The organism is Acidimicrobiia bacterium, from assembly GCA_040878325.1.
Lineage (GTDB): Bacteria > Actinomycetota > Acidimicrobiia > Spongiisociales > UBA11373 > JAUYIV01.
The window spans coordinates 1-50311 of sequence record JBBDMM010000017.1; the positions used below are offsets into that span (position 1 = coordinate 1).

The 50311-nt window shown below is 66.5% G+C and carries 65 protein-coding genes; 6 read left to right on the top strand and 59 right to left on the bottom strand.

Annotation, left to right across the window (positions count from 1 at the left end; genetic code table 11):
- Positions 1 to 108 precede the first annotated feature (108 nt).
- Together WD184_09935 and WD184_09940 are read right to left on the bottom strand one after the other, a co-directional pair.
- Positions 109 to 972 carry a hypothetical protein gene (locus tag WD184_09935; protein MEX0827052.1) on the bottom strand — a complete coding sequence of 288 codons (864 nt, stop codon included), beginning with the start codon at positions 970 to 972 and terminating at the stop codon, positions 109 to 111.
- 261 nt (positions 973 to 1233) lie between these two features.
- The gene (locus WD184_09940; GenBank protein MEX0827053.1) at positions 1234 to 1770 is read right to left on the bottom strand and encodes a CoA pyrophosphatase; all 537 of its coding nucleotides are present in this window, start codon (positions 1768 to 1770) and stop codon (positions 1234 to 1236) included.
- Positions 1771 to 1890: 120 nt separating this feature from the next.
- On the opposite strand from WD184_09940, the gene WD184_09945 reads away from it, so the two are divergent.
- Positions 1891 to 2493 carry a GNAT family protein gene (locus tag WD184_09945; protein ID MEX0827054.1) on the top strand — a complete coding sequence of 201 codons (603 nt, stop codon included), beginning with the start codon at positions 1891 to 1893 and terminating at the stop codon, positions 2491 to 2493.
- Positions 2494 to 2563: 70 nt separating this feature from the next.
- On the opposite strand, the gene groL is transcribed toward WD184_09945, so the two are convergent.
- The 9 genes from groL to WD184_09990 all read right to left on the bottom strand — a co-directional run bounded on the left by groL (position 2564) and on the right by WD184_09990 (position 10481).
- Positions 2564 to 4192, bottom strand: a complete 1629-nt coding sequence (groL, locus tag WD184_09950; GenBank protein MEX0827055.1) for a chaperonin GroEL — start codon at positions 4190 to 4192, stop codon at positions 2564 to 2566.
- Positions 4193 to 4214: 22 nt separating this feature from the next.
- Positions 4215 to 4532: a co-chaperone GroES gene (gene groES / locus WD184_09955; protein MEX0827056.1), complete on the bottom strand. Its 318-nt coding sequence runs from the start codon at positions 4530 to 4532 to the stop codon at positions 4215 to 4217.
- A 166-nt stretch (positions 4533 to 4698) separates the two neighbouring features.
- A complete protein-coding gene (tsaD, locus tag WD184_09960) occupies positions 4699 to 5706 on the bottom strand; it encodes a tRNA (adenosine(37)-N6)-threonylcarbamoyltransferase complex transferase subunit TsaD (protein MEX0827057.1) in 1008 nt (335 codons plus the stop codon).
- Positions 5703 to 6200: a ribosomal protein S18-alanine N-acetyltransferase gene (rimI, locus tag WD184_09965; GenBank protein ID MEX0827058.1), complete on the bottom strand. Its 498-nt coding sequence runs from the start codon at positions 6198 to 6200 to the stop codon at positions 5703 to 5705. The genes tsaD and rimI overlap by 4 nt, the downstream gene beginning before the upstream one ends.
- Positions 6191 to 6895 (bottom strand): tRNA (adenosine(37)-N6)-threonylcarbamoyltransferase complex dimerization subunit type 1 TsaB, encoded by a 705-nt coding sequence (gene tsaB, locus WD184_09970; protein MEX0827059.1) that lies wholly within the window; start codon positions 6893 to 6895, stop codon positions 6191 to 6193. The genes rimI and tsaB overlap by 10 nt, the downstream gene beginning before the upstream one ends.
- Positions 6892 to 7344: a tRNA (adenosine(37)-N6)-threonylcarbamoyltransferase complex ATPase subunit type 1 TsaE gene (gene tsaE, locus WD184_09975; protein ID MEX0827060.1), complete on the bottom strand. Its 453-nt coding sequence runs from the start codon at positions 7342 to 7344 to the stop codon at positions 6892 to 6894. The genes tsaB and tsaE overlap by 4 nt, the downstream gene beginning before the upstream one ends.
- Positions 7341 to 7952, bottom strand: coding sequence for a uracil-DNA glycosylase (locus WD184_09980; protein ID MEX0827061.1), 612 nt, complete (start codon positions 7950 to 7952; stop codon positions 7341 to 7343). Before WD184_09980 ends, tsaE begins: the two co-directional genes overlap by 4 nt.
- Positions 7953 to 7986: 34 nt before the next feature.
- Positions 7987 to 9078 (bottom strand): alanine racemase, encoded by a 1092-nt coding sequence (gene alr, locus WD184_09985; protein ID MEX0827062.1) that lies wholly within the window; start codon positions 9076 to 9078, stop codon positions 7987 to 7989.
- Complete coding sequence (locus WD184_09990) at positions 9078 to 10481, bottom strand: NAD(P)H-hydrate dehydratase (protein ID MEX0827063.1); 1404 nt, start codon at positions 10479 to 10481, stop codon at positions 9078 to 9080. The genes alr and WD184_09990 overlap by 1 nt, the downstream gene beginning before the upstream one ends.
- Before the next feature lie 76 nt (positions 10482 to 10557).
- Here WD184_09990 and WD184_09995 point away from each other — a divergent pair, with 76 nt between their 5' ends.
- Positions 10558 to 11322: an META domain-containing protein gene (locus WD184_09995; protein MEX0827064.1), complete on the top strand. Its 765-nt coding sequence runs from the start codon at positions 10558 to 10560 to the stop codon at positions 11320 to 11322.
- Between the two features lie 30 nt (positions 11323 to 11352).
- Complete coding sequence (locus tag WD184_10000) at positions 11353 to 12243, top strand: DUF368 domain-containing protein (GenBank protein ID MEX0827065.1); 891 nt, start codon at positions 11353 to 11355, stop codon at positions 12241 to 12243.
- A 313-nt stretch (positions 12244 to 12556) separates the two neighbouring features.
- On the opposite strand, the gene acpS is transcribed toward WD184_10000, so the two are convergent.
- From acpS to rplM, 5 genes are all read right to left on the bottom strand, one after another.
- Positions 12557 to 12931, bottom strand: a complete 375-nt coding sequence (gene acpS, locus WD184_10005) for a holo-ACP synthase (protein ID MEX0827066.1) — start codon at positions 12929 to 12931, stop codon at positions 12557 to 12559.
- Between the two features lie 95 nt (positions 12932 to 13026).
- Positions 13027 to 14883, bottom strand: a complete 1857-nt coding sequence (glmS, locus tag WD184_10010; GenBank protein MEX0827067.1) for a glutamine--fructose-6-phosphate transaminase (isomerizing) — start codon at positions 14881 to 14883, stop codon at positions 13027 to 13029.
- A 270-nt stretch (positions 14884 to 15153) separates the two neighbouring features.
- Complete coding sequence (gene glmM / locus WD184_10015) at positions 15154 to 16491, bottom strand: phosphoglucosamine mutase (protein ID MEX0827068.1); 1338 nt, start codon at positions 16489 to 16491, stop codon at positions 15154 to 15156.
- Positions 16492 to 16524: 33 nt separating this feature from the next.
- Positions 16525 to 16923, bottom strand: a complete 399-nt coding sequence (rpsI, locus tag WD184_10020; protein ID MEX0827069.1) for a 30S ribosomal protein S9 — start codon at positions 16921 to 16923, stop codon at positions 16525 to 16527.
- Complete coding sequence (gene rplM / locus WD184_10025; GenBank protein ID MEX0827070.1) at positions 16923 to 17381, bottom strand: 50S ribosomal protein L13; 459 nt, start codon at positions 17379 to 17381, stop codon at positions 16923 to 16925. The genes rpsI and rplM overlap by 1 nt, the downstream gene beginning before the upstream one ends.
- 167 nt (positions 17382 to 17548) lie before the next feature.
- Here rplM and ilvA point away from each other — a divergent pair, with 167 nt between their 5' ends.
- Positions 17549 to 18757 (top strand): threonine ammonia-lyase, encoded by a 1209-nt coding sequence (gene ilvA / locus WD184_10030; protein ID MEX0827071.1) that lies wholly within the window; start codon positions 17549 to 17551, stop codon positions 18755 to 18757.
- Positions 18758 to 18839: 82 nt separating this feature from the next.
- On the opposite strand, the gene truA is transcribed toward ilvA, so the two are convergent.
- Positions 18840 to 19586: a tRNA pseudouridine(38-40) synthase TruA gene (gene truA, locus WD184_10035; GenBank protein ID MEX0827072.1), complete on the bottom strand. Its 747-nt coding sequence runs from the start codon at positions 19584 to 19586 to the stop codon at positions 18840 to 18842.
- Positions 19587 to 19666: 80 nt separating this feature from the next.
- Here truA and WD184_10040 point away from each other — a divergent pair, with 80 nt between their 5' ends.
- Positions 19667 to 20155, top strand: coding sequence for a hypothetical protein (locus WD184_10040; protein ID MEX0827073.1), 489 nt, complete (start codon positions 19667 to 19669; stop codon positions 20153 to 20155).
- Positions 20156 to 20176: 21 nt separating this feature from the next.
- Here the strand turns inward: WD184_10040 and WD184_10045 are convergent, their stop codons facing one another.
- From WD184_10045 to WD184_10105, 13 genes are all read right to left on the bottom strand, one after another.
- Positions 20177 to 21589: a lysine 2,3-aminomutase gene (locus WD184_10045; protein ID MEX0827074.1), complete on the bottom strand. Its 1413-nt coding sequence runs from the start codon at positions 21587 to 21589 to the stop codon at positions 20177 to 20179.
- 186 nt (positions 21590 to 21775) lie between these two features.
- Positions 21776 to 22315, bottom strand: coding sequence for an NUDIX hydrolase (locus WD184_10050; protein ID MEX0827075.1), 540 nt, complete (start codon positions 22313 to 22315; stop codon positions 21776 to 21778).
- 120 nt (positions 22316 to 22435) lie between these two features.
- Positions 22436 to 23242, bottom strand: a complete 807-nt coding sequence (locus WD184_10055; GenBank protein MEX0827076.1) for an LLM class F420-dependent oxidoreductase — start codon at positions 23240 to 23242, stop codon at positions 22436 to 22438.
- Between the two features lie 121 nt (positions 23243 to 23363).
- Positions 23364 to 25613 carry a chloride channel protein gene (locus tag WD184_10060; GenBank protein ID MEX0827077.1) on the bottom strand — a complete coding sequence of 750 codons (2250 nt, stop codon included), beginning with the start codon at positions 25611 to 25613 and terminating at the stop codon, positions 23364 to 23366.
- An 82-nt stretch (positions 25614 to 25695) separates the two neighbouring features.
- Complete coding sequence (locus WD184_10065; GenBank protein ID MEX0827078.1) at positions 25696 to 26190, bottom strand: hypothetical protein; 495 nt, start codon at positions 26188 to 26190, stop codon at positions 25696 to 25698.
- A gap of 74 nt (positions 26191 to 26264) precedes the next feature.
- On the bottom strand, positions 26265 to 26615 hold the full coding sequence (gene rplQ / locus WD184_10070; protein ID MEX0827079.1) for a 50S ribosomal protein L17: 351 nt from the start codon (positions 26613 to 26615) through the stop codon (positions 26265 to 26267).
- Positions 26615 to 27565, bottom strand: coding sequence for a DNA-directed RNA polymerase subunit alpha (locus WD184_10075; GenBank protein ID MEX0827080.1), 951 nt, complete (start codon positions 27563 to 27565; stop codon positions 26615 to 26617). The genes rplQ and WD184_10075 overlap by 1 nt, the downstream gene beginning before the upstream one ends.
- 12 nt (positions 27566 to 27577) lie before the next feature.
- Complete coding sequence (gene rpsD / locus WD184_10080; protein MEX0827081.1) at positions 27578 to 28204, bottom strand: 30S ribosomal protein S4; 627 nt, start codon at positions 28202 to 28204, stop codon at positions 27578 to 27580.
- Complete coding sequence (gene rpsK / locus WD184_10085; GenBank protein ID MEX0827082.1) at positions 28204 to 28593, bottom strand: 30S ribosomal protein S11; 390 nt, start codon at positions 28591 to 28593, stop codon at positions 28204 to 28206. Before rpsK ends, rpsD begins: the two co-directional genes overlap by 1 nt.
- A gap of 20 nt (positions 28594 to 28613) precedes the next feature.
- Positions 28614 to 28991 carry a 30S ribosomal protein S13 gene (rpsM, locus tag WD184_10090; GenBank protein MEX0827083.1) on the bottom strand — a complete coding sequence of 126 codons (378 nt, stop codon included), beginning with the start codon at positions 28989 to 28991 and terminating at the stop codon, positions 28614 to 28616.
- 5 nt (positions 28992 to 28996) lie between these two features.
- A complete protein-coding gene (gene rpmJ / locus WD184_10095; protein MEX0827084.1) occupies positions 28997 to 29110 on the bottom strand; it encodes a 50S ribosomal protein L36 in 114 nt (37 codons plus the stop codon).
- Between the two features lie 240 nt (positions 29111 to 29350).
- Positions 29351 to 30046 (bottom strand): metal-dependent transcriptional regulator, encoded by a 696-nt coding sequence (locus WD184_10100; GenBank protein MEX0827085.1) that lies wholly within the window; start codon positions 30044 to 30046, stop codon positions 29351 to 29353.
- 119 nt (positions 30047 to 30165) lie between these two features.
- Positions 30166 to 30345, bottom strand: a complete 180-nt coding sequence (locus tag WD184_10105; protein ID MEX0827086.1) for a hypothetical protein — start codon at positions 30343 to 30345, stop codon at positions 30166 to 30168.
- A 323-nt stretch (positions 30346 to 30668) separates the two neighbouring features.
- On the opposite strand from WD184_10105, the gene WD184_10110 reads away from it, so the two are divergent.
- Positions 30669 to 32309 (top strand): hypothetical protein, encoded by a 1641-nt coding sequence (locus WD184_10110; GenBank protein ID MEX0827087.1) that lies wholly within the window; start codon positions 30669 to 30671, stop codon positions 32307 to 32309.
- Here WD184_10110 and map read toward each other — a convergent pair.
- The 29 genes from map to WD184_10255 all read right to left on the bottom strand — a co-directional run bounded on the left by map (position 32306) and on the right by WD184_10255 (position 50253).
- Positions 32306 to 33052 (bottom strand): type I methionyl aminopeptidase, encoded by a 747-nt coding sequence (gene map / locus WD184_10115; GenBank protein MEX0827088.1) that lies wholly within the window; start codon positions 33050 to 33052, stop codon positions 32306 to 32308. The genes WD184_10110 and map overlap by 4 nt on opposite strands.
- A complete protein-coding gene (locus WD184_10120; GenBank protein MEX0827089.1) occupies positions 33049 to 33600 on the bottom strand; it encodes an adenylate kinase in 552 nt (183 codons plus the stop codon). Before WD184_10120 ends, map begins: the two co-directional genes overlap by 4 nt.
- A gap of 131 nt (positions 33601 to 33731) precedes the next feature.
- Positions 33732 to 35030, bottom strand: a complete 1299-nt coding sequence (gene secY, locus WD184_10125) for a preprotein translocase subunit SecY (protein MEX0827090.1) — start codon at positions 35028 to 35030, stop codon at positions 33732 to 33734.
- Positions 35031 to 35138: 108 nt separating this feature from the next.
- Entirely contained in the window at positions 35139 to 35576 is a 438-nt protein-coding gene (gene rplO, locus WD184_10130) for a 50S ribosomal protein L15 (GenBank protein ID MEX0827091.1), read from the bottom strand.
- On the bottom strand, positions 35573 to 35761 hold the full coding sequence (gene rpmD / locus WD184_10135; protein ID MEX0827092.1) for a 50S ribosomal protein L30: 189 nt from the start codon (positions 35759 to 35761) through the stop codon (positions 35573 to 35575). The genes rplO and rpmD overlap by 4 nt, the downstream gene beginning before the upstream one ends.
- An 11-nt stretch (positions 35762 to 35772) precedes the next feature.
- A complete protein-coding gene (rpsE, locus tag WD184_10140) occupies positions 35773 to 36366 on the bottom strand; it encodes a 30S ribosomal protein S5 (protein ID MEX0827093.1) in 594 nt (197 codons plus the stop codon).
- Positions 36363 to 36716: a 50S ribosomal protein L18 gene (rplR, locus tag WD184_10145; protein MEX0827094.1), complete on the bottom strand. Its 354-nt coding sequence runs from the start codon at positions 36714 to 36716 to the stop codon at positions 36363 to 36365. The genes rpsE and rplR overlap by 4 nt, the downstream gene beginning before the upstream one ends.
- Complete coding sequence (rplF, locus tag WD184_10150; protein ID MEX0827095.1) at positions 36713 to 37258, bottom strand: 50S ribosomal protein L6; 546 nt, start codon at positions 37256 to 37258, stop codon at positions 36713 to 36715. The genes rplR and rplF overlap by 4 nt, the downstream gene beginning before the upstream one ends.
- Entirely contained in the window at positions 37258 to 37653 is a 396-nt protein-coding gene (gene rpsH, locus WD184_10155; GenBank protein MEX0827096.1) for a 30S ribosomal protein S8, read from the bottom strand. Before rpsH ends, rplF begins: the two co-directional genes overlap by 1 nt.
- A 3-nt stretch (positions 37654 to 37656) precedes the next feature.
- Positions 37657 to 37842 (bottom strand): type Z 30S ribosomal protein S14, encoded by a 186-nt coding sequence (locus WD184_10160; GenBank protein MEX0827097.1) that lies wholly within the window; start codon positions 37840 to 37842, stop codon positions 37657 to 37659.
- Between the two features lie 2 nt (positions 37843 to 37844).
- The gene (gene rplE / locus WD184_10165; GenBank protein ID MEX0827098.1) at positions 37845 to 38411 is read right to left on the bottom strand and encodes a 50S ribosomal protein L5; all 567 of its coding nucleotides are present in this window, start codon (positions 38409 to 38411) and stop codon (positions 37845 to 37847) included.
- Complete coding sequence (gene rplX, locus WD184_10170) at positions 38408 to 38713, bottom strand: 50S ribosomal protein L24 (GenBank protein MEX0827099.1); 306 nt, start codon at positions 38711 to 38713, stop codon at positions 38408 to 38410. Before rplX ends, rplE begins: the two co-directional genes overlap by 4 nt.
- Positions 38713 to 39081: a 50S ribosomal protein L14 gene (gene rplN / locus WD184_10175; GenBank protein ID MEX0827100.1), complete on the bottom strand. Its 369-nt coding sequence runs from the start codon at positions 39079 to 39081 to the stop codon at positions 38713 to 38715. The genes rplX and rplN overlap by 1 nt, the downstream gene beginning before the upstream one ends.
- Positions 39078 to 39335: a 30S ribosomal protein S17 gene (gene rpsQ / locus WD184_10180; GenBank protein MEX0827101.1), complete on the bottom strand. Its 258-nt coding sequence runs from the start codon at positions 39333 to 39335 to the stop codon at positions 39078 to 39080. Before rpsQ ends, rplN begins: the two co-directional genes overlap by 4 nt.
- Positions 39328 to 39552 (bottom strand): 50S ribosomal protein L29, encoded by a 225-nt coding sequence (gene rpmC / locus WD184_10185; GenBank protein MEX0827102.1) that lies wholly within the window; start codon positions 39550 to 39552, stop codon positions 39328 to 39330. Before rpmC ends, rpsQ begins: the two co-directional genes overlap by 8 nt.
- Positions 39549 to 39962 (bottom strand): 50S ribosomal protein L16, encoded by a 414-nt coding sequence (gene rplP, locus WD184_10190; protein ID MEX0827103.1) that lies wholly within the window; start codon positions 39960 to 39962, stop codon positions 39549 to 39551. Before rplP ends, rpmC begins: the two co-directional genes overlap by 4 nt.
- Positions 39963 to 39965: 3 nt before the next feature.
- The gene (rpsC, locus tag WD184_10195) at positions 39966 to 41000 is read right to left on the bottom strand and encodes a 30S ribosomal protein S3 (GenBank protein MEX0827104.1); all 1035 of its coding nucleotides are present in this window, start codon (positions 40998 to 41000) and stop codon (positions 39966 to 39968) included.
- A complete protein-coding gene (gene rplV, locus WD184_10200) occupies positions 41000 to 41350 on the bottom strand; it encodes a 50S ribosomal protein L22 (GenBank protein ID MEX0827105.1) in 351 nt (116 codons plus the stop codon). The genes rpsC and rplV overlap by 1 nt, the downstream gene beginning before the upstream one ends.
- On the bottom strand, positions 41347 to 41625 hold the full coding sequence (gene rpsS, locus WD184_10205; protein MEX0827106.1) for a 30S ribosomal protein S19: 279 nt from the start codon (positions 41623 to 41625) through the stop codon (positions 41347 to 41349). Before rpsS ends, rplV begins: the two co-directional genes overlap by 4 nt.
- Before the next feature lie 3 nt (positions 41626 to 41628).
- Positions 41629 to 42462: a 50S ribosomal protein L2 gene (gene rplB, locus WD184_10210; GenBank protein ID MEX0827107.1), complete on the bottom strand. Its 834-nt coding sequence runs from the start codon at positions 42460 to 42462 to the stop codon at positions 41629 to 41631.
- Between the two features lie 118 nt (positions 42463 to 42580).
- Entirely contained in the window at positions 42581 to 42871 is a 291-nt protein-coding gene (rplW, locus tag WD184_10215; protein ID MEX0827108.1) for a 50S ribosomal protein L23, read from the bottom strand.
- Positions 42865 to 43536, bottom strand: a complete 672-nt coding sequence (gene rplD / locus WD184_10220; protein ID MEX0827109.1) for a 50S ribosomal protein L4 — start codon at positions 43534 to 43536, stop codon at positions 42865 to 42867. The genes rplW and rplD overlap by 7 nt, the downstream gene beginning before the upstream one ends.
- Positions 43529 to 44167 (bottom strand): 50S ribosomal protein L3, encoded by a 639-nt coding sequence (gene rplC / locus WD184_10225; GenBank protein MEX0827110.1) that lies wholly within the window; start codon positions 44165 to 44167, stop codon positions 43529 to 43531. Before rplC ends, rplD begins: the two co-directional genes overlap by 8 nt.
- On the bottom strand, positions 44164 to 44457 hold the full coding sequence (gene rpsJ / locus WD184_10230) for a 30S ribosomal protein S10 (GenBank protein MEX0827111.1): 294 nt from the start codon (positions 44455 to 44457) through the stop codon (positions 44164 to 44166). Before rpsJ ends, rplC begins: the two co-directional genes overlap by 4 nt.
- A gap of 486 nt (positions 44458 to 44943) precedes the next feature.
- Positions 44944 to 46137: an elongation factor Tu gene (tuf, locus tag WD184_10235; GenBank protein MEX0827112.1), complete on the bottom strand. Its 1194-nt coding sequence runs from the start codon at positions 46135 to 46137 to the stop codon at positions 44944 to 44946.
- A 17-nt stretch (positions 46138 to 46154) separates the two neighbouring features.
- Positions 46155 to 48263: an elongation factor G gene (gene fusA / locus WD184_10240; protein MEX0827113.1), complete on the bottom strand. Its 2109-nt coding sequence runs from the start codon at positions 48261 to 48263 to the stop codon at positions 46155 to 46157.
- 7 nt (positions 48264 to 48270) lie between these two features.
- The gene (rpsG, locus tag WD184_10245) at positions 48271 to 48738 is read right to left on the bottom strand and encodes a 30S ribosomal protein S7 (protein ID MEX0827114.1); all 468 of its coding nucleotides are present in this window, start codon (positions 48736 to 48738) and stop codon (positions 48271 to 48273) included.
- Complete coding sequence (rpsL, locus tag WD184_10250) at positions 48735 to 49103, bottom strand: 30S ribosomal protein S12 (protein ID MEX0827115.1); 369 nt, start codon at positions 49101 to 49103, stop codon at positions 48735 to 48737. Before rpsL ends, rpsG begins: the two co-directional genes overlap by 4 nt.
- Positions 49104 to 49416: 313 nt before the next feature.
- Positions 49417 to 50253, bottom strand: a complete 837-nt coding sequence (locus tag WD184_10255; protein MEX0827116.1) for a hypothetical protein — start codon at positions 50251 to 50253, stop codon at positions 49417 to 49419.
- Positions 50254 to 50311 lie beyond the last annotated feature (58 nt).

A 50311-nucleotide genomic window follows, 5' to 3' on the forward strand; every position in this document is an offset into this window, starting at 1 on the left:
CCCAAGGCCGATGGCGCCCGCCCGGCCAGCCGGAGACTGGCCCAAGGCCGATGGCGCCCGCCCGGCCAGCCGGAGACTGGCCCAAGGCGGCCGAAGGCCGCCCGCCCTCTATCCGCCGAAGAACCCGGGCAACACCGCTTCGCGGCCGAGGGCGAAGAGAGCGCCGACCACGATCGATACGACCGCGGTGATCGAGCCGAGCCCGATCTGGAAGCGCCGCCGCTGCTCCGGGGACCGGAAGCCGTACGACGACGCCACCGCGATGAGGGTGTTGGTGATGAATAGTCCGACGAGGAAGGCCACCAGCACCGCTACTCCGGCCCCGCTCCCACCGGCCTGAGCCGCTGCCAGGAAGATCACGACCTGCGTGGGGGTCTCCGCCCCGACCCCGTGGAGCATGCCGATCCCGAACGACACACGACCGCCGTACTCGTCGGCGAGCTCGTCAGGGGGATGCACGTGAGCGTGACTGTGCACGAGGTCATCCTCGACTGCGCCGCCCGCGTCGGAGGCCTGGTGGTGGACATCGAGGGCGGCGTGCCGGTGCTCGTGCTCGACCGGCCGGCGAGACCGGAAGCGAGCGACCAGTCGGCGGACGCCGCGGATGATCAGCATCCAGCGGCTCTGCATCCGAAATCCTTCCCGGTGCACAATCAGGGAGTACGCCACGTATCCCCCGAGGACGATGAGGGTCCAGCCGACGATTCTGCCGAATAGGGCGTCGATCGATTCGGGGAGGCTCCGGCCGACCACGATCGCAACCGCCCCGATGACGAGCACGACGACCCCGTGGCCAAGGGCGTAGATGGTGCCCAGAACCAGGCCTCGGCGCGGGGTGTCCTGGGTCGCCGCCAGGTCGGTAATGGCGGCGATGTGATCCCAGTCGACGCCGTGGCGCATGCCGAGCAGCAACGCGCTCAGCAACAGGCCGATGCCGAGGCCCGTGGAGGCGAGAAACAGGTGGTCAACCACGGCGGGGAGAGTAGGTCGGCCGCCGACGGCGGCGGAGACGAACGGGGCAGCGGAGACGAACGGGGCAGCGGAGACAGCGAGCGTCCTCCCCTGCCGTCTTCGGCGGGGGAGGTGCCGAAGCGAAGCGAGGCAGAGGGGGCAGCGGAGACAGCGAGCACTCCAACCACCTCCTCAAGAACGGGTCCGGTCCTTCTCGAAGGGTCAGGTGCCCCCCTTCGGGGTACTCCCCCCGGAGGGGGGAGTAGCACTCGGAGCGTCGGCCTACCTAAACCGCTCTAGCAGGCCTCTCACGATGAACGCGGTTGCCCCCCAGAGGACACCTTCGGGGAACTCGTAGAACCACATGTTGCGGCCGCCCCACACGCTGCGCCGCCAGTCGCCGTCGGCCAGCAACTGATCGATGGAGGGCTCGATGATGGCGGCCACCTCCCCCGGTTCGGGCACCAACTGGGCGGGACGCTGCACCCGGGCGACCACCGGAGAGATCTGCATCGTCACCGATCGGGTGTGCACCGGGTCGAGCCCGCCGAGCACCTCCACTCCCTCCGGCGGAAGGCCAACCTCCTCCCATGCCTCCCGCACCGCGGTATGCACCGGGCCGTCGTCGGTCGGCTCGATCATCCCCCCGGGGAACACCACATCACCCGGATGGCTCCGCATCGTGTCGGGACGCCGGGTCATGATCAGTCGCAGCACCCCGTCCTGCTCATAGAACGGAATGAGGACCGCCGCCCTGATCGCCTCCCCCGTGACGACCGGCGGAAGCGCCTCGAGCGGAGACCACAAATTGGCTGACACACCTAAAGGGTAGAGGCCCCTCCCCGTCCCGCCTCCCGCCACCCGCCTCCCGCAAGAGCGCGCCAACGCTCTGCCCGGTGCGCATCGCGCATTGCTGATGGGGGATAGTCTCCCCAACCCATGGCCAAGTCGATCCCCTCTGATCCCCGCTTCACTCCGCGCCTCGAGCTGCGGCCCTTCAAGCGCCGCGACCTCGATGCGGTGGTCGAGGCGATCGACGCTTCGATCGGCGAGCTCGAGCAATGGCTGCCGTGGGCGAACCGGTCCTACGGGCGGGCCGAGGCCAACCAGTTCCTCCGCGAATCGGGGACGGCATGGGCCGACGGGAGAGCCTTCGACTTCGCCATCCGCCAGCGCTCCGAGCCGGATATCCACATCGGAAACATCTCGGTGTGGACCACCTCGCGACGGGAGCGGGCCGGGGAGATCGGCTATTGGATCCGATCGTCGGTGACTGGACAGGGCATTGCCACCGAGGCGGCGGCGCGGATCGCCGCGGTCGGCTTCTCCGAGATGGATCTGCACCGGATCACCCTCCGCATCGCAGTCGGCAACCGGGCCTCCGAACGGGTGGCCGAGAAGCTCGGCTTCGCCCGCGAGGGGTTGCTCCGCAAAGAGGTGCTGGTCCGCGGCCGCTGGATGGACCACTCCCTGTGGGCGATGCTCGAGGAAGAGTTCCGCGCCGCCCAAGACCGCTGGCACGAAGAGAAGTGGCTGGAATAGAGCCCCGGGCAAGCTTGGGGGCGGCTCGTGTGAGCCGCCCCCAAGGCCATTCGATCGATCAGGTCGCGCTTTAGAAGTCCATGTCGCCGCCGCCGGGCATGGCGGGGGCGGAGGGCCTGTCGTCCTTGCGCTCGGCGATGAGGGCCTCGGTGGTGATGAGCATGGCCGCCACCGACGCTGCGTTCTGCAGGGTCGAGCGCGTCACCTTCGCCGGATCGGCGATGCCCGCCTTGATGAGGTCCTCATACTCGCCGGTGGCGGCGTTGAAGCCGAACCGGTACTCGAGCTCACGAACCCGCTCGACGATGACACCACCCTCGTAGCCGGCGTTGAAGGCGATCTGGCGCATCGGCTCCTCGAGAGCCTTGCGCACGATCAACCGACCGGTCTTCTCGTCCGGCGTGCCACCGCGCATCTTGATGGCATCCTGGGCACGGACCAGGGCCACTCCGCCGCCGGGCACGATGCCCTCTTCGACGGCTGCCCGGGTCGCCTGGATGGCGTCCTCGATACGGTGCTTCTTCTCCTTGAGCTCGACCTCGGTAGCCGCGCCCACCTTGATGACGGCGACGCCACCGGCAAGCTTGGCGAGGCGCTCCTGGAGCTTCTCGCGGTCCCAGTCGGAATCCGAGTTCTCGATCTCGCGGCGGATCTGCTTGATCCGGCCCTCGACATCACCCTTCGCGCCCGAGCCCTCGACCACGGTGGTGTCGTCCTTGGTGACGACGACCTTGCGGGCCCGGCCCAGCATGTCGACGGTCACGCCATCGAGCTTGAGACCGACCTCCTCCGAGATCACCGTCGCACCCGTGAGGATGGCGATGTCCTGGAGCATGGCCTTGCGGCGCTCACCGAACCCGGGGGCCTTGACGGCCACGGACTGGAAGGTGCCGCGCAACCGGTTGACGACCAGGGTGGCCAGAGCCTCGCCCTCGACGTCCTCGGCGATGATCACGAGCGGCTTGCCCGCCTGCATGACCTTCTCGAGCACCGGGAGCAGGTCGTGCACCGCGGTGATCTTCTGGTTGGCCACGAGGATGTAGGGATCCTCGACGGCGGCTTCCTGGCGGTCGGCGTCGGTGATGAAGTACGGGGAGATGTAGCCCTTGTCGAACTGCATGCCCTCGGTGAACTCGAGGTCAATGCCAAACGTCTGGCTGTCCTCGACCGTGATCACGCCCTCGTTGCCGACCTTCTTCATCGCCTCGGCGAGCTTCTCCCCGACCAGCGAGTCGGCGGCAGAGTTCGAAGCCACGAAGGCGATCTTCTGGCTGTCGGTCGCCTTGATCGGCTCGGCCTTCTCGGCGATGAATGCGACGACGTCTTCCACTGCCTCGGCGATGCCGCGGCGGAGCTCCATCGGGTTGGCGCCGGCGGCCACGTTGCGAAGCCCCTCGTGCACCATCGCCTGAATCAGCACGGTCGCCGTGGTGGTGCCGTCACCGGCCACGTCGTTGGTCTTGGTCGCCACTTCCTTGGCGAGCTGGGCGCCCATGTTCTCCCACGGGTCGTCGAGCTCGATCTCCTTGGCGATCGTGTAGCCGTCATTGGTGATCGTGGGGGATCCCCACTTCTTTTCCAGGACGACGTTGCGGCCCTTGGGGCCCAGCGTCGTCTTGATGACGTTGGCCAGCTTGTCGACTCCGGCCTCGAGGCCCCGACGGGCCTCCTCGTTGAATCTCAGGTCCTTTGCAGCCATTGATCGATTACCTCCTCGATCCTCAGCGGATGACAGCCAGGACGTCGCGCGAAGAAAGGATCAGATAGTCCTCGCCTTCGAACTTCACCTCGGTGCCGCCGTACTTGGAGTAGACGACGACGTCGCCTTCCACGATGTCCATCGGAATGCGCTCCCCGTCCTGGAAGTCACCCGGGCCGACGGCGATTACCTCGCCGAGCTGGGGCTTCTCCTTGGCGGTGTCGGGGATCACGAGGCCGCTCGGCGTCCGCATGTCGTTCTCTTCACGAGGCTTGACGACGACACGGTCACCCAGCGGATGAAGGCTTGCGACCTTCTTCTTGGTAGTTGCCTTTGCCATATTCGACGAATCTCCTCCTGTTGGCACTCGTCGCTTGCGACTGCCAAATTAGCAGCCGGTGGTTTCGAGTGCTAGTCGGGCAGGCGGGAAGTTGAGTGATGTCGTATCAGGTAATCGCAATTGGCAAATAGCCAATTGTGGCTGGCTGAGCCGGCCGAAGGCCGGCTCAGCCCATAACCATCCCCGTATCTATCTCGGCATTGAGAGCCGTGATTTCCCCGCGGGCGAGCCGGAAGACGGCGGCGGCGGCGATCATGGCTCCGTTGTCGGTGCATAGGGCCGGCGACGGCAGATGGAGGGCGATCCCACGGGAGGCGCACTCAGCGGCGAGCCGTTCGCGGAGCCGCCGGTTGGCCAGCACGCCTCCTCCTCCGCCGACCTGCTTCACCCCGGTCTCCTCCACCGCATTCATGGTCTTGGTCACCAGGGCGTCGACGATCGCCTCCTGGATCGCCGCGGCCAGGTCCTCCATCGGCGGCAAGTCGCCTGCCTCATGGTGCTGGCGGACATACGTGACCACCGACGTCTTGAGGCCGGAGAACGAGAGGTCGAACGGACGGTCGGCCAATGCCCGGGGGAACTCGACCGACGACGGATCGCCCCCCTCCGATGCTCGATCGATCGCCGGCCCCCCGGGAAACCCGAGACCGAGAAACCTGGCCAGCTTGTCGAAAGCCTCGCCCGCGGCGTCGTCGATCGTCGACCCGAGCACCTCGTACTCGCCCCACTCCTTCAAGTGAACGAACTGCGAATGGCCACCCGAGGCGAGCACCACCACCGCGGGAGGTCCGTAGTCGGGATGCTCGAACCGGGGGGCGAACAGGTGCCCTTCCATGTGGTCGATCCCGAGAAACGGGATGTCGAGCGCCCAGGCCAGGGCCTTGCCGTAGGAGAACCCCACCATCAACGCCGACGCCAACCCCGGCCCCTGCGTGGCGGCCACCGCATCGAGGTCCATGGCGTGCACCCCGGCGTCGCGCAGCGCCCGATGGGTGAGCGGCCGTATGGCCTCGACGTGCGCCCGCGCCGCCACCTCGGGGACCACCCCGCCGAATCGAGCATGCTCCTCCACCTGCGTTGCCAGCACGTTCGACAGGATCTCGTTGCCCCTGACGACGGCAACACCTGTCTCGTCGCAACTCGTCTCGAACCCGAGCACCGTAGGACCGCTCATCCCACTTCCTCCCGCAGCCGGTCGAGGCGGCGCCGGAACGGCGCTTCGTCTGCATCGACCGCCCACATCACCAGGGCGTCCTCGTCCCGGTAGTAGTTGGGCCGTAACCCCACCGAGGCGAACCCCACTTTGCGGTACATGCCCAGAGCAGCATCGTTGGTGATCCGCACTTCCAGCGTCAGATGCCGGGCTCCCCGTTCCACAGCGATGTCGATCAGCGCCAGCATCAGCCTGGTCCCGATCTTGCGGCGAGTGTGCCCGGGGTCGACTGCGATCGTCATGATGTGGGCCTCCTCGTCGAGGTCCATCACGCCCCCATACCCGACGATCGACCCGCGCTCCTCTGCGACCACATAAGAGCGATTGTCCAGCGCCAACTCCTCCAGGAACGTGGCAGGCGACCACGGGTCCCGGAAGGCTCGCGCCTCGAGGACGGCGACTGCCGGGATGTCGGCATCCGTCATCTGCCGCACGGTCGCGACCGCTACTTCCACGGTCCCTCCGATCGGAAATCTGACCAGTTGATCGCCACGTCGGGCTCTCGAAGGTACATCGGCCGCACCTCATCCGGATGAGGCAGCGCCGCCCTGGCCACCCGTCCCCGGGCCACCTCGATCACCGCCTCGGCCGACGGGAAGCGGGGCCGTCCGGTACGCACCGCGTGAAGCCCGACCAGGGTTCCCTCGGGCAACGCCTTCCAATCGCCGACGACGAGCACGTCACTCGGATCGCTGACGAGCATCTCCCGAAATGCTTCGGGGCGACACAGCTCGGTCGGCCCGTCGCGGACCACTCCTCCCCGGACCGGCCGGTACGGGGCGACTGCCACCTCCTTGCGCCGCACATCCACCACCGCCCAGATACGGCGATGGGCGGTGGCGGCCCGCAGGGCGATGGCGTCGAGCGAAGTGACCGGCACGATCGGGGCGCCGACGGCGCCGGCGATCGCCTGCGCCGTCGCCAGGCCGGTGCGGATCCCGCTGAAGAGCCCGGGGCCGACATCCACGGCGATGGCGTCGAGTTGCTTGGGCTCCCAACCCGCCTGCGAGAAGCAGAACTCCAAAGCAGGCACGAGAAACGAGACATGGCCCCGGGGATCGAGCCGCCGCGACGATGCGATGACCCCCTCGGGGGTGCCGAGTGCCACCGAGGAGGCGGCCGTCGACGTCTCGATGGCGAGGATCCTCATCCGGTCACCTCCGCCAGCGGGCGCCGCGACCACGAACCCCGGGGGATCAACTGGAGGGCTCGCCCCCCGTCTGAGCCCGCCTCGATCCGAACGAGGAGGTAATCCTCTCCGAACGACTGCTCGGCGGCCTGTCCCCATTCGACCACCAAAACCCCATCGGCCGCCTCCGAGTCCAGGTCCAGGTCGTCGATCTCAGCGGACGATCCGAGGCGGTAGAGATCGACATGGACCATGGGCATCAGCCCCCGATACCGCCGTACCAGCACGAACGTCGGGCTCACTACGACGTGATCGAGGCCAAGGCCCTCGCCGATTCCCGCGGCGAACACCGTCTTCCCGGCGCCCAGATCGCCGGCGAGCAGGACGACATCACCGGATCGCAGCAGGCTGGCAAGACGACGGCCCACCCCGCGAGTGTCGGCAGGCGTGGGACAGTGGATCTCGATCATGATCCGAACAACCCCAATTGCTCCGCGGCCGGCTCGGCCGCGGGCGGCTCGGCGGCACGTGCGAGCAGACCCCGAACGAGTGCAAAGTCCTCACGCATCTGCGCCAACACGTTTTCTCCTCCGCGGAGGGCGGCAGCGGGATGAAAGGTCGGAACCAGTTGCCGGTTCCACCAGGGGAAGGTCTGCCCGCGCAGTTTGGTGATCCCGACATCCCGCTTCAAGAGCAGCTTGGTGGCGAAGTTGCCCAGGGTCACCACCACGGCCGGATCCACCAGTTCGATCTGCCCCCGGAGGTACCCCTTGCACTCCTCGATCTCCTCCGGCTTGGGGTCCCGGTTGCCCGGAGGCCGACACTTGAGGACGTTGGCGATGTACACCTCGTCGCGTTCCAACCCGATCTCCCCCAGCAGCCGGTCGAGCAGCTTGCCGGCTGCACCGACGAACGGCACGCCCTGCTGATCCTCGTGGAAGCCGGGCGCCTCCCCCACGAACATCAGGTCGGCGTCGGGCGAACCGGCGCCGAAGACGACAGTGGTCCGGGTCTGCGAGAGCGGGCACCGAACGCACGAGGCTGCCACCTCTGCGAGTTGGAGTAGTTCTGCCGTCACCTCTCGTCTCCCATCGCCGGCACGCGGGTGAGCGTCATCCGACGTACCGGCGCGGCAACCGCGGGCCGAATCCGCACACGACCTCCCAGTTGATCGTGCCGAGCCAATCGGCCCACTGGTCGGCGGTGATCTCGGCATCGCCCTGACGCCCGAGGAGAACCACCTCGTCGCCGATGTCGACCGGGTAGTCGCCCACGTCGACCAGGGCCTGGTCCATGGTGATGTTCCCGGCGAAGGGATGGAACCGTCCCCCGATCAGCGCCCCGCCTACAAGTGAGAGGCGACGAGCGACCCCGTCGGCGTAGCCGATGGGAACCGTCACCACGGTCGACTCCTGCGGAAGTGGCCGCCGCCGGCCATAGGAGGGACGCGTGCCGGCGGGGTGACGGCGGGAGTAGACCACCCGACTCACCACCGACATCGCCGGACGGAGATCGATCTCGGGCGCAAACCCCGGTGCGGGCCGGAGCCCGTAGGTGCCGATCCCGACGCGCACCATGTCGAACCTGGCTCCGACATCGACCATCGCGGACGCGGTGTTGGCGGCATGCACCATCTCTGGCTTCACCCCGACACCGGCCAGGTCTTCGATGAACCGCTGGAGCAGCACCACCTGGTGTCGGGTGAACTCCTGATCCTCCTCCGAAACCGGGAAATGAGTCCACACCGCCTCGAGGCGAAGGGGGCTGCGATCGACTTCTACGGCGAGTTCTCGAGCGGCATCGGGTGGAGCGCCGACCCGGTGCATCCCGGTGTCCACCTTCACGTGGACCGGGAACCCTTCGGGAGCGGCCGCGGCCAGGGCTGCGAGGAACGACCGCCGGTACACGGTGGGAGTGAGCCGCCAGTCGACGATGTCCTTGGCGTCGTCGGTCACGGGTTCGGAGAGCACCAGGATCGGGGCTTCGATCCCCGCCTCCCGCAGGCCGATACCCTCGGAGACGAGGGCCACCGCCAGCCACTCGGCCCCAGCATCGAGGGCGGCCTCGGCCACCGGAACATCACCGTGCCCATACCCGTCGGCCTTGACCACCGCGCAGTAGCGCGCCGGTCGCGCGGCCTGCGCGATCGCCCGGACGTTGTGACGGATCGCATCGAGATCGACCTCGACCCACGACGGCCTCACTATCCGAACCTCCCGATCTCGGCGAGCAGACGCGTGGCGGTGACGGTAGTGACCGGGGCGAGCGACGCCCCCGCCCGTCCATGAAGATGGGCCGCTGTCCGCGCCGCGGTCTCGGGGCCGAGCCCGCGGGCGATGGCGGCGGCGATCATGCCCGTGAGCACGTCGCCGGTGCCGATCGACGCCAGCTCGGGGCCTCCAGAAGTGATCACCCACCGCTCCTCGCCCATGACGAACGTCGGCGACCCCTTGAGCAGCACCACCGCCCCGGTCTTCTGGGCCAGCGCGTGCGCCTGCCGGGGACCGGCGGGGTCGCCCGTAAGCCGCCCGAACTCGCCGGCATGCGGGGTGAGCACCGTGGGCGCGGTGCGGGCGGCGATGTCGTCCATCGAAGCAGCGGTGATCGCGTCCGCATCGAGGACGAGGGGGCGATCCCAGCGGCGGAGGATCGCCGCCACGAAGCTCTCCCCGTCCGGCCCGAGGCCGGGGCCCAGCGCCATGACATCGAACCGATCGGCCGCGGCGAGCACGGCATCGGGCTCGCCGTGCCGCTCACCGGCGCCCACCCCGGCGGTGAGCAAACCCGGGTCCATCGCCGCCGCCTGGCCCTGCAGGCCACCGGGAACGATCACCGACACTGCTCCCGCCCCGAACTCCAGCGCGGCCCGACCGGCGATCACCGCCGCCCCGACCATTCCCGGCGAGGCGCCCACCACGGCCACCGACCCCGCCGACCACTTGTGGGCGTTTGAAGGCCGTACCGGGAGCACCGCGTCATCGTCCTCGCACTCCATCCACTCGGCGTGCTCCCCGGAAAGCCCAATGTCGACCACCTCGACCTGGCCGGAGAGATCCCGGCCCCGTCCCACCAGGTGCCCGGTCTTGAGCGCGTGGAACGTGACCGTACGGGCGGCCCGGAAGGCGGCACCGGAAACGGACCCGTCGCCGGCATCGAGGCCGCTGGGGAGGTCCACGGCCAGCACCGGGGCAGGATGCTCGGTCCACGGGACCGCCCGCTCGGGAAGCGAGCCATGAAAACCCGCCCCGAACAGTGCGTCGATCAACAGGTCGCCCGGCTCCAGAGCGCCCAGGTCGACCACCCTGACACCCGACCGGACCGCCCGCATCGCCGCCACCCGGTTGGGTGAGGAGTCGCCCTTTGGGTACCCGAGCGACCTGACCACGACATCGGCGCCGCGGGATTTCAGGATGCGAGCGGCCACGTAACCGTCCCCGCCGTTGTTGCCGGGACCGGCGAGGACGATCACACGGGTTCCATAACCCGCCCCCATCCGGATCGCGGCCAGGGCCACCCCGAGCCCGGCACGCTCCATCAAGTTTCCGACCGGGACCTCGGAAGCCGCATCGAGCCGGGCGGATTCCTCCGCGGTGATGACGGGGCGCATGGGCGGATGGTACGAGCAGTGCCGACCCTGGGGGCGCCCAGGGAACCGTGGCGACACCACCCGTCGTCCAACTGGCATGAACCCACGCGTGATCACCGCCGTCCTCTTGTTCTCGCTGCTCGCCGCTGCCTGCGGTGGAGACCGGGACGCCGGTGGCGAGCCCGTCGACATCACCACCTGGCAATTGAGATCGGGGACGGTCGACGGCATCGCCCTGGTACTGGTCGACGGCTACCCGGTGACCTTTCGCGTCGAAGATGACCAGGCGGGCGGCACCGCCGCATGCAACCAATACGGCGGGCGGGTGATCCTCGACGGAAACACGGTCTCGTTCCCCGATGGCTTCTTCCAGACCGAGATGGCGTGTGTCGACCCAGGGGTCATGGAACTCGAGGCAGCCTTTCTGGCCGCCCTCAGCCGGGTCACCGGATCCGCCGCCGGCGGCGGCGAACTGAGACTGTCGGGGGATGGCGTCGACCTGCGCTTCAGCGCCGTCGAGCCCGAACCTGATGCCGCCTTGATCGGCACTCTCTGGAACCTCGACACCCTCATCGAAGGCGATGCCGCCCCGACCGTCGCCGCTCCCGCAACCCTGTACATCGACGATCAAGGCAAGGTCACCGGATCGACCGGGTGCAACAGCATGAATGGCACCTACCAGGCTGCCACCGGGTTCTCACCGCTGGCCACCACCAGGATCGGCTGTGAGCCCTCCGTGATGGACCAGGAGAGGCTGGTGCTGGCGGTCCTCGGCGGCGACCCGATACTCACGATCGAGGGGTCGACACTGACCGTCACCGCGAGCGACGGCAGCGCGCTCATCTACGGCGCCGACGCCTGACCGACCCGCGTCGTCGTTACCCTCCGCCGGATGCCCCATCTGCTCAATGTCCTCCGCGGTTTCCTCATGGGCTCGGCGGACGTGGTTCCGGGGGTCTCGGGCGGCACGGTCGCTCTGGTCCTCGGAATCTACGAACGACTGGTGGCCAGTATCCACGCTGGATCGGCCGCCCTCGGGTTCGGGCTCCGGGGTCGGTTCGCCGAAATGCGCCGTCGCGTCGGCGAGGTGGAATGGGGCTTGCTGCTGCCACTTCTCGCCGGCATCGGGCTGGCGGTACTCACCCTCGCCTCAACCATCGACCATCTGCTGGAGAACGAGCCGCAGAACACCGCGGCCGCCTTCTTCGGCCTGGTGCTCGGCTCGATCGTCATCGCCTGGCGCATCGTCAAGCGTTGGCTTCCGGTCCGCCTGGCGATTGGACTGGCGGTCGCCGTCACCGCCTTCTTCGTGCTGGGGCTGCGCACCGACCCCGTCGTCGACCCGAGCCTGGTCCTGTTCCTCGGTGCGGGGGCGATCGCCATCGTGGCGATGATCCTCCCCGGAATCTCGGGCTCCTTCATCCTGCTGATGCTCGGCATGTACCAGGCGGTGCTCGACGCAGTCAACCAGCGGGATTTCGCCGTGCTGGCCGTGTTCCTCGTCGGCGCCGTCATCGGACTCGCCTCGTTCTCCACCCTGCTCAACCGCCTGCTGCGTGACCATCACGACACGGTGATGGCCGCACTGATCGGCCTGATGCTCGGCTCACTCCGGGTGCTGTGGCCCTGGCCCGACGGGGCCGACACCGCCGCGCTGTCCCGCCCGGTCGACTGGGGCATCCCGGTACTGCTCGCCCTCGGCGGCATGGCGCTGGTGTTGTTGATCGGATGGGTGGCGACGAGTCGCCAGTCTCCAGTCTCCAACCCCCAGCAAGAGGGTTAGCGCCGCCAGACGCCTTCCGGCCGCCTGAGGCCAGTGGCTGGCCACGCCTCCAGCCTCCAGCCTCCAGCCTCCAGCCTCCAGCCTCCAGCCTCCAGCCTCCAGCAAGAGCGTCCTCCTCCGTCGTCTTAGACGGGAGGTGGGCACCGCCCGCAGGGCGGTGACGGAGGGGGCAGCGAAGCGAACGAAGTGAGCCGACAGCGTGCGTGCACCACGCGATCTCCTCCTACCCGGAAGCACCCGCCGAACGCCTCGCACGCGTTCTTGCCAATCGCCAATCGCCAATCGCCAATCGCAGCCGGGCCGAAGGCCCGGCCTAGTGCTCCCCTAGAGCAATGGCAAACACCATCGCGTCCTTGTCGGTGTGGGTGATCGTCACCTCGAAGCCGGTGACACCGAGCATCTCGGCCCGCTTCTGGGCGGTGCCGTAGAGCCTGACCGTGGGCTTGCCGCCGCCGGTGATCTCCACATCGGTCCACCGGATTCGCCGCCACCCGGTGCCCATGCTCTTCATCACGGCCTCCTTGCCGGCGAATCGCGCCGCCAATCGCCGCTCCGGCTTGCTGAATCGGAAGGCGTACTCCCGCTCATGATCGGTGAAGCACCGCTCGGCAAACCGCGGATACTTGCCCAGCACAACGCGAACCCGCTCGATGTCGGCCAGATCGATCCCCAAGCCGATGATGCGCATGCACCCTCCGGTGACGAGGGACGCATCTTGCCAATCGCCAATCGCCAATCGCCAATCGCGGGCGAGCGCCAGCGAGCGGGCGGCTCCTGGCCGCCTCACTCCACCGTCACCGACTTGGCCAGGTTCCTCGGCTGATCGATGTCGTGGCCTCGGGCCGCCGCCACGTGATAGGCGAGGAGTTGCAGGGGAATGATCGACACCAGCGGCGACAGAACATCCGGCACCCGGGGAATCCGCAGCACCTCGTCGGCGTGCTTGGCGATCTGATCGTCGTCTTCGTAGGCCACGGCGACCACGAAGGCGCCGCGGGCCTTGACCTCTTGAATCGCAGAGACCGTCTTGTCGTAGACGTCGCCCTGGGTGATCACCACCACCACCGGGGTGCCCTCGGTGACCAGCGCCAGGGTGCCGTGCTTGAGCTCGCCGGCCGGCATCGACTCGGAGTGGATATAGGAGATCTCCTTCATCTTGAGCGAGCCCTCCATCGACACCGCGTGGTCGAGCCCTCGTCCAATGAAGTAGATGTCGTCGGAGGTACCTTCGGGACGCGGCGGCGCTGCCGAGCGGGCGAGGCGTTCGGCGATCCGCACCACCTGGTCCTCGGACTTGAGCGCCTCACCGATCTTCGCCGGGATTCCCCGGAGCCCGGCCACCAGCGTCTCGTCGATGGCTGGATCGAGGGTCCCCCGTTCCCGTCCGATGGCGAGCGCGAGCAGGTACTCGCCCACGAGCATCGTCAGGTACGCCTTGGTGGACGCAACCGCGATCTCGGGCCCCGCCCGGGTGTAGAGGATGTCAGTTGCTTCGCGGCTCAGGGTGGAGCCCACCACGTTGGTGAGGGCCAGGAGGCGCGATCCCCTCTCCTTCACCAGCCCGGCTGCGGCCAGGGTGTCGGCGGTCTCGCCGGACTGACTGATCGCCACCGCGAGCGTCGTCCCCTGGATGATTGGGTCCGAGTACCTCAATTCGTGGGCGTAACCGACCTCGGTCGGGATCCGTAGCAGTCGCTCGAAGAGCTCCTTGCCGACGAGGCCGGCGTGATAGGCGGTGCCGCAGGCCGTGATCCAGATCTTGTCGAGTCCCTCGATGAACCCGTCGGGGAAGTGGACATCCTCGAGCGCAACCCTGCCGTCTTCGAGCAGGCGTCCGCTCAAGGTCTCGGTGGCCGCGTGCGGTTGCTCGAAGATCTCCTTGAGCATGAAGTGGGGGTATCCGCCCCGCTCCGCCTGCTCGGCATCCCAGGTGATCTCGAGCTTCTCTCGCTCCACGGGCGTGCCGTCGAGCTTCTCGATCCTCCATCCATCCGGGGTGATATCGACCATCTCGCCGTTCTCGATCACCACGATGTCGCGCGTGTGCTCGAGGATCGCCGGCACGTCCGAGGCGAGGAACATCTCACCCTTGCCGATGCCGACCACCAGTGGGCTGATCATCCGTACCGCCACCATCCGCCCAGGTTCCTGCCGGCACATCGCTACCAGGGCGTACGCCCCTTCGGCTTTGCCCACCGCCCGGCGCACCGCCTCGAGCAGGTCGCCGTCGTATTCGCGAGCGATGAGGTGGGCGAGCACCTCGGAGTCCGTTTCGGACGTGAACTCGGCGCCCTCGGCCGCAAGCGTCTCCCGCAGCACCACGAAGTTCTCGATGATCCCGTTGTGGACGACGACGAAATCGCCGCCGGGGTCGGTGTGAGGATGGGCGTTGCGATCGCTCGGGGCACCGTGGGTGGCCCAACGGGTGTGCCCGATGCCGAAGTGGCCGGCCACCGGACTGTCTTCGAGCACCGCTGCCAGCCTCGAGAGCTTGCCTTCGGCCTTGGTGACTGTGAGCACGGTGCCGTCATGCACCGCGATCCCTGCCGAGTCGTATCCGCGGTACTCGAGGCGGCGAAGCCCCTCGACCACGATCTGGGCCGCATCTTTGGGGCCCACGTATCCCATGATTCCGCACATGCGCGCGCGTCTCCCTTCGCGAGGAGACCAGGAGGACCCACGGGACAATGGTCCCGCCTCACACCGATCCGGGCTCTGCCTCCGGGATCACTCCCGGGCTCTAACCCGCATCGTCACGACCGTGAGTTGCCGAGAGGGCATCCGCCGACTGCTCGATGCTCCCTCTTCCTCGTCACCTCTCCTAAGAGAGGGCAGGCGCTCCAATAACTCCGTCTGGGTCACCGGTCTGTTGCATTGTCTGTCGCGGCCCTTCGGCCGATAACGGGAAGGCTAGCCGTCGCCCTCCAATACGCCCCCGAGTTCCCTCCGTACCACCACGACAAGGTCGTCGGCTATGGCGGCCGCTTCATGGCTCTCGGTTGCCTCGACCATCACCCGCACGAGCGGCTCGGTGCCGCTGGCCCGGATCAGCACTCGGCCCTGATCTCCCAGCCGCTTCTCCATGGCGGCGACGGTCGACCAGATGGGATCGGCGTCGGCGAGACGTTCCTTGACCCTCACATGGACGTTGCGCAACACCTGGGGATACTCGACCATCACCCGGCGAAGTTCCTTGAGGGGGGCCCCGGTGGCAGCGACGACTTCGAGAAGGCGCATCCCCGTCACGAGCCCGTCGCCGGTGCTCCGGTCCCGGAACAGCACATGGCCGCTCTGCTCACCGCCGAGACCTGCATCGACCCGCTGCATTTCTTCACGCACGTAACGATCCCCCACCGGGGTCTCCAACAGTTCGACGCCCATCTTCCGCATTGCCAGCCGGAACCCCAGATTCGACATCACCGTGGCTACCACCCGGTCGCCGGGAAGCTCACCGCGGCCGCGGAGGTGTCGGGCGAGAATCGCCAGGATCACGTCGCCGTTGCACACCCTGCCGTCCTCGTCCACGGCGATGCAGCGATCGGCATCACCGTCGAAGGCGAGGCCGATTTTGCCGGCGGCGTGCTCGGCGAGCATGCCCGTGCTCACCGCGCCGCAGCCGTCGTTGATGTTCATCCCGGTGGGCTCGATGTTGATCGCCTCGACATCCGCCCCCAGATCGGCAAACAGCCGCGGGCCTGCAAGAAATGCCGCCCCGTGGGCACAGTCGAGCACGACCTCGAGGCCCTGGAGTCGGTAGGCGGATTTGGCGGAAATGGACTTGAGATAGGCCGTCATCCCATCCCGACTGGGGACCTGGATTCCCACATCGCCGCCGCTCACCTCGTGCCAGGGAGGCCCATGCCGCAGGCGACCCTCGATCGCCGCCTCGTGATCGTCGTCGAGTTTGCCACCGTCAGGCCCGAAGAACTTGATGCCGTTGTCGGCAGCGGGATTGTGGCTGGCGCTGACCATCACCCCGAAGGCGGCGTTCATCTCCCGGGTGTGGAAGGACACCGCGCCAACCGGCACGATCCCGAGATCGACGGTGTCGAACCCGGCGGCGTTGAAACCGGCGTGGACGGCCGAAGCGAGCATCTGACCCGACCGGCGCGTATCCCGGCCCACCACGGCCAAACCGCTGCGACCGTCACCGGCGGCGCGGGCCAGCCCCATCGCGAGATCGGTGGTGAGGTCGACATTGGCGACGCCCCGGACGCCGTCCGTGCCGAATAAGGACTTGTGGGCCATCGCGGTTTCTTTCGGCGCGTGGCGCCGGAGGCGTTAGCGCTTCGTGTACTGCGGCGCCTTGCGCGCCTTGCGCAGGCCGTACTTCTTTCGTTCGACGGCCCGAGGATCCCTGGTGAGGAACCCGGCCCGCTTCAGCTGGGGCCGCAACGCCGGATCGACTTCGATCAACGCCCGGGCGATGCCGAGACGGAGAGCGTCGGTCTGGCCGGTGGTGCCTCCACCTTCGGCGATGGCGTGCACGTCGTACCGGGTATCGGCACCGACGATGCGCAGGGGCTCGAGCACCCGCAGGCGGGTGGCCATGGTCGGAAAGTACTCCTCGAGCTTCTTGCCATTCACGAACACCTTGCCCTCGCCGTCGAGGAGGCGAACCCGGACCACCGAGGTCTTACGGCGTCCGACGGTTTGGGAGAGGGGCTTGGGATTCGGCATCAGGATTCGACCTTTCGAACGTCGAGGGTGAGCGACTGCGGAGCCTGCCCCTCATGCGGATGATCAGGACCGGCGTAAACCCTCAGCTTGCGACCCATGGCACGACCCAGCCGGTTGCGGGGAAGCATTCCCTTGACTGCCTTCTCGATCACCCTTTCAGGATGGATGTCGAGCAACTCCCGAAACGATCGCTGGCTGAGCCCGCCGGGGTAGCCGCTGTGCCGGTAATAGGTCTTGTCCTCTTCCTTGGCGCCGGTGACGGCGATCTTTTTGGCGTTGACGACGACGACGAAGTCGCCCATGTCCATGTGCGGGGCGAACGTCGGCTTGTGCTTGCCCCTGAGGAGCGTGGCGACCTCACTGGCGAGCCTGCCGAGGGGCAGATTCTCGGCATCGACGAGCCACCACGACCGATCGATGTCGGAAGGCCGCGGCGTGAACGTCTTCTGCAGCTTCATCTTCATCGGAAACACTCCCAAATGGTGCGCGGCGCGCACGGGAAGCCCCGCGATGGCGGAGCGGCGGCGCATGGTAACGCCCCCAGAAGGGTTTGGGCCAATCCGAGCAGCATCCTGCGGCACGGGCGGTACCGCCTGTCGCCTGCAGCCGAGGTAGTTTGGCGCCTATGTCGCTCGTCTCCCTGCCCGAGATCCACGAGGCCGCCGCCCGCGGCAAAGACGTGGTGATGAAGACACCGCTGATCCCCACTCACACTTTCTCGGTGATGACGGGACGCGAGGTCTGGCTGAAGGCCGAAAACCTTCAGCGGGCGGGCTCCTTCAAGATCCGGGGGGCAATGAATGCGCTCTCGCTTCTCGACGACGAGCACCGGGCGGCGGGGGTGGTGGCAGCGTCGGCAGGGAACCACGCCCAGGGCGTCGCCCTGGCGGCCGCAACGCTGGGGATCGCGTCGACCGTCTACATGCCGCTGAATGCCGCCCTGCCCAAGATCGACGCCACCCGCCAGTACGGGGCCGACGTCCGCCTTCATGGTGACAACATCGGCGATGCACTCGACGAGGCGCTCGTGTTCGCCGGGGAAACCGGGGCCCGGCTCATCCATCCATTCGACGACCCCACAATCGTCGCCGGGCAAGGCACGCTCGGACTGGAGTTGATCGAACAGATGCCCGCCCCGGGCACCGTGGTGGTGCCGGTCGGCGGCGGGGGGCTCATCTCGGGTGTCGCCGCCGCGATCAAGTCTCTCAGCCCCGAGACGCGGATCGTCGGCGTGGAAGCCGAAGCCGCCCAGCCGTACATCGTCAGCCGGGCTGCCGGGACGCCGACCCCGGTTCCCCCGCAGTACACCGTGGCCGACGGCATCGCAGTCGCCCGGCCCTCTGCCCTCAGCTTCGAGCACATCGAGGAGTTTGTGGACGACCTGGTTGCCGTCACCGATGGCCAAATGATGCTCGCCGTGACCCTGCTCCTCGAACGAGCCAAGCTCATGGTCGAGGCAGCCGGGGCCGCCCCCCTCGCCGCCGTCATGAACGGCCTCGTTCCCCAGACCAAAGGGCCCACCGTGCTCGTTCTCTCCGGGGGGAACGTCGACCTGCTGGTCGTGGACCAGGTCATCCGCCACGGCCTCGAGGCCGGGGGGCGCTACGGCTCGTTCGAGGTCCGCGTCCCTGATGTCCCCGGCCAACTCGCCCGTGTCACCCGAACCATCGCCGAGGGAGGCGCCAACGTGGTTTCGGTCGACCATCAACGCCAGGGCATCGGCCTGCCGTTCGGCTACACCGCGATCCGGTTCTCGGTGGAGACCCGGTCGGCGGCGCAGTTCGACCAGATCTGCGACACCCTCCGCGACATGGGCATCGAGGTCCTTGTATAGGCGGCCACCCTTCGGGCGGCCCGGCCCTATCGCGGGTCGCCCGAAGGGCGGCCCTATCGCCGGCCGAGCGGAGCGAGGCCTCCTAGTACCCCACCGCCCAGAGCACCAGGCCATGTGGAGGGGCGGCGCCGCGGGCGGCGTTGCGGTCGCGGGCTTCGAAGATCTGGGGGATCGCACTCACCGGAACCCGTCCCCGGCCGATCTCCACGGACAGCGCCACCAGCGACCTGACCATCTGGTGGCAGAAGGCGTTGGCGGAGATCTCGAACACGAGCAAGCCCCGTGTGCCGTGGTCCTCCTCACGCCACCACGACGCCGAGGTGACCCGCCGCACTGCCGTCTTGCCTTCGTCTGAACGGCAGAACGAGGCGAAGTCGTGCTCGCCGACGAATGTTGCTGCGGCCGCAACCATCGCCTGCGTGTCGAGTGGCGACTCGATATGCCAAACCGTGTGGCGCCTGAGGGGGTCAGCCGCGGGTCGGTCATCGGCGAAGTATCGGTAGGTCCGCGAGACCGCGCTGAAGCGCGCATCGAACCCGTCCGGAGCCGGCGACACCGACCGAACCACCACCTCGGGCCCGAGCATGGCATTCAGCGATCGGCCGATGCGCTCGGTGTCGAGCCCTTCCCCCGCCTCGAACGAAACGACCTGGCTCGAGGCATGTACCCCGGCATCGGTGCGCCCGGCAACGGTGGTGGACACCTTCGACCCCAGCACGGTGGCGAGGGCCCGGTCGAGGTCCTCCTGGACGGTGCGCACCCCCGGATTGGCGGCGTATCCGTGAAAACCGGAACCGTCGTAGGCGAGGTCGATGCGATATGCCGCCATGCAGGAAGACTATGTCCCATACGGGCCGATGCGAAACGGATGGCGATCTGCCCGCCGGCGAGGCACCTAGGCTGCCCGACGTGATCCGGCATGCCATCGACGCCGCCCTCCTGCGACGCAACCCCTACTTGCGCATGGTGCTTGCCCCTGACGGGGTCGCCGACGGGGCGATCGTCGTCGCCGCGGTGCACGCCATCCTTGCGGTCCCCTTTGTCATGGCGGGGGCGGGCGTGCTCGCCGCCGCGAGTCTGATCCTGTCCGGGCTCGTCGGTTGGATCATGCTCAGCGGCCTGGTGTACCTCATCGGGAAGCATGCCCTCGACGGCTATGGGTCGTTTCCCGGCACGATGGCGGCAACCAGCATCGGCCAACCGGTCCTCATCGCCGCGCTGCCGCTTTCGCGACTCATCGACCCTTTCCAGGCGATCCTGGTGGTGTCGATCTGGCTGGTGCTGACGATCTGGGTGGCGGCGCGAGTTGCTCTCGAACTCGACTTCGGCCGCGCCGCCATCGCCGCAGTCGGCGGCTGGTTCGCCTACCTGGTGGTCATCTCGCTCTTCCGGATCTAGCGGACCGCCATCTGCGGCCGGCTACTTCTCCGTTCGCACCGACGACGGCGAGCGCTTCGGTCGATCGGGGCGGGAGTCGACGGGACCGGGTCGCCTCATGATCTGGACCGGAGTGGGTACCTCGTCCTTCTGGTGATGGCGGGTCACCGAGTCGTCGAACAACCACTGGTCGGCCTCCCGGATCGGCCGAAGCTGGTCGAACCAGGTGGCGTTCTCGTCGAACTCCGCGAAGAACGGAACCGCCACCCTTTCCGGGGCCCTCGCCTGGAGGTACTCGAGCACGAACACCTTCTTCCCCGACACCTGGGCGGTTCCGGCCACCCTGATCTTCCCCGGCGTCGCCGACATGGATGGCCCGCGCACGGTCCGGGCGAGGCCTGAGACCTGTCGGTAGGCCCGCCGGAAGATCGTCTGCGCCTCGGCCAGCGGCACCTCGAAGTAGGCCCGCGCCCCCGTGTCGCGCACCACGAACATGTAATACGGCACAAGACCTAGCTGGATCCCGCGCCGCCACAAGTCGGCCCAGATCTCCGGATCCGCGTTGATGTGACGCAGCACCGGGCTCTGCATCCGGATGTTGGTGCCGGTGGAGACGACCCGCCTCGCCGCGTCCTGGGCGATGTCGGTGCCGAGTTCCACCGGGTGGGAGTAGTGCCCCATCAAGGCAACATGCTTGCCGGCGGCCACGATCTCCTCGAAGAGACCGAGGAGGTCGTCGGCATCGTCATCGGTCACGAATCGCTGTGGCCAATACGCCACCGCCTTCGACCCGATCCTGATGCTGGTGAGGTGATCGATCTTCAGGAGAGGCTCGATGTACCGCCGCAATACCCGGGTCTTCATGATGAGCGGGTCGCCGCCCGTGATCAGCACGTCGGTGACCTCAGGGTGTGCGGCCAGATACGAGCCGACCAGTTCGGTGTCGTCGGTGCCGAAGCGAAGTTCCTTCGGGCCCACGAACTGGGCCCACCGGAAACAGAAGGTGCAATACGCGTGGCACGTCTGCCCCCTGTTCGGAAAGAACAGCACCGTCTCGCGGTACTTGTGCTGAATCCCATCGACCGGGGCACACTCGAACTCGGGGACATTGTGCGTCATCTGCCCGGCAGGGTGGGGGTTGAGGGTCGACCGAATCGAGTTCGCGGCCTCCTCCAGAACGGTGCGTTCCGCACCCGAGTCGACCAGCGCGGCCATCGTCTCGAAGTCTTCCTCACTCAGCATCCCCCGCTGGGGAAAGGTGAGCTGGAAGATGGGATCGGCGGGAAGGTTGTCCCAGTCGATCAGTTGATCGACGACGTAGTGGTTGGTCCGAAACGGCAGGACGGTCGCTACGACCCTCACCGCTCGCTGCAGCTCGGGATCGAGTGCCTGCCATTGGGGCAGCCGATCGATGTTCCCGGCATTGATGGCCTTGAACCTGGTGGTCTCGGTCATGGCACCTCCGTCGTTCGACCCGGCGAGTCCGTTCGAACCCGGCGAGAGCGTGCTGAACCGCCATTGTCGCACATGTAGGCGCGGGACGGGGGGCCGCGCTCAAAGGTCCCGCCTCCCGCCTCCCGCAAGAAACGGCCAGCGCTCGAGTGCCGCTACTCCTGCCGCGCGTCGGACCGTCGACCTGGCTCAGAGCAACTTGCCTGCCGGGCGGATCACGGATCGGTCGACTCCCAGGCCTGCGAGCTCCTCGCGGGTGACCCATACGGCTTCGAGTACCTCGGTGTTGGGATTGAGGTCGGCGCCGTCGGCGACAAAGGCGAACCGCACGTCGAAGTGAAGGTGCTCCGGTTGGTCGCCCGATGACCCGAAGCGATGAATGTCGATGTCGACCAGCCTTTCCGTGACCGGATGGAGCCGGGCGATCCCGGTCTCCTCGACGATCTCCCGGCGGGCGGCCTCGAGCAGCGACGGATCACCGGGATCCACATGCCCTCCGGGTTGCACCCAGATCCCCAGCCGGGCGTGATGGATCAGCAACAGCCGGTCGCCGTCCGGATGCACCACGAACCCGCTGGCAGTGAAATGGCCGGGGTCGTACTCGGTGCGCCGGAACGGATCGTGGGCCACCGCAGCGAGGTCGAGCATGCGCACCCGGTAGGCCTGCTCGTCGGGGTCAGAGGGGTCGTAGGCCGTAAGTAGGGAGATCAGCTCTGCGCGGCCGGCCATCTCAAGATGCAATGCGCAATGCGCAATGCGCAAGGCGACCAACCGCATCGCGCGCCGCGCATCGCGCATCGCGCATCGCGGCGAGAGGCGGCCCGGCGCGATCTGGGTAAACGACCCCGATCACCCCCCACCGCCGTTGGCCTCATCACGCCACGCGACCCACCTGTCGAGGAACGCCAGGTCGTAGAGGGGGCCGCCTTTGCCGAAGGTGAGCAAGGTGGCCCCGGCTTCCACCAGGGTATCGCCGACGGAGGGGTCGTCCCACGAGGCCATCCGAATGCCTGCCGAGCGCTCGATCTCCGCTGGATCGCGGCTGACGGCCCGGCAGTGACCGTCGAGCACCTCGTTCTTGTGGCGGATCGTCTCGGCGTCACCGAAGCCGTGCCAGATGTCCGCATGCTCGGCGGTGATCCGAAGGGTGACCTTCTCTCCCCCGCCGCCAACCATGATCGGCATGTCCCGCAGCGGCGGCGGGTTCAACTTTGTGAGCCGCTCCTCGATGATCGGCAGGTCCCGCTTCAGGGCCCGCAGGCGCCCTGGCGCGGTCCCGAACTCGTATCCGAACTCCAGGTAGTCGCGCTCGAACCACCCGGAACCGATGCCGAGAATCACCCGCCCCCCCGAGATGTGATCCACGGTGCGGGCCATGTCCGCCAGCAGGTTCGGATTCCGGTACGAGTTGCAGGTCACCAGCGGGCCGATCTCGACCCGGCTGGTCACCTCGGCGAAGGACGCCAACTGGGTCCAGCACTCGAAATGCGCCCCATCGGGATCGTCGTAAAGGGGGTAGAAGTGGTCCCAGTTGAAGACGATGTCCACCCCGCGCTCCTCAGCTTCGATGGCGGCATCCCGCATCGCCCCATAGGACGCCTGCTGCGGATGCACTTGAAGGGCGAGCCGGATGGGGTACGGGTAGGGAGAGTTCATGAGGTCAGACACTAGGAGAGGAGCGAAAGGCGAAAGGCGAAAGGCGAAACCGCGTCAGTACTTCTCTTGTCTTACCAATCGCCAAATCGCCAATCGCTGGGCGAGCGAAGCAAGGCGCTGCTCACCCCGCTCCAACCTTCAGTCGCTCGGCAAACACTCTCCGCGGGCCGGAGCGGGCGAAGACGGTGAGCACGTCCCCTGCCTCGAGCACGGTGTGGCCGGTGGGGACGATCACCTCGCCGAGGCGTCGCACCGACACCACCGTGCACCCTGCCGGTACGGCCACCTCCCGTATCGGCCTTCCCGCCGCCGTCGAACCACGAGGAATCTCCAAGTCGAAGAAGCGTGCTTCGTCGTCGGGGACCACGATGTCGAGCTCGGCGGTGTCGCCGGCGTGGAGACGCTCGTCCAGTTGGGCTCCCACCCCGGGGCGGGCGAAGACGGTGAGGACGTCGTCGTGCCGCAGCCTGGTGTTCCCGTCGGGTACCAGCACCTCCAACCCCCTTCTGACCGACACGACCGTGGCCCCGCCCGGAACCGGCAATTCCTTGAGAAGTCGCCCGTCGGCGACCGAACCGGGGGTGATACGCACCTCGTGGAAGTCGGCGCCGGCGGCCACCCTCGCCTGGAGGCGGGAACGGCCCAGGTCGTGATCGATCTCCTGCCCGAGAGCGATGTGATAGGCCTTGACGGCGTCCTCGCGGCGGAACATCGCAATCAGCCGACCCGGATCGTCGTCGGCGACGACCGGGATCCGTCCGATGCCGACCGAGGCCATCCGCTCCAGTACCTGCGACACCGGTGTCGCCGGGGTGACCGTGACCGGGCGCGGCGTCATGGCGTCGGCCGCGGTCACCGAGTCGGACGGGCCACCAGTCCGAACGATGTCGCTGACTGTGAGCACGCCCACCAGGCGCCCGCCGTCGACCACCGGGACACCGTGGAGGCGGTTCTCGTCCATCAGTCGCTGGACCTCGGCGGTCGTCGCGGAAACCTCCGCGGCGACAGGGGTGCGATCCACGATCTCCGCCACCGTCACGGTGTCGAGAAGATCCACCTCGCTCCGTCTGGTGAGGGTGATCCCCATCTTCCGTAGCGCCATCGAGTAGACGCTGTCGCGGTGCACCCGGTCGGCGAGGAAGGTCGCCAGTGAGGCAGCCAGCATCAGGGGCAAGACCAGGCCGTAGTCCTGGGTGATCTCGAACACGATCAGGATCGAGGTCAACGGGGCCCGGGCGACCGCGGCGAAGGTCGCCGCCATCCCGACCACAGCGAATGAGCCGGGCTCGAGGGTCGAAACGGTCCAGAACGGGGCGACGAGGTCGGTGAACCCGGCCCCGAGTGCCGCACCGATGAAAAGACTGGGCATGAAGGCGCCGCCCGACCCGCCCGAACCCAGTGTGAGGGCGGTCGCCACGATCTTGGCGAGGGCGATGCCGAGGACGGCGTACCAGACGATCGAGTCGGTGGTGAGGAGGCCGAGCAGACCCCGCACGTAGTCCTGCCCGGTACCGAGGATCCGGGGCTCGAAGAACCCGATACCGGCCACCAGCAGCCCCAGCACCACCGGCCCCACCCAGGCGCGCCTCGGCTTCCCCACCGAGTCCGCGGCATGGATCGCCCGCAGGAACAGCCAGCCAACGAGGGCGGCGAGCACCCCGAGCAGCGCATACAGGATGAGCTCGCGCGGGTCGCGGACCCGGTGGGGGAACGAGCGGAGGATCAGTTCCTCACCCACGATCGATCGAGTGGTCACCGCGGCCGACACCGAGGCCACCACCACTGCATTCAGATGGCGGATGGCAAAGTTGCCGAGGATCACTTCCATCGCAAACAGCATCCCGGCGATGGGTGCGTTGAACGAGGCCCCGATGGCCGCCCCGGCGCCTGCAGCCACCAGACTCCGCACCCGGTCTTCTCCGAGGCCAGTGTGCCGGGCGATCGAAGATCCGATCGATGCTCCCACCTGGACGATCGGACCCTCCCGACCGGCCGATCCGCCGCTACCGACGGTGAGGGCGGTGGTCAGGATCTTGAGAGGGGCAGATCGCGTAGGCAGATAGCCGGACCGCACCGCCAGAGCAGCCGCCGCCTCGGGCACGCCATCGCCCGCCACTTCCGGGGCGAAGCGACGGGCAATGGCCCACGCGAGCAACAGGCCGAGCGGCACAGTTCCGAGAAAGATCAGCTGGGGTGTATCGAGTGACTCACCGGCCCACTCGATGATTTCCGCAATGCCCTCGATCGCCCCGATGAGGCCGGCCGCCGCCAGGCCGACGATCACCCCGACCGCCACCGAAAGGGCAAGAAACACTGCAGCGCCCCTGCGTTGCAAAGCCGAGACGAGCATCCCCCAGAGGCGACGAAGCATCAGGGGACGATAACGCCCGGTCCCGGGGTGCACCCGACAGCCCGGTAGGCGTCAGACAATGGACGGAGGGGGGTCGGCTCTCTCAGCGGCAGGGATGCAAATCGCCGCAGCGGTGGTACCGCAGGTACACCAGGTTCTCTTGATCGATCCCCTGCTCTTCGAGGGATGCGCGGATGGGGGCGTTGAGGGTGTCGTCGATCATCGACCAGGGCGCGAGCATCACCCCGAGACCATCCTTGCGCAAACAGGTCTCACCCAGGCCACACACCCGGGTGGTCCACCCGTCGCCGCGCAGACTTTCGGCGACTTCTTCGATGACTTGATCAGCGGGGACACCCGGTTGATCGAGGACGAGGCCGTACCCGTCGCACTCCGAGGCGTCACAAGTCGAATGTGAATCCACCACCTCGATGCCGCCCGGCAGGACGAGAAGTTCGACGTCGGGCAGTGTGGGCCGGTCGTCGGCGATGACTGCAGCCACCATCGAGGTGGCGACGATGAGAAAGCTGCCCAGCATCAGCACCCCGATGACCAGCATCGAGGCGGGGAGAGTGCGAGTCTCATCGATCAAAGTCACGCGCTCCGACCCGCGACGGGCGACCCCAGGCGTACGCGAGGATCAGCGGTCCAGAGTGCCATCGAGCTGAAGGCTCAGACGAGCTCGACGACTGCCATTTCGGCGCCATCACCCCGCCGCGGCCCGAGGCGCACGATCCGGGTGTAACCGCCAGGCCGCTCGGCATACCGGGGGGCGACCATGTCGAATAGGCGAGTGACGACTTCGGTGTCCTCGATGTCGGCGAGCACCATGCGGCGGGCATGGAGCGAGCCGGTCCGAGCCTTGGTGATCAGCTTCTCGGCATAGGGCCGCAGCATCTTTGCCTTGGCGACGGTGGTGGTGACCCGCTCATCCCAGATGAGCTCCTTGGCAAGGTTGCTCAGGATGTGCTTCTGATGGGTGGCGTCACCGCCGAGCCGGGGACCCTTCTTGGGGCGAGGCATCAGGCGCTGACTTCCTGGTCCCGCGCCGAGGCCAGCGACAAGCCGAGCTCGTCGAGCTTGGCCGCCACTTCTTCGAGGCTCTTCTGTCCGAAGTTGGTGATGTTGAGCAGGTCTTCCTCGGTCCGCAGCACCAGCTCGCCCACCGTCTGGATCTGGGCGCGGCGCAGGCAGTTGCGAGGACGCTCGGAGAGGTCGAGGGCCTCGATCGGAAGGTCCAGGTCCGGCGAGCTCGACTCGGCCGTCACCACATCGCCCAACTCGAGCCCGACCCCCTCGCCGAAATCGGCGAAGAGCCCCATCAACTCGTTCAGCGTCTTGCCGGCCGACGAGATCGCCTCGCGGGGGGTGGCCGACCCGTCGGTGTGGATGTCGATGATGAGCTTGTCGAAGTTCGTCATCTGCCCCACCTGGGTGTTGCCGACCGTGTACGCCACCTTGCGCACCGGCGAGAAGATCGAGTCGATGGGGATCACGCCGATCCCTTCGCCGCGATTGTTCTTGTCGGCGCTGCGGTAGCCGACCCCGCGCTCGGCGGACATCTCGATCTCGAGCTTGCCCGACGACGAGAGCGTTGCGAGGTGATGGTCGGGGTTGACGATCTCCACCCCGGCCGGGGCCTTGATGTCGCCGGCGGTGATTTCGCCCTTGCCCTTGGCGGTCAGATAGAGCACCTGAGGCCCGTCGACATCGATGCGGAGGACCACCTGCTTGAGGTTGAGGATGATGTCGACCACGTCCTCGGTTACCCCGGTGACGGTGGCGAACTCATGCTGCACCCCCTCGATGCGGACGCTGGTGATGGCCGCACCCGGGATGCGGGCCAGCAGCGTGCGCCGCAGGGTGTTCCCCAGCGTGTAGCCGAAACCTGGTTCGAGCGGCTCAACGATGAAACGCGAGCGGTCGTCGTCGACGACTTCTTCCTCGATCTGTGGACGCTGGACGATCAACACGGTTCGGGCCCCTTACTTCGAGTACAGCTCGACGATCAGCTGCTCCTGGACCTGGGTGTCGATTTGCACCCGGCTCGGGAGGCTGGTGATTGTGATCTTGCGCGCATCGGGTTCAACGTCCATCCATTCGACCTGGCTCCGAGAGCCCGAGGTATCGATGGCATGCTGGACAGCAATCATTTGCTTGCTGCGGTCCCGAATGGTGACCACGTCGCCGGGGCGCACCCGGTATGAAGGAATGGTGACCCTCCGCCCGTTCACGCTGAAGTGGCCGTGGGCGACGAGCTGGCGCGACTGGGCCCGCGACTCGGCGAACCGGGCGCGGTACACGACGTTGTCGAGACGGCTCTCGAGGATGCGGAGGAGGTTCTCGCCGGTGATGCCCTTCTGGCGGGCGGCCTCGCGGTAGTAGCCACGGAACTGCTTCTCGAGCACGCCGTAGATGCGGCGGGCCTTCTGCTTCTCGCGCAGCTGGATGAGGTACTGGGTCTCACGGATGCGGCCGCGGCCGTGCTCACCCGGCGGATACGGCTTGCGCTCGACGGCGCACTTGCTCGACTCGCAACGCGCCCCCTTGAGGAACAACTTGGTGCGCTCACGGCGGCAGAGTCGGCAGACGGGTCCGATGTACCGTGCCATCAGCTACCCCGCCGCTTCTTGAGGCGGACGCCGTTGTGGGCCATCGGGGTGATGTCTTTGATCCCGGTGACCTCCATGCCCATGGTCTGGAGCGTGCGGACCGCGGTGTCCCGGCCGGATCCCGAACCACGGACGATCACGTCCACCTTGCGCATCCCGAACTCGCCGGCACGGCGGGCGGCCTGCTCGGCAGCCACCTGCGCGGCGTACGGCGTCGACTTCCTCGAGCCCTTGAAGCCGACGGTCCCCCCGGAGGTCCATACGATGGTGTTGCCCTCGAGGTCGGTGATGTTGATGATCGTGTTGTTGAAACTGGCGGTGATGTGCGCCTCACCATGGAGGATGTTCCGCCGTTCCCGCCGGCGTACCGGCTTCTTCTTATCGGCCAAGAGATCGACTCCTCACTGCCCTACTTCGTGACCTTCTTCTTGCCCGCAATCGCCTTGCGCGGACCCTTGCGGGTACGAGCATTGGTGTGCGTGCGCTGGCCCCTGACGGGGAGGCCGCGCCGGTGGCGGACTCCCTGATAGGTGCCGATTTCGACCTTGCGCTTGATGTTCTGTGCCACCTCGCGCCGCAGGTCGCCCTCGACCCGGAAATTGGCGTCGATGTACTGGCGGATCTTGGAGACCTCGTCATCGGTGAGGTCGCGGACCTTGGTGTCCTGGTTGATGCCCAGATCGACGCAGGTTGCCCGCGATGCGGTGCGCCCCACTCCGAAGATGTATGTCAGCCCGATTACCACCCGCTTGTCGCGGGGAAGGTCGACGCCGGAGATTCTTGCCACTTAGTTCACCCCTGCCGCTGCTTGTGGCGCGGATTCGGACAGATCACCCAGACCCGCCCCCGGCGTCGGATGATGCGACATTTCTCGCACATCTTCTTGGCGCTCGGGCGTACCTTCACGGGCTCTTCTCTCCTGCGGCGGCGTCATCGGGCACGCTCAGACCCATTGATTGGGTTTGGGGGGTCCCGACGAACGACACCGATCCGGTTCACTCGTCAGCGGTCCTGAATCGACTAATGCTGTCCAGTACCTGTAAACACACCAAAGGGGCCCCGAAGGGCCGGACCGGAAGAGTACCGCGGGCGCAGAACAAGGACAAGTTCGGGAAAGTGGGTCGGCACCCCGCGGAATCGGGGGTTTCAGGCAGCGACCGGATTGACCACCAATGAGGTTGCCAGGCCGCCCGAGAGATGGACGCTTCCATGAGGAGTCGTCACCAGGCACCCTCCGTCGTCGCCCACCGCCAGCAGGGTCACCAATGCCCCCTCCCCCAGGCCCTCCTCGATGAGGAATGACCGAATCGCCGCGTCGTGCGGGCCCCGGATCACGATCCCCGAATCGCCCACGGCCATTTCGGACACCGCGATCTCACGGCTACGGGACACGCTGACGCCCTCATCGCGAGGGATCGGCTTGCCCGAAGGGCCGACGGTCGGATCGCCCAGGAACTCCGCCAACCGACCGGCGACGTCCGCCGGAGTGACATGCTCGAACTCGCAAGCCACCGCGTCCGCCGCACTCGGCGTGAGGCCGAGATGCTCCGCGAGAAAAAGCGCCCACAGTCGCCGGCGGCGGAGGATCACCCGGGCGACAGCATCCCCATCGGGAGTGAGGCGAACGCCCTTGTACGGGGTGTAGGTGAGCAGCCCCCGCGCCTCGAGTTTCTTGATCATCTCGTTGGCGGCGACCTTCGAGACCGCCATCGCCTTGGCGAGATGGGGCACTGGGACCGGATCGAGCTGCCCGTCTTCGACGGCCATGGCGACCGTGATGAGGTACATCTCCTCGCTCTCGGTGGTCACGTCGGTGCCCGACGTGGCCTCGCTCTTCGCCATATTGCCGTCTCCCGGAGGAAGGCAATCAGGGTAGTCGCGAGCCCTCTGAGCCTCGTCCCCCCAGACGCGGTAAGCGCCGCATTGGTGCGGCGCTTACCGATCACTTGGTACTCCAGCCGTCACCCAGCGGGTTCGTCCGTGGGTACGGTGACGTTCACGTCGCCGCCGTTGGAGTCCTCGCGGATCACGGTGAAATACAGCACCGCGCTCAGGATGAGCACGACGATCACTGCGAGGACGACGACCACACCACTACTGGACGATTCGACGACCACGGTGTCGTGATGACGATCTGACATATTGGGTTCCTTTCGCACTTGCGGTTCGTCGAGTTACCCCGGCGAAGGCGGTCCGAAACCCAGTCGAGGGCGACGCACTTCCGTTCCCCAATGGGCTATTTCGCCGCTCGAGATGCGTCACGCGCACCCGGTGAGGCGCAGAGCATGGCCGCGCCGCCAGTACTCCACGAGTCGCTGCCTGGGGTGGCCCGATGGTTGCAGCACGCCGAAGCGTCTGAGGTAAGCACGCCCGCCCGAAGGTTTGGCATGAGGCACGCGCCGGATGAGGGCGCGTGAGCCGGTTTCGGGGAACCGTCGAGCGATTCGGTATCGTCTCAACGCATATGCGGTATCGCCGTGCTGCCCTCTCGGGCCTTGCCTCGTGGCTACTCGTGTTGGGAATGCTCGCCTTCGCCCCACCGGCCTGGGCGTGCTCGTGCCTTCGGATCGATCCGGTGCAGGGCCTTGCTGAGTTTCCGGCCGCGTTCGTCGGGACATTCATCACGAAGACAGACTCGGGCGGCTTCGAAGCGATGTACACCTTCCAGGTCGAGCAGTGGGTGAAGGGCGACCTGGGCCCCATTGTCGAGGTCCGGGCACATTCCCAGGGCTCTGCTTGTGGATATGAGTTTCTGCCCGGCCGTCGCATGGCGTCGTTCCTCAGAATCGAGGACGGCACTCCGACCGGCGGGCTCTGCCTGACGGTGGACCCTGATGTGTTAGTTCGGGCGACCGAGCCGATGACGTTCGACGGCGTGGGGCCGCCCCACCTTCTCGTCGCCGGCCCCTTTGCTACGAGCACTCATCTCGTGCTCGACGCCGACGGTGGACTTCTCGTCCCAATTGGCAAGACGCCCGACGGCAATGAGTATGGCTACCTCGATCGCCCCCGGGCCTTCAGACCGTGTCCGGGGGGCCGCCTCATCGTGGAAGAGTGGTCCTGGCGTCTGGACGTGCGCGACCTCAAAACCCTCGAAGTGGTCTCCACGGTCGATTTGCACGGCTTCTCGGACGAGATCGGCCTCACCGATGTCGAGTGTCGGACTGAGGACGCCTCGAGCATTCTTCTACTTGGCGACGAATGGACGGGAAATCGCTCCCTGGCACGCGTGTATGAAGCGGTGCCCAACCCAATTCCCCTATTCGAGGTCCCGTACGCCAACGGCGACCTAGGCCCAACCGTCGTTGTCCTCCAGGACGAGGATGAACAAGGAGCCGATGTTTGGCTGGTCGCCGACGAGGCAGCGGGGCCGTTTCTGGTGCACCACATCGATCGCGGCGACTCCAATTACGCAGGCATCATCGCCGCCTCTGAGAGTCCCACCGGCGGGACTGTCGCCGTCCTGGATATCAGGTACCCCGAGGGCGGTGGGACCTCAACGTCGAACCTCGTCCTCTACAACACCGAGGGCACCGAGTTGCGTCGGCGCACCTTCGAGGAGACGGAGATCAGTGCCCTCCAATGGCTCGACGGAGGCCGGCTTCTGCTCCACCACTACAGCGATGAGACGGACGGGGCGCGGGTCACCGTTCTCGATGCCACAACACTCGAATCGATCGCCGAGATCGACGATTGGCCGGCTTTCCGGACGGTTGCCGACGGCGACGTTCTCTACGGAGTCTGGGAAGGGCACCTGGATCGCGTCGATCTCAACACCGGAGTGATCGAGCACCTGACCGTGTTCAGCAGTCCGGTACACGGACCCGTCGCGATCCTGCCGGTCGGCTCGACGCCGCCAATACAAGAAATCGGGCCGGCGCCCGCGACAGCGTCGACGGTCCCACCCGCAACGACGACCCCCCTCAGTGCCACCCCGGTAGCCGCGGGGGAAGGCAGCGACGACTCCTCGCCGCGGCCCTGGATCTTCTTCGGCCTGGTTCTGGTTCTCGCCGCCGGCATCACGGGCACACTCATTGCCCGTCGCACGTCGTCGGCATTCCCACAGGACAACGACGATGATCCCCCAGGGGGCGCTCGCCTCTAGAGGAGGGTCAGCACCTCGGGGCCTTCGGCGGTGATCGCCACCGTGTGTTCCCAATGGGCCGACAGGGCTCCGTCGGCGGTGACCACCGTCCACCCGTCATCCAGTGTCCTGGTTTCGCCCGTCCCGAGATTGAACATCGGCTCGATGCAGATCCCCATGCCTTCACGCAGCCGCAATCCCTTGCCCGGATGGCCGTAGTTGAGAACCTGGGGATCCTCATGCATCTGCAGGCCGATCCCGTGCCCGGTGTGGCTGCGAACCACCCCGTAGCCGTGCTTCTCAGCGACTTCGGAGATCGCAACGCCGATGTCCCCCAGCCGGGTGCCGGCGGTCGACATCTCGATGGCCACCCACATCGCCCTCTCGGTGACTTCGATCAGTTGGGCAGCCTCGTCGGCGATCTCACCGATCGGGAAGGTGATGGCGGCATCGGCATGCCAGCCCTCGAAGATGGCCCCGGCGTCCACCGACAGGATGTCGCCGTCCTTGAGCGTGCGCTCCGAGGGGATGCCGTGGACGATCTCCTCGTTCACCGACAAGCAGGTGTTCGCCGGGAACCCGTGATAGTTGAGAAAGTTCGGGGTGCACCCACCGTCGGCGATGATCGTGGCGGCGATCCGGTCGAGTTCGATCAGGGACACCCCGGGCGCCGCCGCCTCGCGCAACGCCTCGTGGATCCGGGCGACCACTCTGCCGGCTCGCCGCATGCGGGCGAAGTCCTCCGGCTTCTTGATCGTGATCATTCGGCGAGAACCTCGACGATGCGGCAGAGCACCTCAGCGATCTCACCGACCCCGTCGACATACCGCACCACTCCGCGACGCTCGTAGAGGTCGAGCAGCGGCGCAGTCTGCTCGCGGTAGACCGCCAGCCGGGTTCGGGTCACCTTCGCCGTATCGTCGCTTCTGCCCCGCGCCAGCATTCGCGCCACGATCTCGTCTTCCGGGGCGTCGATCACCAACACGGTGTCGACCGTCCGGTCGCCGAGGATGCTGTCGAGGGCGGCCGCCTGAGCGGGGTTGCGGGGGAAGCCATCGAGCAGCCAGCCACAGGCCGCATCGTCACGGGAGAGCCGGTCGGCGACCATCGCCACCACGATCTCGTCCGACACCAACTCACCGGAGTCCATGATCTCTTTGGCGAGCACCCCGAGCTCGGTTCCCCCGTCGACGTGCTCGCGCAACATGGCGCCGGTCGACACATGAGGGATCCCCAGAGCCCGACACAGCACCTCGGCCTGGGTGCCCTTGCCGGCCCCGGGGGGGCCAAGGATGAGGAGGTTCCGGCCCATCTATCCGACCTTCTGCGAGTACTCGCACCCGCTTGCCCGCAATGCGCAATGCGCAATGCGCAAACCGGCACGGCCACCCTCTTGCTGGAGGCTGGAGGCTGGAGGCTGGAGGCTGCGTGAGGCCGAAGGCCTCACGTCAGGAACCCCTCGTAATTCCTCATCATCAGCTGGCTTTCGATCTGTTTCATCGTCTCGAGGGCGACGCCGACGACGATCAGGATCGAGATGCCTGAGAACCCCAGGTTGAGGCCGAAGAGGATCGCCACGATCGAGGGCAGCACCGCCACGCTGGCCAGGAACAACGAACCCGGCAGGGTGATCCGGCTGAGGATGTGCTCGAGGTACCTGGTCGTCTGTGAGCCAGGGCGGATGCCGGGGATGAACCCGCCCTGACGCTGGATCATGTCGGACTGGCGCGCCGGGTCGAACTGAATGGCCGTGTAGAAGTAGGTGAAGAACACGATCAGCAGCCCGAAAAGGACCACGTACCACCACGACTGGCCGCTCACCAGGTTGTTGTCGATGAACCTGCGGACCGGCCCGAAGAAGCCGGAGGCGGGGATCGACGATGCGACCAGGGCGGGAAAGTAGAGCACGCTCGAGGCGAAGATCACCGGGATCACCCCGGCGGTGTTGACTTTCAGGGGGATGTAGGTGCTCTGGCCACCCAGCATCCGCCGCCCCCTGACCCGCTTGGAGAACTGGATCGGGATCCGCCGCTGGCCCTGGTCGACGAAGATGATGCCCGCCGTCATCAGCAGGAACATCGCTACGACGGCCCAGTACTTGATGTTGGCGTAACCCCCGGTCGACGTGGCCAACACCGCGAACTGCGCCGGGATCTGGCTAACGATGCTCACGAAGATGATCAGCGACATGCCGTTGCCGACGCCGCGCTGGCTGATCTGCTCCCCCAGCCACATGATGAACGCCGTCCCGGCAGTCAGGGTGATCACGATGATGAGCACCCGTCCCGGGGTGTAGTTGGGCACCAGGTCGATGCCCCCGGTCAGCACACCGTTGTGGAACAGGAAGGTGAGGCCGGTCGACTGGAGAAGCGCCAGCACGATCGTCACGTACCGAGTCCACTGGGTGATGACCTTGCGTCCGGTCTCACCCTCTTCCTGCAGCGTTTGCAGGCGAGGGATGACGACCGCGAGGAGCTGCATGATGATCGACGCGGTGATGTAGGGCATGATCCCCAGCGAGAACACCGAGAAGACCTCGAGGGCGCCACCGGAGAAGAGGTTGAGCAGACCGACGATGCCGCCAGCCTCGGCCTGGTCGGCGAACTCCTGGACCCGGTCCAGATCGACCCCGGGTACCGGGATGGCGGCCCCCAGGCGATAGACCGCAAAGATCCCCAGCGTGAAGAAGATCTTCTTCCGGAGGTCCCGAATCCGGAACATGTTTCTGAAAACGGAGAGCATGGGCTTGATGGGTCCTTGTGGTTCTGAACGACTCTATCCGGGACAGGTCTCCCCGTCCCCCAGTCTCCAGTTCGCTCTTGCTGGTGACTGGCGACTGGTGACTGGCGACTACTCGATAACTTCCACCGTGCCGCCGGCGGTTTCGATCCGTTCTACTGCACCGACGCTGAAAGCGTGCGCCCGCACCGTCAGATTGCGGTCGAGGGCGCCCTGGCCGAGCACCTTGACCATGCCGCGCTTCTTGACGAGCCCCGCCCCACGCATCTCGTCGGGGCCGACGGTGGAACCCTTGGCGAAGCCATTGAGGCGCTCCACGTTGACGACGGCGTAGTCGACCTTGTTGCGGTTCTTGAAGCCCTTGAGCTTGGGAAGGCGCCGATAGATCGGCATCTGCCCACCCTCGAACCAGGCGGGCACCTTGTTGCGAGCCTTGGTGCCCTTGGTGCCGCGGCCGGCGGTCTTGCCACCGTGGCCGCCTTCGCCGCGGCCCACCCGGGTGCGCGCCGTCTTCGAGCCGGGGGACGGCTTCAGGTGATGGAGCTTCATGCCTCTTCGACCTCCACGAGATGGGCGACCTGGGCGATCAGGCCCCGGACGCTGGCGCTGTCGGGGCGCTCGGTGACCTGGTTGATCTTGCGCAGGCCAAGGGTGCGCACCGCGGCACGGGTCTTCGGCTTCTCGCCGATGGTGCTGCGGGTCAGGGTGATCTTCAGACTTGCGTTCTTGGCCATGATGTCTCCGATCAGGAACCGGGCTTCGCAGCCCGGCCGAGCTCGGTGGACCGATACGCGGCGAGCAGGGCCGGAGGCGTGATCTCTTCGGGGGTCTTCCCGCGACGCTTGGCGACGCGGTCGGGACGATGCTGCGACATGAGGGCGTCCATCGTCGCCTTGGCCACGTTCACGTGGGTGGGCGAACCGAGGCTCTTGGCAAGGACGTCGCGGATGCCCGCAGCCTCGAGGATCTGACGCACCGCCCCACCGGCGATGACCCCGGTTCCTGGAGCGGCCGGCTTGATGAGAACCCGGGAGGCGCCCTGGGTGCCGATCACGGTGTGGATGATCGTCGTCCCTGCCATGGGCACGGGCTTCATCGCCTTGCGAGCCACCTGGATGCCCTTTTCGATCGCGGTCGGGACTTCCTTGGCCTTGCCGTAACCGATGCCCACTTTGCCGTTGCCGTCGCCGACGGTGACGAGCGCGGTGAATGAGAACCGACGGCCACCGCCGACGACCTTGGCCACGCGGTTGATGTGGATGACCCGCTCGTCGAACTGCGACGCCTCGGAACCGCGGGAATCCCGGCCTCCGCCTCTGTTGTCTCTACGCGTGGTCAAAACTCCAAACCCTCCTCGCGCGCCGCGTCGGCCAGCGCCTTGATGCGGCCGTGGTAGAGGAACCCGCCCCGGTCGAACAGCACCGACTTGATGCCGGCGTCTTTCGCCCGTGAACCGATGAGCTTGCCGACCTCAGCCGCCGTCTCAACAGTCAGCTTGCGGTCGCGCAGGCCCGGCTCCTGCGACGAGGCGCTGGCCAGCGTGCGGCCCACCTCGTCATCGATGATCTGCACATAGACGTACCGGTTGCTCCGGTACACCGCGAGGCGCGGCCGGTTGGCCGTGCCATGGATACGACGCCGGACACGATAGTGGCGGCGGCGGCGGGCGTCGGCACGTGAACCTCTCATCGCGCCGTCGCCCCGGACTTGCCGGCCTTGCGCCGCACGACCTCGTCGGAGTACCGGATTCCCTTGCCCTTATAGGGCTCGGGCGGACGGACCCCACGGATGTCGGCGGCCACCTGGCCCACCAATTCCTTGTCGATACCCCGCACGATGACGCGAGTCGGCTCGGGCACCTCGAACTCGATGCCGTCGGGGGCGGTGATCTTCACCGGATGCGAGAAGCCGACCAGGAGTTCGAGGGTGTTCCCCTGGAGACTCGCCCGGTAGCCGACGCCCACCGTGAGCAAATCCTTCTGGAAACCGGTCGACACCCCGACCACCATGTTGTTGAGGAGAGCCCGGCTCAGGCCGTGGAGGGCCTTGGACTCACGCTCATCGTCCTTGCGGGCCACGGTGACCACGCCCTCGGCGACCTCGAAAGCGACCCGGTCGCTGAAGATGCGACGCAAGGTGCCCTTCGACCCCTTCACCGTGATCTCGGATCCGGCGACGGACACATCCACTCCGGATGGCACGGTCACCGGGGACAGACCGATGCGACTCATCACCACACCTCGCAGACGATCTCGCCGCCGAGGCGACGGCGGCGCGCTTCACGGTCGGGAAGCAGCCCCTGGGAGGTGGAGACGACGGCGACCCCGAGGCCCCCGTTGACGCGGGGCAGGGTGTCGGCACCCGAATAGATCCGGCGGCCCGGCTTGGAGATGCGGCGCACGCCCTCGAGCACCCGGGCCCGATCCGATGTGTAGCGGAGCTTGATGTCGAGCGTCTTGTGAACGCCGGCGGCCCGCACCTCGTAACCATCGATGTAGCCCTCGGCCACGAGGATCTTGGCAATCTCCTCTTTGAGCTGCGACGAGGGCATGGTGACGCGTTCGTGAAGCGCCATGTTGGCGTTACGAATGCGGGTCAGCATGTCGGCGACGGGGTCGGTCATCATGGGTTACCACGAAGCCTTTCTCACGCCGGGGAGCTCGCCACGGTGCGCCAACTGGCGGACGCATAGGCGGCACATTCCGAACTTGCGGAGGAACGCCCGGGGCCGGCCGCAACGCCCGCACCGGTTGTAGGCGCGGGACTTGAACTTCGGCTTCCGGTTCGCCCTGACGACTTGTGACTTCTTGGCCATTCTTATGCACCTGCCTGCTGGGTCTGGGGGCGCCGGAACGGGAATCCAAAGGCCTCGAGCAGCGCCTGGGCGCCCTCGTCGTCCCTTGCCGTCGTGCAGATGGTGATGTCCATGCCGCGCACCTTGTTCACTTTGTCGAAATCGATCTCAGGAAAGATCAGCTGCTCGGTGACCCCGAACGTGTAGTTGCCCCGACCGTCGAACGATCGGGGATTGAGGCCCCGGAAGTCACGGATGCGGGGGATGGCCACCGCGATCAGCCGATCGAAGAACTCCCACATCCGATCGCCCCGCATGGTCACCGAGGCACCAATGGGCATGCCCTCGCGAAGCTTGAAGTTGGCCACCGACTTGCGGGCCTTATTGACCTTCGGCTTCTGCCCGGTGATGGCGGCAAGGTCCTCGACTGCGGCGTCGATGATCCCCTTGTCGTTGATGGCCTCACCCAGGCCCATGTTCACCACGATCTTGGTCAGGCGGGGAATTTCCATCGGGTTGGCGATGCCGAGCTCTTCCTTCACCTGGGCGGCGAGGGTGTCGGCGTAGATCTGCTTGAGACGGGGGGTCACAGGTCACCCCCGCACTTGGCGCAGACGCGCCGCTTGTGACCATCGGCGTCGAGGCGATGGGCGATCCGGGTAGGCCCATCGGTCGGGCAAAGGATCATCACGTTGGACGCATCGATCGGCATGTCCTTGTCGACGATGCCGCCCTGCATGGTCTGGCCTTTGGGCTTGCTGTGGCGCTTTGCGGTGGCCACGCCCTCGACGATGATCTTGCCCGTAGACGGGAACACTTGGGAGACACGCGACTCCTTGCCCTTGTCCTTGCCGGACACGACGACGACGCGGTCGTCCTTGCGGATCTCCATCAGATCACCTCCGGGGCGAGAGAGACGATCCGCATGAACTTCTTGTCGCGCAACTCACGGCCAACCGGCCCAAAGATGCGGGTACCGCGGGGCTGCTGCTGCTCGTTGAGGATCACACATGCGTTGTCGTCGAAGCGGATGTAGGTGCCATCGGCGCGGCGTCGCTCCTTGTGGGTGCGGACCACTACGGCCTGGACCACTTCACCGCGCTTGACCGTGCCGCCGGGGATGGCGTCTTTGACGGTGGCAACGATGACGTCGCCGATTCCTGCGTAGCGACGGCCGGAGCCGCCCAGCACGCGAATGCAGAGGACTTCACGGGCACCCGTGTTGTCGGCCACCTTGAGGCGCGATTCCTGGCCGATCATCTCGCCCTCTCCACGATCTCGATGACACGCCACCGCTTCGTCTTCGACAGCGGACGCGTCTCCATCACCTTCACCGTGTCGCCGACCCGAGCCTCATTCGCCTCGTCATGGGCATGGAGGCGCTTCGAGGAGCGAACGGTCTTCTGATACATCACGTGACGGGTCGAATCGGCGATCTCCACGGTCACGGTCTTGTCCCGGCCGTCGGAGATGACGATCCCCGTCCGAATCTTGCGGGTGGCGCGATCAGTCATCGCCCTGCTCCTTGATCTCGTAGTAGGCCTCGATCTCCTGCTCGCGCATGATCGTGGCGATGCGGGCGGCCTCGCGACGAATCGTCCGCAGTCGGGCGGTGTTGTCCAGCTGGTTGGTGGCCACCTGGAAACGGAGGTTGAAGAGCTCTTCCTTGGCTGCGTCGAGCTTTCCCTTGAGCTCGTCGTAGGGGAGGTCGCGCAGGTCGGCGGGCTTCACTGCTCCTCCCTCTTCACGAACTTGGTGCGGATCGGCAGCTTGTGACCGGCGAGACGCATGGCCTCGCGCGCCAGGTCCTCCGGCACGCCGGCCAGTTCGAACATCACCCGGCCGGGGCGCACCACGGCCACCCAGAACTCGGGGTTGCCCTTGCCGGATCCCATGCGGGTCTCGGCCGGCTTCTGGGTCACCGGCTTGTGCGGGAAGATGTTGATCCAGACCTTGCCGCCACGCTTGATGTAGCGAGTCATGGCGACTCGGGCGGACTCGATCTGGCGCGAGGTGATCCACCCCGGCTCGAGCGCCTGGAGGCCGTAGTCGCCAAAGTAGACCTGGGTACCACCCTTGGCGGCACCACGCATGTGGCCCCGCTGTTCCTTGCGCCACTTGGAGCGCTTGGGCATCAACATGGGCTACTCCTGCTCCTCTTCAGCAACGGCGGAGTCGGCGGTCTCGGCGGCGGTCTCGGCCTCCGTGGCGGCCGCGGCGACGTTCTTCTCTTCGAGCACGATGTCTTCGTCGGACACGTCGAGCGTCTCCCCGGCGGTCTCACGCTCCTCCTCGAGATCGGAGAGGGCGGATTCGGCGTCGACGCGACGGGTGGGCCCAGGCTCGGGCCGACGGCCGCCACCGGCCTCGACCAGGCGCTTGCCGCCACCGGCCTCGACCAGGCGCTTGCCGCCACCGGCCTCGATGAGCCCGCGGGGGCGCTCGCCGGCTGCCTGCTCGGCCCGCGCCTTAGCCGGGGCACGGCGCGAAGCCGGTCCTCCGGTGGCCAGCGCGGCCTCGGCGGCGATCTTCTCGCGCGTCGCCGACAGCGACGGCACGACGTCGCCCTTGTAGACCCAAACCTTGATTCCGATGGAGCCGACGGTGGTGGCGGCTGTGGCGAGGCCGAAGTCGACGTCGGCGCGGAGGGTCTGCAGCGGAACCCGACCCTCGCGGTACCACTCACGGCGACCCATGTCGGAGCCGCCGAGGCGGCCGGAGGCCTGCACCCTTACGCCCTGGGCGCCCGCCTTCATCGCCGTCTGGACGGCACGCTTCATCGCCCGGCGGAAAGACACCCTGCCCTGGAGTTGGTCGGCGATACCACGCGCCAAGAGCTGCGCATCTGTCTCAGGATCCTGCACCTCGATCACGTTGATCTTGATCTCGCGCTTGGTGAGGCTCTCGAGCATGGTACGGAGACGGTCCACTTCGGTGCCGCTGCGGCCGATCACCACGCCGGGGCGGGCGGTGTGGATGTCGATCTGAACCTTCTTGTCGCCGATCCGCTCGATCTCGACGCGCGACACCGCACCACGCTGCATCTCGTCGGAGAGCAGCTTGCGGATCCGGGCATCCTCGAGCACCTGCGATGCGTAGTCCTTCTCGCTGTACCAGCGCGACTTCCAGTCGGTGACGATGCCGAGGCGGAGCCCGTACGGGTGGATCTTCTGGCCCATTAGGACTCCTCTGCGTTTCTCTGGTCGCCAACCACGATCGTGATGTGGCTGGTCCGCTTCAAGATCTGGGTGGCGCGGCCGCGGGCGCGTGCCTTGATGCGCTTGAGGGTCGGCCCCTCATCGGCGAAGGCCTCGACGACGCGGAGTTCGGCTGCGTCGAGGGCATGGTTGTGGAAGGCGTTGGCGATGGCCGACTCGAGAACCTTCCGAACCGGATCGGCGGCGCGGCGGTTGGTGAAGTCGAGCACCTGGCGGGCCTCCTCCACCGGCAAGCCACGGACGATGTCGAGCACTTGCCGGACCTTGAAGGGTGACTGCCGGATGTACGAGGCGCGGGCTTGCACGTTCATTGCTTCCTCGCTGCACGGGCACCCGCGTGGCCGCGGAAGGTACGGGTGGGGGCAAACTCGCCGAGTTTGTGCCCCACCATCGACTCGGTGATGTACACCGGCACGTGCTTGCGCCCGTCGTGGACGGCCAGCGTCTGGCCGACCATCTCGGGAATGATCGTGGACCGACGGCTCCAGGTGCGAATGACGCGCTTGTCCCCGCTCTTGGCGGCACGCTCGACCTTGGCGACGAGGTGCTGATCCACAAAGGGACCCTTCTTCAGGCTCCGTGCCATCGGCTACCTCTTCCCCTTCTTCGAACGGCGTCGGACGATCAACTTGTCGCTCCCCTTGTTCTTCTTCCGGGTGCGACCCTCCGGCTTGCCCCAAGGGCTCACCGGGTGGCGGCCACCGCTCGACTTACCTTCGCCGCCCCCCAGGGGGTGGTCGACGGGGTTCATCGCCACACCGCGGCTCTGCGGACGAACGCCCTGCCAGCGCTTCTGACCCGCCTTGCCGCTCTTGACCAACTCCGCTTCCGGGTTGCCCACCTGCCCGACGGTTGCCCGGCAGTCGAGGGGCACGTTGCGAATCTCTCCCGAGGGGAGCCGAAGCAGGGCGAACCCGGCCTCTTTGGCGATCAACTGGATCGAGGTCCCCGCGGAGCGACCGAGCTTGGCACCGCCGCCGGGCCTCATCTCGACAGCATGCACCAGAGTTCCTGCCGGGATGTTCCGCAGCGGGAGGGCGTTGCCGGGCTTGATCTCCGCCCCCGGCCCCGACTCCACCCGGTCACCAACGGTGAGGCGGAGCGGCGCGAGGATATACCGCTTCTCCCCGTCGTGGTAATTGAGCAGGGCGATGCGGGAGTTCCGGTTCGGGTCGTACTCGATCGAGGCGACGCTGGCGGGTATCCCGTCCTTGTTGCGGCGGAAGTCGATGATGCGATAACGCCGCTTGTGGCCCCCGCCGCGGTGCCGCGAAGTGACCCGCCCGTAGGAGTTGCGGCCACCGGTACCGGCCTGCTTGTCGATGAGGCTCTTCTCGGGCGTGCTGGTGGTGACGTCGGAGAAATCCGAAACAGTCCGAAACCGCCGCCCCGGCGAAGTGGGTTTGTACTTCTTAACGGCCATCAGAAAGTCTCCAGTCTCCAGTCTCCAGTCTCCAGTCCATCAGCGGTTCTGCTGGTGACTGGTGACTGGGGACTGGTGCCCCTGATCGCAATATGAGTGTGAGTGCGTCCGTACATCGTCATACCCCGAAAATATCTATCTCTTGGCCCTCGGCGAGGGTTACCAGTGCCCTCTTGGAGGCGGCGCGCTTGCCGATCGTGTAACCGGTGCGCTTCCGCTTGCCTTTGCGGTTCATGGTGTTGACCCGCACCACCTTCACGTTGAAGATCTGCTCGACCGCCTCTTTGATCTCGGTCTTGGTGGTGCGCCGGTCGACGATGAAGGTGTAGGTGTTGTCGTCCTCGATCTGGTCGTAGGACTTCTCCGAAACCACCGGCTCGATGATCAAGTCACGGGGGTTCTTCACGATTCACCTCCGGCGTCGTCGGCGACGGCTGAGGCAGTGGCGGCGCCCGCCCCGACACTCTGGATCGTGTCGGACGTGAAAATGAGGGTCTCGGCCCAGAGCACGTCGTAGGTGTTGAGCTGGTCGGGGGTGATCACGAGCACCTGCGGAAGGTTGCGCACCGACTGCGCAACGACGCCGTCAGACGCCTCGACCACGATGGCGACCTTGCCCTCGACACCCATGCCGGCGAGCAGGGCGGCAGCCGACTTGGTCTTCGGTGCCTCCCACTCGATCGAGTCGACGATCCGGATCTCGCCATCCCCGGCGCGAGTCGAGAGAGCGCTGTAGAGGGCGAGCCGACGCATCTTCTTCGGGGTGCGCTGGGAGTAGTCGCGCGGTTTGGGGCCGTGCACGACGCCGCCGCCGCGCCACTGAGGTGAACGGATAGAGCCATGCCGGGCCCGACCCAGACCCTTCTGGCGCCACGGCTTCTTGCCACCGCCGCGAACCTCGGCCCGCGTCTTGGTGTTGGCGGAGCCCGACCGGAGTGCGGCCAACTGGGCCGTCACCACCTGGTGCATCACGGGGAGGTTCGGCTCGATGCCGAAGATCGAGGCATCGAGCTTCATCTCCCCGGTCTGCTTACCGGAAGAGTCGTACTTGCGCGCGACCGGTGCGTCAGCCAATTGCCTTCACCGCCTCCCGAACGAGCAAGACCGCGCCCTTCGCCCCGGGAACGGCGCCCCGCAACATCAGGAGTCCGCGCTTGGCGTCGACTTCGACGACTTCGAGGTTGAGGATCGTGGTTTTCTCGCCGCCCATGCGGCCCGGCAGCTTCATGCCCTTGAACACCCGCGAGGGAGTGGCGCAAGCGCCGATGGAGCCAGGGGCGCGATGCACCCGATGGGTGCCGTGGCTGGCGCCCTGACCGGCGAAATTGTGGCGCTTGATGACGCCCTGGAAGCCCTTGCCGCGGCTCACGCCGGCGACATCGGCCCGACTGCCCTTGACGAGGACGTCGGCGATGCTGATCTCCTGGCCGAGCTTGTAGGCGTCGGCATCATCCACCCGCACTTCGACCAGGTGACGGTGAGGGGTGAGCCCGGCGCGCTTGAAGTGACCAGCGGTGGGCTTGTTGGCCCGTCGCTCGGGCATCTCGCGGTAGGCGATCTGAATGGCGGCGTACCCGTCGGTCTCGGGACGCTTGATCTGGACGACGCGACAAGGCCCGGCCTTGATGACGGTCACCGGCACTGCCTGTGACTCGTCATCGAAGATCTGGGTCATCCCCAGCTTCTCGCCGAGAATCGCTTTCACGTCTTGATCTCCACTTCCACCCCGGCCGGCAGGTCGAGCCGCATGAGGGAGTCGACCGTCTTTGCGGTCGGCTCGAGGATGTCCAGCAGACGCTTGTGGATCCGCATCTCGAAGTGCTCACGCGAATCCTTGTGGACGTGCGGGCCGCGGACAACGCAGTAGCGATGGATTTCCGTAGGCAACGGCAGCGGGCCCCTGATCTTCGCCTGAGTCCGAATGACCGTCTCGGCGATCTTGCGCGCCGACTCATCGACCACCTCGTGGTCGTAGGCCTTGAGTCGAATCCGGATCCGATGCTCCTTCTCGACCTTCTCGACCTTGGGAGCGGCCGCCGCCTTTGCCTTCGCAGGCGCCGCCTTCGAAGCAGCGGGCTTCGCAGCCGTCTCGGCCTTAGGAGCCGCGTCGGCCTTCGGAGCCGCCTCGGCGGGCGCGTCAGCCTTGGGAGCCTTCTCAGCCTTAGGAGCCGCCTCAGCCTCCGCCGCCTTGGCGGCCTTCGCGGGCGCCTTGGCGGCCTTCGCGGGCGCCTTGGCGGCCTTCGCGGGCGCCTTGGCCTTCGCGGGCGCCTTGGCCTTCGCGGGCGCGTCAGCCTTCGGCGCCTTGGCCTTCGGAGCCTTCACGGCCTTGGCGGGCGCGTCGGCCTTCGCAGCCTTCGCGGCCTTCGAAGGCGCGTCAGCGTCGAGAGCCTTATCCGCCTGAGCGTCCTCTTCAGCCATTCTCTTCTTCTCTTCTCTGTTCTTGTCTTGTCTTACTGGTGACTGGCGACTGGTGACTGGTGACTATTTGATGATCTTGACGACGCGGCCGGCGCCGACGGTGCGGCCACCCTCACGGATCGCGAACCGCAAACCATCTTCCATCGCGATCGCGTGGATCAACTCCACCGTCATCTCCGTGTTGTCACCCGGCATCACCATCTGCGTCCCCTCCGGCAACGTGATCGAACCAGTGATATCCGTCGTCCGGAAATAGAACTGCGGCCGATACCCCGAGAAGAACGGGTTATGACGCCCCCCCTCCTCCTTCGTCAACACATACACCTGCGCCGAGAAATCGGTATGAGGAGTAATCGACCCAGGCGCACACACCACCTGACCCCGCTCCACATCCTCCTTACCAATCCCCCGCAGGAGAAGCCCCACGTTGTCGCCAGCCCGCGCCTCATCCAACAACTTGCGGAACATCTCAACCCCAGTCACCGTCGTCTTCTGCGTCGCCCGGATCCCCACAATCTCCGCCTCCGCCCCCACCCGCAAAATCCCCTGCTCCACCCGACCAGTCACCACCGTCCCCCGACCCGTAATCGAAAACACGTCCTCGATCGGCATCTGGAACGGCTTATCCACATCCCGCTCCGGCTCCGGGATATACGAATCCACCGCCGCCATCAACTCCATCACCTGACCCGCAGCCTCCCCATCACCCTCCAACGCCTTCAACGCCGAACCCCGCACCACCGGCACCTCATCACCCGGATACTCATACTCCGTCAACAAATCCCGCACCTCCAACTCCACCAGATCAAGAAGCTCGGGATCATCGACCATGTCCACCTTGTTCAAGAACACCACAATGAACGGCACCCCCACCTGCCGAGCCAACAACACATGCTCCCGAGTCTGCGGCATCGGACCATCCGCCGCCGACACCACCAGAATCGCACCATCCACCTGCGCCGCACCCGTAATCATGTTCTTCACATAATCCGCATGACCCGGCATATCCACATGCGCATAATGACGATTCGCCGTCTCATACTCCACATGCGCAATCGCAATCGTGATACCCCGCTCACGCTCCTCCGGCGCCTTATCAATCTCATCAAACGCCGTAAACCGATTCGACCCACCCACCCCCGACTCCGCCAACACCTTCGTGATCGCAGCAGTCAACGTCGTCTTCCCATGATCAATATGACCCATCGTCCCCACATTCACATGCGGCTTCGACCGCTCAAACTTCTCCTTACCCATGGGTCACATCCTCCTGATCATTCCCCGCGGACCTTCGCCACGAGTTCGTTGGCGATGTTCTCCGGAACGGGTTGGTACGAGTGGAACTGCATCGTGTAGACGGCGCGGCCCTGAGTGCGTGAACGGAGATCCGTGGCGTAGCCGAACATCTCGGCCAGGGGCACGGTTCCGGTGATCACCTTGGCGTTGCCTCGTTGTGTCATGTCGCCGATCTGGCCACGACGGCCATTCAGGTCGCCGATGACGTCCCCCATGTACTCCTCGGGGGTCACCACCTCGACCGATACCACCGGCTCGAGGAGCTGGACACCCGCCCGGCGGGCAGCCTCCTGAAGCGCCATCGAACCGGCGATCTTGAACGCCATCTCCGACGAGTCGACCGGGTGCGACGAGCCATCGACGAGGATGGCCCGAACGTCCACGATCGGGTAACCGGCAAGGACGCCTGACTCCAATGCGTCCTCGATACCGGTGTCTACCGCCGGGATGTATTCGCGGGGCACGGCCCCACCCTTCGTCTTGTCGACGAATTCGTAACCGCCGCCGGGGCCTGTCGGCTCGAGGTCGATCTCGACATGGGCGAACTGGCCCTTGCCGCCGGTCTGCTTGATGTGGCGATAGACCACGCCCTTGACCGCCTTACGGATGGTCTCGCGGTAGGCGACCTGGGGGCGGCCGACGTTGGCGTCGACCTTGAACTCACGACGAAGCCGGTCGACGAGCACGTCGAGGTGCAACTCGCCCATGCCGGCGATCACGGTCTGGCCGGTCTCCTCGTCGGAGCGCACCAGGAAGGTGGGGTCCTCTTCGGCGAGGCGGGCAAGACCGTCGCCCAGCTTGTCCTGGTCGGCCTTGGTCTTCGGCTCGATCGCCACCGAGATCACCGGGGCCGGGAACGACATCGACTCGAGCTGGATCGGATGGTTCGGGTCAGCGAGGGTGTCGCCCGTGGTGGTGGACTTGAGACCCACCGCGGCCACGATGTCGCCGGTAAATACGTCGTCGACGTCTTCGCGGTGATTGGCGTGCATCCGCAGCAGGCGGCCGACCCGCTCCTTCTTCCGATTGCTCGTGTTGAGAACCGAGGAGCCCTTGGCGAGGTGGCCCGAGTAGACCCTGAAGTAGGTGAGCTTGCCCACATAGGGGTCCGACATGATCTTGAAGGCGATTGCGGCAAAAGGCTCGTCGTCGCCGGCCTTGCGGTCGATGACCGTGTCCTCCTCACCGGGCTTGAAGCCGGTGACGGGGGCAAGGTCGGCGGGGCTCGGCAGGTACCAGATCACCGCGTCGAGGACGGGCTGCACGCCCTTGTTCTTGAAGGCGGCACCCACCAGGACGGGGACGAAGAGGTTCTGAATGGTCCCCACCCGCAACGCGGCCCGAATCTCGTCGGCGGTGATGTCGAGGTCTTCGAGATACTTCTCGAGGAGCTTCTCATCCACCTCGGCGGCGGCTTCGAGCATCTTGCCGCGCCACAGGTTGGCCCGATCGACGTACTCGGCGGGAATGTCGACGGTCTCCCACCGCTCTCCAGTGTCTTCCGGCCAGATGTGAGCCTTCATCTCGATCAGGTCGACGACGCCGAGGAAGTCGTCCTCGGACCCGATCGGAATCTGAATGGGAACCGGATTGGCCTCGAGCCGGCGTTGGATCGACTCGACCGCCGAATAGAAGTCGGCCCCGATCCGGTCCATCTTGTTGATGAAGCAGATGCGGGGCACCTTGTACCGGTCGGCCTGCCGCCATACGGTCTCGGACTGCGGCTCGACCCCTGCAACGGCATCGAACACTGCGACTGCTCCGTCGAGGATGCGCAGCGACCGTTCCACCTCGACCGTGAAGTCGACGTGGCCGGGCGTGTCGATGATGTTGATCCAAGTGTCCTTCCAGAAGCAAGTGGTGGCGGCGGAGGTGATGGTGATCCCCCGCTCCTGCTCCTGCTCCATCCAGTCCATGACGGCGGCGCCGTCGTGGACCTCGCCCATCTTGTAGGTCTTGCCCGTGTAGTAGAGGATCCGCTCGGTGGTGGTGGTCTTGCCCGCGTCGATGTGGGCCATGATCCCGATGTTGCGCGTGCGGCTCAGGGGATACTGACGCAGATGACTGAGGGATTCGTTAGCGGCCATGAGTGGACTACCAGCGGTAGTGGGCGAAGGCCTTGTTCGACTCGGCCATCTTGTGGATGTCTTCCCGGCGCTTGAACGCGGCGCCCTGCCGGGTCGAGGCGTCGAGGATCTCGTTGGCGAGGCGCTCGGACATCGAGTTCTCGCGACGCTTGCGGGCGTAGTCGACCAGCCAGCGCACCGCGAGGGTGTTGCCGCGACGGGGCTTCACCTCCATCGGCACCTGATACGCCGAACCGCCGACGCGGCGCGACTTCACCTCGACCGCGGGACGCACGTTGTCGATGGCCTTCTTGAGGACGGTGATCGGGTCCTGACCGGCGCGCTTCTCGACGAGTTCGAGGGCGTCGTAGACGACCTTGCGGGCGAGGTGCTTCTTGCCCTTCCAGAGCACCTTGTTGATCAGCTGGCTGACCAGCACGCTCCGGAATACCGGGTCGGCTTCGATCTGGCGTACTTCGGCGGGGGCGCGTCTCATGACTTCTTCGCCCCGTAGCGGGAGCGGGCTTGCTTGCGGGCGCTGACGCCGGCGGCATCGAGCGTGCCGCGGATGACCTTGTAGCGGATACCCGGGAGATCCTTCACGCGACCGCCGCGAATGAGGACGATCGAGTGTTCCTGGAGGTTGTGGCCTTCACCGGGGATGTAGGCGGTGACTTCGGTGCCTGAGGAGAGGCGGACGCGGCAGACCTTGCGAAGAGCGGAGTTCGGCTTTTTGGGCGTGACCGTATAGACCCGGGTGCATACCCCGCGGCGCTGTGGCGCCCCGGCGAGGCCCGGCGTCTTCTCCTTGTTCGGCTTTTGCCGCCGACCCTGACGGATCAGCTGCTGTATGGTCGGCACTCGTGCCCTCTCCACTATGTCGTTGTCGGCGCAGCGCAGCCCCAAGTGCGGAGCGCTGCACGTGCGGAGGCCGACTCGCCAGTCCCGGGCAGAACCCGGTCGACGTGTCGACCCATTGACCCCCCTTCTCAGGCCAAAGGCCCGGCTCGGGTCGCAGCCGGACCAGCCCTTCGATGAGAAGGGGCCAAGGGACCGAGGTCCCAGGCGGGAAGTATAGGGACGCGCGGCGAGCGACGGCAAAGTCGGGAAGGGAGAGGAGAAAGGGGTTCGCCAAACCGGAAACTCGTTGATGGGCTGGCGCGGGCGGGCCTTCCTACTGCAGCACTACCCGCTGAACCTTCGGCAGAAGCTTCGTCAGCCATTGGCCGTGCTCTGAGTAGAGCCGCTCGGCATCGACCTCCTGTGACGGAGGGTATTTCTTAGTGAGCACTTTCCTGACCAGCGCCTCGGTGACTACTTCGGCAAGAACCGCCCGGAACTCGGGGGAGTGCTCCCCCGCTAGATCCTCGCCAACAAGCGGGGCGAGCGAAGGGTGCCTCACCATGATCCACAGCGTCCAGCTGCCGTCCGGCGCTGGGGTTGGGGGGTCAAACCAAGAGCGGTAGTCCGCTGGATCATCGTGGTCAAGTTTGATCTTGAGATCCGGGAGACCATCGTCTCGATCCACGACGCTGACCTGGCAGTCGGCGTACTGATCATCGAGGGTGGCACGCAGCGTCGCTCTGGCCCCTAGACCTCGACCCTCGATTCGAATTGTTCCAACGCAGAAACCGAGAGTCTCATCGACGCTGAGCGTCGTCGAACCTCCACCCTTGACGACGACGCTCTCTTGATCTGAGGCGACGCGTACTCTTTGACGGTCAAGTCCCGCCGGGGCTCTGAGTTCGATCGCCTTGCGTTTCCCGATCGCCACCCTGTAACTGGGCTTCTCGAATTGGAGCGAGTCAGGGGCAGGCTCGGGTGGGGAGATCGGAGGCTCCGGAATGCCTTTGAGTAGAGCAACGTTTGATCGCCCATCCGCGGATACCGTGAGGATCGCCTCAGCCGTCTTCAGCGCCCGAACCCTGACGCGTGCCACCAGCGCGTCCTCGCGGCGTCGATGCGGTTCGAGAGGGAGAAGACTCCCATCCTCCAACTCAAAGACACCCACCGGTGAATCGCCCCGGGTTTAGTGGCGGCTTGGTTGTCCCGGCAGCGGTTGCTGTCGG

Coding starts and splice junctions, on each gene's coding strand:
- rplX (MEX0827099.1), bottom strand. CDS start 38,713: ATGGAGATCCGCAAGGACGACCGCGTCGTCGTCGTGTCCGGCAAGGAC.
- groL (MEX0827055.1), bottom strand. CDS start 4,192: ATGGCTGCAAAGGACCTGAGATTCAACGAGGAGGCCCGTCGGGGCCTC.
- tsaB (MEX0827059.1), bottom strand. CDS start 6,895: ATGAGGATCCTCGCCATCGAGACGTCGACGGCCGCCTCCTCGGTGGCA.
- tuf (MEX0827112.1), bottom strand. CDS start 46,137: ATGGGTAAGGAGAAGTTTGAGCGGTCGAAGCCGCATGTGAATGTGGGG.
- WD184_10050 (MEX0827075.1), bottom strand. CDS start 22,315: ATGGCCGGCCGCGCAGAGCTGATCTCCCTACTTACGGCCTACGACCCC.
- secY (MEX0827090.1), bottom strand. CDS start 35,030: ATGCTCTCCGTTTTCAGAAACATGTTCCGGATTCGGGACCTCCGGAAG.
- rplM (MEX0827070.1), bottom strand. CDS start 17,381: ATGAAGCTGCAGAAGACGTTCACGCCGCGGCCTTCCGACATCGATCGG.
- WD184_10110 (MEX0827087.1), top strand. CDS start 30,669: ATGCGGTATCGCCGTGCTGCCCTCTCGGGCCTTGCCTCGTGGCTACTC.
- rplP (MEX0827103.1), bottom strand. CDS start 39,962: ATGTTGATGCCCAAGCGCTCCAAGTGGCGCAAGGAACAGCGGGGCCAC.
- rpsI (MEX0827069.1), bottom strand. CDS start 16,923: ATGCCGAATCCCAAGCCCCTCTCCCAAACCGTCGGACGCCGTAAGACC.
- tsaD (MEX0827057.1), bottom strand. CDS start 5,706: ATGAGCGGTCCTACGGTGCTCGGGTTCGAGACGAGTTGCGACGAGACA.
- rpsC (MEX0827104.1), bottom strand. CDS start 41,000: ATGGGCCAGAAGATCCACCCGTACGGGCTCCGCCTCGGCATCGTCACC.
- rplF (MEX0827095.1), bottom strand. CDS start 37,258: ATGAGTCGCATCGGTCTGTCCCCGGTGACCGTGCCATCCGGAGTGGAT.
- rplR (MEX0827094.1), bottom strand. CDS start 36,716: ATGAGAGGTTCACGTGCCGACGCCCGCCGCCGCCGCCACTATCGTGTC.
- rplB (MEX0827107.1), bottom strand. CDS start 42,462: ATGGCCGTTAAGAAGTACAAACCCACTTCGCCGGGGCGGCGGTTTCGG.
- WD184_10160 (MEX0827097.1), bottom strand. CDS start 37,842: ATGGCCAAGAAGTCACAAGTCGTCAGGGCGAACCGGAAGCCGAAGTTC.
- rpsQ (MEX0827101.1), bottom strand. CDS start 39,335: ATGACTGATCGCGCCACCCGCAAGATTCGGACGGGGATCGTCATCTCC.
- rplV (MEX0827105.1), bottom strand. CDS start 41,350: ATGAACGTGCAAGCCCGCGCCTCGTACATCCGGCAGTCACCCTTCAAG.
- truA (MEX0827072.1), bottom strand. CDS start 19,586: ATGGCGGCATATCGCATCGACCTCGCCTACGACGGTTCCGGTTTTCAC.
- WD184_10105 (MEX0827086.1), bottom strand. CDS start 30,345: ATGTCAGATCGTCATCACGACACCGTGGTCGTCGAATCGTCCAGTAGT.
- rpsH (MEX0827096.1), bottom strand. CDS start 37,653: ATGATGACCGACCCCGTCGCCGACATGCTGACCCGCATTCGTAACGCC.
- fusA (MEX0827113.1), bottom strand. CDS start 48,263: ATGGCCGCTAACGAATCCCTCAGTCATCTGCGTCAGTATCCCCTGAGC.
- ilvA (MEX0827071.1), top strand. CDS start 17,549: ATGTCGCTCGTCTCCCTGCCCGAGATCCACGAGGCCGCCGCCCGCGGC.
- rpsG (MEX0827114.1), bottom strand. CDS start 48,738: ATGAGACGCGCCCCCGCCGAAGTACGCCAGATCGAAGCCGACCCGGTA.
- WD184_09945 (MEX0827054.1), top strand. CDS start 1,891: ATGGCCAAGTCGATCCCCTCTGATCCCCGCTTCACTCCGCGCCTCGAG.
- WD184_09995 (MEX0827064.1), top strand. CDS start 10,558: ATGAACCCACGCGTGATCACCGCCGTCCTCTTGTTCTCGCTGCTCGCC.
- WD184_10120 (MEX0827089.1), bottom strand. CDS start 33,600: ATGGGCCGGAACCTCCTCATCCTTGGCCCCCCCGGGGCCGGCAAGGGC.
- WD184_09990 (MEX0827063.1), bottom strand. CDS start 10,481: ATGCGCCCCGTCATCACCGCGGAGGAATCCGCCCGGCTCGATGCGGCT.
- map (MEX0827088.1), bottom strand. CDS start 33,052: ATGATCACGATCAAGAAGCCGGAGGACTTCGCCCGCATGCGGCGAGCC.
- rpsD (MEX0827081.1), bottom strand. CDS start 28,204: ATGGCACGGTACATCGGACCCGTCTGCCGACTCTGCCGCCGTGAGCGC.
- groES (MEX0827056.1), bottom strand. CDS start 4,532: ATGGCAAAGGCAACTACCAAGAAGAAGGTCGCAAGCCTTCATCCGCTG.
- glmS (MEX0827067.1), bottom strand. CDS start 14,883: ATGTGCGGAATCATGGGATACGTGGGCCCCAAAGATGCGGCCCAGATC.
- WD184_10060 (MEX0827077.1), bottom strand. CDS start 25,613: ATGCTTCGTCGCCTCTGGGGGATGCTCGTCTCGGCTTTGCAACGCAGG.
- rplQ (MEX0827079.1), bottom strand. CDS start 26,615: ATGCCTCGCCCCAAGAAGGGTCCCCGGCTCGGCGGTGACGCCACCCAT.
- glmM (MEX0827068.1), bottom strand. CDS start 16,491: ATGGCCCACAAGTCCTTATTCGGCACGGACGGCGTCCGGGGCGTCGCC.
- WD184_10055 (MEX0827076.1), bottom strand. CDS start 23,242: ATGAACTCTCCCTACCCGTACCCCATCCGGCTCGCCCTTCAAGTGCAT.
- WD184_10045 (MEX0827074.1), bottom strand. CDS start 21,589: ATGACCGAGACCACCAGGTTCAAGGCCATCAATGCCGGGAACATCGAT.
- WD184_10000 (MEX0827065.1), top strand. CDS start 11,353: ATGCCCCATCTGCTCAATGTCCTCCGCGGTTTCCTCATGGGCTCGGCG.
- rplO (MEX0827091.1), bottom strand. CDS start 35,576: ATGAAGCTCCATCACCTGAAGCCGTCCCCCGGCTCGAAGACGGCGCGC.
- rpmD (MEX0827092.1), bottom strand. CDS start 35,761: ATGGCCAAGAACGCAAGTCTGAAGATCACCCTGACCCGCAGCACCATC.
- WD184_10100 (MEX0827085.1), bottom strand. CDS start 30,046: ATGGCGAAGAGCGAGGCCACGTCGGGCACCGACGTGACCACCGAGAGC.
- rplN (MEX0827100.1), bottom strand. CDS start 39,081: ATGATCGGCCAGGAATCGCGCCTCAAGGTGGCCGACAACACGGGTGCC.
- acpS (MEX0827066.1), bottom strand. CDS start 12,931: ATGCGCATCATCGGCTTGGGGATCGATCTGGCCGACATCGAGCGGGTT.
- tsaE (MEX0827060.1), bottom strand. CDS start 7,344: ATGATCGAGATCCACTGTCCCACGCCTGCCGACACTCGCGGGGTGGGC.
- rpsS (MEX0827106.1), bottom strand. CDS start 41,625: ATGGCACGGAGCCTGAAGAAGGGTCCCTTTGTGGATCAGCACCTCGTC.